At 75.4% G+C, this 46,134-nt stretch carries 42 protein-coding genes and 2 pseudogenes; 31 read left to right on the top strand and 13 right to left on the bottom strand.

Annotated features, from left to right (window positions below; all coding sequences use genetic code 11):
* Positions 1-455, top strand: a pseudogene (locus EDJALFJO_RS17185) (sodium:calcium antiporter); the annotation flags it as partial.
* Here the strand turns inward: EDJALFJO_RS17185 and EDJALFJO_RS17180 are convergent.
* On the bottom strand, positions 448-993 hold the full coding sequence (locus tag EDJALFJO_RS17180) for a GNAT family N-acetyltransferase (protein ID WP_198950388.1): 546 nt from the start codon (positions 991-993) through the stop codon (positions 448-450). The pseudogene EDJALFJO_RS17185 and the gene EDJALFJO_RS17180 sit on opposite strands and share 8 nt — an antisense overlap.
* A gap of 218 nt (positions 994-1,211) precedes the next feature.
* On the opposite strand from EDJALFJO_RS17180, the gene EDJALFJO_RS17175 reads away from it, so the two are divergent.
* The gene (locus tag EDJALFJO_RS17175; protein WP_088287442.1) at positions 1,212-1,400 is read left to right on the top strand and encodes a hypothetical protein; all 189 of its coding nucleotides are present in this window, start codon (positions 1,212-1,214) and stop codon (positions 1,398-1,400) included.
* 24 nt (positions 1,401-1,424) lie between these two features.
* Entirely contained in the window at positions 1,425-2,414 is a 990-nt protein-coding gene (locus EDJALFJO_RS17170) for a nucleoside hydrolase (protein ID WP_088287440.1), read from the top strand.
* Positions 2,415-2,435: 21 nt separating this feature from the next.
* Here the strand turns inward: EDJALFJO_RS17170 and EDJALFJO_RS35035 are convergent, their stop codons facing one another.
* The 3 genes from EDJALFJO_RS35035 to EDJALFJO_RS17155 all read right to left on the bottom strand — a co-directional run bounded on the left by EDJALFJO_RS35035 (position 2,436) and on the right by EDJALFJO_RS17155 (position 6,271).
* On the bottom strand, positions 2,436-3,917 hold the full coding sequence (locus tag EDJALFJO_RS35035) for a hypothetical protein (RefSeq protein WP_198950387.1): 1,482 nt from the start codon (positions 3,915-3,917) through the stop codon (positions 2,436-2,438).
* A 197-nt stretch (positions 3,918-4,114) separates the two neighbouring features.
* Complete coding sequence (locus tag EDJALFJO_RS33580) at positions 4,115-4,981, bottom strand: polysaccharide deacetylase family protein (RefSeq protein ID WP_143448626.1); 867 nt, start codon at positions 4,979-4,981, stop codon at positions 4,115-4,117.
* Between the two features lie 75 nt (positions 4,982-5,056).
* The gene (locus EDJALFJO_RS17155) at positions 5,057-6,271 is read right to left on the bottom strand and encodes an SAM-dependent methyltransferase (protein WP_088287438.1); all 1,215 of its coding nucleotides are present in this window, start codon (positions 6,269-6,271) and stop codon (positions 5,057-5,059) included.
* A gap of 213 nt (positions 6,272-6,484) precedes the next feature.
* Between EDJALFJO_RS17155 and groES the strand changes: the two genes are divergently transcribed.
* Together groES and groL are read left to right on the top strand one after the other, a co-directional pair.
* Positions 6,485-6,784: a co-chaperone GroES gene (groES, locus tag EDJALFJO_RS17150; RefSeq protein WP_088287436.1), complete on the top strand. Its 300-nt coding sequence runs from the start codon at positions 6,485-6,487 to the stop codon at positions 6,782-6,784.
* Between the two features lie 117 nt (positions 6,785-6,901).
* Positions 6,902-8,530, top strand: coding sequence for a chaperonin GroEL (groL, locus tag EDJALFJO_RS17145; protein WP_088287434.1), 1,629 nt, complete (start codon positions 6,902-6,904; stop codon positions 8,528-8,530).
* Between the two features lie 217 nt (positions 8,531-8,747).
* Here the strand turns inward: groL and EDJALFJO_RS17140 are convergent, their stop codons facing one another.
* Positions 8,748-9,056, bottom strand: coding sequence for a WhiB family transcriptional regulator (locus tag EDJALFJO_RS17140; RefSeq protein ID WP_088287432.1), 309 nt, complete (start codon positions 9,054-9,056; stop codon positions 8,748-8,750).
* 536 nt (positions 9,057-9,592) lie between these two features.
* Between EDJALFJO_RS17140 and EDJALFJO_RS17135 the strand changes: the two genes are divergently transcribed.
* The 19 genes from EDJALFJO_RS17135 to guaA all read left to right on the top strand — a co-directional run bounded on the left by EDJALFJO_RS17135 (position 9,593) and on the right by guaA (position 29,681).
* Positions 9,593-10,684, top strand: a complete 1,092-nt coding sequence (locus EDJALFJO_RS17135; protein WP_088287430.1) for a MerR family transcriptional regulator — start codon at positions 9,593-9,595, stop codon at positions 10,682-10,684.
* Between the two features lie 235 nt (positions 10,685-10,919).
* On the top strand, positions 10,920-11,534 hold the full coding sequence (locus EDJALFJO_RS17130; RefSeq protein WP_088287459.1) for a response regulator transcription factor: 615 nt from the start codon (positions 10,920-10,922) through the stop codon (positions 11,532-11,534).
* Positions 11,535-11,604: 70 nt separating this feature from the next.
* Positions 11,605-12,186, top strand: coding sequence for an RNA polymerase sigma factor ShbA (gene shbA, locus EDJALFJO_RS17125; protein WP_255392572.1), 582 nt, complete (start codon positions 11,605-11,607; stop codon positions 12,184-12,186).
* Positions 12,183-13,364, top strand: coding sequence for a hypothetical protein (locus EDJALFJO_RS17120; RefSeq protein ID WP_088287428.1), 1,182 nt, complete (start codon positions 12,183-12,185; stop codon positions 13,362-13,364). Before shbA ends, EDJALFJO_RS17120 begins: the two co-directional genes overlap by 4 nt.
* Before the next feature lie 167 nt (positions 13,365-13,531).
* Complete coding sequence (guaB, locus tag EDJALFJO_RS17115) at positions 13,532-15,007, top strand: IMP dehydrogenase (protein WP_088287455.1); 1,476 nt, start codon at positions 13,532-13,534, stop codon at positions 15,005-15,007.
* A 141-nt stretch (positions 15,008-15,148) separates the two neighbouring features.
* Positions 15,149-16,051: a hypothetical protein gene (locus tag EDJALFJO_RS17110; protein WP_088287426.1), complete on the top strand. Its 903-nt coding sequence runs from the start codon at positions 15,149-15,151 to the stop codon at positions 16,049-16,051.
* A gap of 60 nt (positions 16,052-16,111) precedes the next feature.
* Entirely contained in the window at positions 16,112-17,233 is a 1,122-nt protein-coding gene (locus EDJALFJO_RS17105; protein WP_088287424.1) for a GuaB3 family IMP dehydrogenase-related protein, read from the top strand.
* 120 nt (positions 17,234-17,353) lie between these two features.
* Positions 17,354-17,833: a hypothetical protein gene (locus tag EDJALFJO_RS17100; RefSeq protein ID WP_088287422.1), complete on the top strand. Its 480-nt coding sequence runs from the start codon at positions 17,354-17,356 to the stop codon at positions 17,831-17,833.
* 288 nt (positions 17,834-18,121) lie between these two features.
* Positions 18,122-19,780, top strand: a complete 1,659-nt coding sequence (locus EDJALFJO_RS17095) for a glycerol-3-phosphate dehydrogenase/oxidase (RefSeq protein WP_088287452.1) — start codon at positions 18,122-18,124, stop codon at positions 19,778-19,780.
* 107 nt (positions 19,781-19,887) lie between these two features.
* Positions 19,888-20,265, top strand: coding sequence for a hypothetical protein (locus tag EDJALFJO_RS17090; protein WP_088287419.1), 378 nt, complete (start codon positions 19,888-19,890; stop codon positions 20,263-20,265).
* Between the two features lie 69 nt (positions 20,266-20,334).
* Positions 20,335-21,936 carry a succinic semialdehyde dehydrogenase gene (locus EDJALFJO_RS17085; RefSeq protein WP_088287417.1) on the top strand — a complete coding sequence of 534 codons (1,602 nt, stop codon included), beginning with the start codon at positions 20,335-20,337 and terminating at the stop codon, positions 21,934-21,936.
* Between the two features lie 67 nt (positions 21,937-22,003).
* Positions 22,004-22,957 (top strand): oxidoreductase, encoded by a 954-nt coding sequence (locus tag EDJALFJO_RS17080; protein WP_088287415.1) that lies wholly within the window; start codon positions 22,004-22,006, stop codon positions 22,955-22,957.
* A 12-nt stretch (positions 22,958-22,969) separates the two neighbouring features.
* On the top strand, positions 22,970-24,037 hold the full coding sequence (locus EDJALFJO_RS17075) for an alcohol dehydrogenase catalytic domain-containing protein (protein WP_088287413.1): 1,068 nt from the start codon (positions 22,970-22,972) through the stop codon (positions 24,035-24,037).
* A gap of 151 nt (positions 24,038-24,188) precedes the next feature.
* Complete coding sequence (locus tag EDJALFJO_RS17070; protein ID WP_088287410.1) at positions 24,189-24,719, top strand: PAS domain-containing protein; 531 nt, start codon at positions 24,189-24,191, stop codon at positions 24,717-24,719.
* On the top strand, positions 24,716-25,651 hold the full coding sequence (locus tag EDJALFJO_RS17065) for a methyl-accepting chemotaxis protein (RefSeq protein WP_198950386.1): 936 nt from the start codon (positions 24,716-24,718) through the stop codon (positions 25,649-25,651). Before EDJALFJO_RS17070 ends, EDJALFJO_RS17065 begins: the two co-directional genes overlap by 4 nt.
* Positions 25,652-25,704: 53 nt before the next feature.
* Positions 25,705-26,574 carry an SURF1 family protein gene (locus EDJALFJO_RS17060; RefSeq protein WP_088287405.1) on the top strand — a complete coding sequence of 290 codons (870 nt, stop codon included), beginning with the start codon at positions 25,705-25,707 and terminating at the stop codon, positions 26,572-26,574.
* On the top strand, positions 26,571-26,936 hold the full coding sequence (locus tag EDJALFJO_RS17055) for a DUF3817 domain-containing protein (protein WP_088287403.1): 366 nt from the start codon (positions 26,571-26,573) through the stop codon (positions 26,934-26,936). Before EDJALFJO_RS17060 ends, EDJALFJO_RS17055 begins: the two co-directional genes overlap by 4 nt.
* Positions 26,937-26,978: 42 nt before the next feature.
* Positions 26,979-27,998 (top strand): hypothetical protein, encoded by a 1,020-nt coding sequence (locus EDJALFJO_RS17050; RefSeq protein ID WP_088287401.1) that lies wholly within the window; start codon positions 26,979-26,981, stop codon positions 27,996-27,998.
* Positions 27,999-28,007: 9 nt separating this feature from the next.
* On the top strand, positions 28,008-29,681 hold the full coding sequence (gene guaA, locus EDJALFJO_RS17045; protein WP_233149906.1) for a glutamine-hydrolyzing GMP synthase: 1,674 nt from the start codon (positions 28,008-28,010) through the stop codon (positions 29,679-29,681).
* A gap of 110 nt (positions 29,682-29,791) precedes the next feature.
* On the opposite strand, the gene EDJALFJO_RS17040 is transcribed toward guaA, so the two are convergent.
* On the bottom strand, positions 29,792-30,340 hold the full coding sequence (locus EDJALFJO_RS17040; protein ID WP_158220467.1) for a GrpB family protein: 549 nt from the start codon (positions 30,338-30,340) through the stop codon (positions 29,792-29,794).
* A 305-nt stretch (positions 30,341-30,645) separates the two neighbouring features.
* Here EDJALFJO_RS17040 and EDJALFJO_RS17035 point away from each other — a divergent pair, with 305 nt between their 5' ends.
* Complete coding sequence (locus tag EDJALFJO_RS17035; RefSeq protein WP_088287397.1) at positions 30,646-31,191, top strand: SigE family RNA polymerase sigma factor; 546 nt, start codon at positions 30,646-30,648, stop codon at positions 31,189-31,191.
* Entirely contained in the window at positions 31,188-32,696 is a 1,509-nt protein-coding gene (locus tag EDJALFJO_RS17030; protein ID WP_088287395.1) for a hypothetical protein, read from the top strand. The genes EDJALFJO_RS17035 and EDJALFJO_RS17030 overlap by 4 nt, the downstream gene beginning before the upstream one ends.
* A gap of 81 nt (positions 32,697-32,777) precedes the next feature.
* Here the strand turns inward: EDJALFJO_RS17030 and EDJALFJO_RS17025 are convergent, their stop codons facing one another.
* From EDJALFJO_RS17025 to EDJALFJO_RS17015, 3 genes are read right to left on the bottom strand one after another with little or no spacing between them, the layout of a single operon-like run.
* Entirely contained in the window at positions 32,778-35,228 is a 2,451-nt protein-coding gene (locus EDJALFJO_RS17025; RefSeq protein WP_143448625.1) for a SpoIIE family protein phosphatase, read from the bottom strand.
* An 11-nt stretch (positions 35,229-35,239) separates the two neighbouring features.
* Positions 35,240-36,124, bottom strand: a complete 885-nt coding sequence (locus EDJALFJO_RS17020; protein WP_088287391.1) for an NTP transferase domain-containing protein — start codon at positions 36,122-36,124, stop codon at positions 35,240-35,242.
* Positions 36,121-36,636 carry an NUDIX hydrolase gene (locus tag EDJALFJO_RS17015; RefSeq protein ID WP_088287389.1) on the bottom strand — a complete coding sequence of 172 codons (516 nt, stop codon included), beginning with the start codon at positions 36,634-36,636 and terminating at the stop codon, positions 36,121-36,123. Before EDJALFJO_RS17015 ends, EDJALFJO_RS17020 begins: the two co-directional genes overlap by 4 nt.
* A gap of 226 nt (positions 36,637-36,862) precedes the next feature.
* Between EDJALFJO_RS17015 and EDJALFJO_RS17010 the strand changes: the two genes are divergently transcribed.
* From EDJALFJO_RS17010 to EDJALFJO_RS16995, 4 genes are all read left to right on the top strand, one after another.
* On the top strand, positions 36,863-37,948 hold the full coding sequence (locus tag EDJALFJO_RS17010) for an NUDIX domain-containing protein (protein WP_198950385.1): 1,086 nt from the start codon (positions 36,863-36,865) through the stop codon (positions 37,946-37,948).
* Positions 37,945-40,110 carry a hypothetical protein gene (locus EDJALFJO_RS17005; RefSeq protein ID WP_088287385.1) on the top strand — a complete coding sequence of 722 codons (2,166 nt, stop codon included), beginning with the start codon at positions 37,945-37,947 and terminating at the stop codon, positions 40,108-40,110. Before EDJALFJO_RS17010 ends, EDJALFJO_RS17005 begins: the two co-directional genes overlap by 4 nt.
* Before the next feature lie 92 nt (positions 40,111-40,202).
* Positions 40,203-40,826, top strand: coding sequence for a hypothetical protein (locus EDJALFJO_RS17000; RefSeq protein WP_088287383.1), 624 nt, complete (start codon positions 40,203-40,205; stop codon positions 40,824-40,826).
* Between the two features lie 102 nt (positions 40,827-40,928).
* A complete protein-coding gene (locus EDJALFJO_RS16995; protein WP_088287448.1) occupies positions 40,929-41,915 on the top strand; it encodes a glutathione S-transferase C-terminal domain-containing protein in 987 nt (328 codons plus the stop codon).
* On the opposite strand, the gene EDJALFJO_RS16990 is transcribed toward EDJALFJO_RS16995, so the two are convergent.
* Complete coding sequence (locus tag EDJALFJO_RS16990; RefSeq protein ID WP_088287381.1) at positions 41,902-43,137, bottom strand: MFS transporter; 1,236 nt, start codon at positions 43,135-43,137, stop codon at positions 41,902-41,904. The genes EDJALFJO_RS16995 and EDJALFJO_RS16990 overlap by 14 nt on opposite strands.
* Entirely contained in the window at positions 43,134-43,565 is a 432-nt protein-coding gene (locus tag EDJALFJO_RS16985) for a YchJ family protein (protein ID WP_088287379.1), read from the bottom strand. Before EDJALFJO_RS16985 ends, EDJALFJO_RS16990 begins: the two co-directional genes overlap by 4 nt.
* A gap of 141 nt (positions 43,566-43,706) precedes the next feature.
* Here EDJALFJO_RS16985 and EDJALFJO_RS16980 point away from each other — a divergent pair, with 141 nt between their 5' ends.
* Positions 43,707-44,864 carry a glycerophosphodiester phosphodiesterase gene (locus tag EDJALFJO_RS16980; RefSeq protein ID WP_088287446.1) on the top strand — a complete coding sequence of 386 codons (1,158 nt, stop codon included), beginning with the start codon at positions 43,707-43,709 and terminating at the stop codon, positions 44,862-44,864.
* Positions 44,865-44,977: 113 nt separating this feature from the next.
* On the opposite strand, the gene EDJALFJO_RS16975 is transcribed toward EDJALFJO_RS16980, so the two are convergent.
* Both EDJALFJO_RS16975 and EDJALFJO_RS16970 read right to left on the bottom strand, forming a co-directional pair.
* Positions 44,978-45,400, bottom strand: a complete 423-nt coding sequence (locus tag EDJALFJO_RS16975) for a hypothetical protein (RefSeq protein ID WP_088287377.1) — start codon at positions 45,398-45,400, stop codon at positions 44,978-44,980.
* Positions 45,397-46,134: pseudogene (locus EDJALFJO_RS16970) on the bottom strand (cell wall-active antibiotics response protein); the annotation flags it as partial. The pseudogene EDJALFJO_RS16970 and the gene EDJALFJO_RS16975, both read right to left, overlap by 4 nt.

The raw sequence follows: 46,134 nt of genomic DNA, 5'->3' as shown, positions 1-46,134 counted from the left end.
CCGACCACGACGGGCGGCGGGCCGACGTCCGCGGGCTGGTGCTCGCCCTCGTGGGCCTGCTCGTCATGACCGGCGGCGGGGCGCTCGCCGTCGCGGGCGCGGAACGGGTCGTCGCGGGCCTCGGCGTCACCGACGACGCGGTCGGCCTCACCGCGCTCGCGCTCGCGACGACCGCGGAGCTCTTCGCGCTCGTCGCCGCGGGCGTGCGCCGGGACCTGCCCGAGGTCGCCGTCGCCGGCGTCGTCGGCTCGGTCGCCTACAACGCGACGGTCTCGCTCGGCCTGGCGGCCGTCGTGCGTCCGCTCGCCGTCCAGGGCGTCCTCGGGCCGGCGGTGCTCGGCGTGCTGCTCGCGGTGGCCCTCCCGCTCCTCGCGCGCGGCGGCCGGCTCGGGCGCCCGGCCGGTGCGGTGCTCGCCCTCGGGTACGCGCTCTTCGTCGTCCTCACGCTCACGTGACCGGGACGCGGCGCTCCCAGACGACCGCGACGCCGTCCGACACGACCCCGGTGTCCACGTACCCGCAGACCGCGGCGACCCGCTCGCTCGCGACGTTGCCCGCGTCGATGCGCAGGACGAGCCGGGTCACGCCGAGGTCGCGGACGACGGCCGCGCCGAGCAGGCGCAGCGCCCGGGTCGCGAGGCCCTGCCCGCGGTGGGCCGGGCCCACGACGTACCCGAGCTCGAGGGTGCCGTCGGCGTCGGGCGCGTCGGCCGCGCCGTGCCGCGGGGCGAACGCGAGCACCTCGCCGAGCGGGGCGCCGCCGTCGAGCGTGATCGCGAGATGGACGGCCTGCCCGGCCTGCGTCTGGCCGGCCGCCCGGTCGAGGTAGCGCTGGGCCGCGGCGGCGTCGAACGGGGACTCGATCGGGGTGTACCGGGCGACGTCCGGGTCGTCGTAGAGCGCGGGCAGGGCGGCGGCGTCGGCCGCCGCGAGCGGGCGCAGCACGAGGCCTTCCCCGGTGACCGGCAGCGGCAGCAGCGTCGGGTTCGGCACCGGCCCAGGATGGCGCACCGGGCGGTCGCGTGCGACGCGGCTCACGTGCCGCCGGGCGCAGCGCGGCCGCCGGAAACGCGGAGGACATCCCGAACAGGTACATCAGAAGGAGCACCTCGCTCCTCTGACAGGAGTGCCGGGCACCCGCCCGGCGGAGGAGCCGTCGACGGGGCCGGGCCATCGGGTGGTGCCGTCCGGCGAGAGCAGCGAGGTACGACATGGACCCGTCGAACGAGTGGTGGAGACGTCCCGGGGAGAGCGACGACGTCGAGCTGTGCGCCTGCCCGGAGTGCGGGCTGCCGGCCGAGGTCGTCCACCGCGGACCCACGGCGGCCGGTGAGCTCGTCGGCGTCCGGTGCGTCGGGCGGCACTGGTTCCTCGGGCTGAGGGACCGGCTCGTCGCCTGAGGCGCCCGGCTAGGGTGCGGTCCCATGCCGGACCCGAAGCCGATCCCGATCGTCCTCGACGTCGACACCGGGGTGGACGACGCGTGCGCCCTCCTGCTCGCTGCCCGGCACCCGGGGCTCGACCTGCGCGCGGTGACCTGCGTCGCGGGGAACGCCTCGCTCGACCAGGTCGTCGCGAACACCCTGCTCGTGCTCGAGACCGCGGGCCGCACCGACGTGCCCGTCGCCGGCGGCGCGCGCCGTCCGCTCCTCGAACCGTCCCGGGAGGCGCGGCACGTCCACGGCGACGACGGCATGGGCGACCTCGGGCTGCCGCCGTCGACGCGCGCGCCCGACCCGCGGCACGCCGTCGAGCTGCTCCACGCCGTCCTCACCGGGGCCGCCGACCGCGGCGAGCCGGTGACCCTCGTGCCGCTCGCGCCGATGACGAACATCGCGCTGCTGCTGCGGATGTACCCGGACGCCGCGCGCGGCCTGGCCCGGATCGTCTTCATGGGCGGGGCCGCCCTCGTCGGCAACGCGACCGCCGCCGCCGAGTTCAACGTGTGGCACGACCCGGAGGCGGCCGCGGTCGTGCTCGACGCGGCCGCCGAGCTCGGGATCCCGGTGACGATGTACGGGCTCGACGTCTTCTACGACGTCCGCGTGACCCGCGCCGAGGCGACCGCGCTCGCCGCCTCGGCCGACCCCGTCGCACGGCTCGCCGGCGGGCTGGTCCTGTTCCAGTGCGAGCGGTTCGGTGCGGACGACGCGACCGTCGGCGACGCCGGTGCGGTCTGCGCCGTGCTCCTCCCCGACGGGCTGCGCACCCAGGAGCTGCCGGTGCGCGTCGAGCTCGCCGGCTCGTGGACCCGCGGCCAGACGGTCGTCGACCAGCGCGCCGACCGCAGCGGCGGCAGCCTCGACCACGCGCACGACCCGCACGGGCTCGCCCCGGCGGTCGTCGACGTCGCGCTCGCCGTCGACGCGCAGGCCTACGCCGCGCTGTGGCTCGGGACCGTCGCCGGTCCCTGAACCGCAGCGCGGCGGGTCCCGTCACCGAAGGATCTTGCGCGTCGTCGTCGCCTTCGCGCTCTTGAGCTGGACGATGCACACGACCTGGCTGGTCGTCGTGCTGCCCGGCAGCGAGACCTCGAAGTCGGAGTAGCGCGTCGGGTAGACCGAGAACGCCGAGAGCTTGCTGATCCCGACCGCACCGGTGAGCGGCACTGCGTTGAACTTCGGGTCACAGATCGAGTTCGCCCGCTTCTTCATCCACTTCCGGTAGGCGGCCTGGGTCGGCAGGGGCTTCTTCGGGTTGGCCTTCTTCCAGTCCTTGATGCCGACGTTGCGCACGTAGAGCACCTCGGTGTTGTGCGCCTTCTTGCACGACACCTCGTCGGCGATCCCCGTCGCGGGGTCGTTCTTCCAGCAGTCGCCCTTGGCCGCGTACGGCACCGACACCGAGTCGCCCGGCAGGCAGTCCATCACCTCGCCGGACGCCGCGACCGCGACGACCGGGGACGACTTGCCCGTCCAGACCTTCGTGCCGCCCGCCTTCGCCTTGCGCGCGGCGATCCAGGCCATGACGTCCGTGCGCATGGTGGAGACCTGCGGCGTCTCGCTGGGCGTCACGGCGAAGAAGACCTGCGCGTCGCAGGAGTCCGCGAGGTCGGGCGTGACGAAGGCGTCGAGGCTCTCGCTGTACCCGCCGGCCTCGACGCCCTCGCCGTCGGCGCGGCCGGACGTCGTGTCGGCCGGGTCGTAGTCGACCGCCAGCCGGAACGAGTAGAGGCTCGCGGTCGTCGTCCCCTCGCAGGGGATCGCCCCCGCGGCGACCGTGAGGCTGCCGTCGGCGCCGACCTTCGACTTCTTGCGCATCGCCGACGCGAGGTCCTTCGCCGCGCAGGGCGCCGCGGCGACCGACGGGGTCGCGGACGGCGACACCCCGGCCACGCCCGCGGCCTGGCCGCTCGCCGTCGGGCCGGCCTCCGGGGTGTCGTCGCCCCCGCCGCCTCCGACGAGCGCGACGACCACGACCAGGACGAGCACGAGCCCGGCCGCGACGATGCCGAGGACCGCCGCGAGCGGCAGCCCGCGACGCTTCGGGGCCGGTTGCCCGGGGGCACCGGGCGCCCCGGGAGGCTGCTGCCACGCACCGGCGGGCGGGTACTGCGCCTGCCCGAACTGCTGGCCCGCGGGTGGCTGGCCGTACGCCTTCCCCGCAGGTGGCTGGCCGTACGGCTGGCCTGCGGGTGGCTGGCCGTAGGGCTGGCCCGCCGGCGGCTGGCCGTACTGCGGCTGGCCCGGCTGCGGCTGACCGGGCTGGGGCTGGCCGTACTGGGGCTGGCCGTACTGCGGCGGCCCGGACGGCGGTGCACCGAACGGCTGCCCCGCCGGGGGTGCGAACGCCGGTGGCGCCCCTTCCTGCGGCTGCCCCTGCGGCGGCGTGGGCGGCGGGGCCGCCCCCTGCTCCGGCAGCGGCTGCGTGCCGCCCTGCTGGTCGTCCGGTCGTCCGTCCTGCTGCGCGCCGTCCATGGCGATCCTCCCGAGCTCGCACCTGTTCCCCCGACGACGTCCCTGCAGCACCGTCCGGTTCCGTCGGACGACTGCACGGTTCCCCGGCCCGGTGCGGACCGCGCCCGGCCGTCGCCGGCCGGCACCCCCGTGAGAGTGATCGACACCCTAGGGGCAGAGCCCGACACCCGGGCACCCCCCGCCGTCCGCTCCGGGGATCAGCGGCGCCCGTCGAGCCGCACGAACGTGAAGCCGTGGTCGCGGTACCAGGCGACGACGAGCGGGACCGCCGCCGCGGTCGCGGCCCGGTCGCCGCCGCCGTCGTGGAGCAGGACGACGGGGTGCTGCTCGCCGCCGACGTCCGTCGCGCGGGCCACGATCGCCCGGACCTTGGCGTCGAGGTCGGGCAGGCCCGGCGGACGGCGGCCGTCGACGCCCTGGACCTCCCAGTCCCGGGCGTCGACGGACCACATCGCGACGGTCATCCGCATCCGGTGCGCCGCGGGCCGGACCGTCCCGGGGTGGTGCCCGCCCGGCGGCCGGAACCAGCACAGCGGCCGGCCGGTCGCCGCTTCGACCGCGCGCGCCGTCCGCCCGATCTGGTCCGCGAGGTAGAGCGCGGTCCAGCCGCCGTCGACCTCCTGCGGGTACGCGTGGTCCCACGTGTGGTCGCCGAGCAGGTGCCCCTCGTCCGCCACCCGTCGCACCAGCCCGGGGTGCCGTTCCACCTGCCGGCCGACGACGAAGAACGTCGCGTGGACGTGCGCCGCGGCGAGCGCGTCGAGCACCGCCGGCGTGCCGGCGTCCGGCCCGTCGTCGAAGGTCAGCGCGACCGTCGGCGGCCCGCCGGCCCTGGTGTGCGTGACGACCCCGACCGCCGGGGCGGGGCAGCGGCGCTGAGACGCCGGGACCGCGGGCAGCGGCCCGGTCGCCGGGTCGGTGGCAGCGGTCGGCTCGGTGACCGGCCGGTGCGCGGAGGGCGTGGGAGCCGCCCGGCCGGCAGCCGGCGTGACGAGGCCGAGGAACGTCGCCGCCACGGCCAGGGCGAGGAGCGGCAGCCTGCGGCCCGTGCCCGTGCGTCGCATCGCGTCCCCCGAACGTCCCGGTCGCAGACAGGACGCCGGGGCGGCGTCGCGCGTTGTCCGCGGCGCCGCGGCAGGTCAGCGCAGCGGGCGGACGAACAGCACCGACTGCCGGCCGGCGACCCGGGTGAGCACGATCGTCGCCTCGGCGTCCCCCTCGAGGCGCAGCTGGCGGCGCAGCTGCTCGGGCTCGACGGCCGTGCCGCGCTTCTTGATCGTCAGCCGGCCGACGCCCCGGTCGCGCAGCGCCGTCCGCAGGCTCTTGAGCTGGAACGGCATGACGTCCTCGACCGCGTAGGCCGTCGCGAGCGCCGTCCGGACGACCCGGTCCGACGTCACGTAGGCGATCGTCGGGTCGACGAGGCGGCCCTCGACGAGCGCCGCGACCTGGCCGACGAGCCCGGCCCGGATCACCGCGCCGTCCGGCTCGTAGAGCACGGCGCCGACGGCGCCGGTCTCCGGGTCGGGCATGCCGGCGTCCGTCACCTCGACCGGGTCGGCGGTGTCGACGCCCTCGGCGTCGTCCGGGACGCCGTCCGGCGGCAGCACGAGCGCCGCCCGCCGGACGCCCTCGCGGGCGGTGAGCCCGAACCACAGCGCGCACTCGACGACGTCCCCGCCGACCGACACCCACTGCGCCTCGGCGCCCGGAGGCACGAGGTGGTGCGCGATGCCCGGCGCGGTCTTCATCCCGACGGCGGCGAGCCGGCCGGCGAGGCCGACGACGAAGTCGAGCGTCGGCGAGCCCTGCCGCGGGTCGAGGACGCGCTTGCCGGACGCCGTCCGGCGGGCCGGGTCGACGAAGGCGGCACCGATGCCGGTGAGGTCGGTCGCCGTCGCGTCCTCGCAGCGGACGACGGCCTCGGGCCAGTGCCGCAGGTTCATCGTCGCGACGGCGGCGGTCAGCTCGTCGCGCTCGACGGCGAGCACCTCACGGTCGAAGGTCGCCAGCGCCATCGAGTCCGCGCCGATCCCGCAGCCCAGGTCGGCGACCCGCTCGACGCCGGCGGACGCGAAGCGCTGGGCGTGCCGGGCGGCGACCGCGAACCGGGTCGCCTGCTCCAGGCCGGTCGGGGTGAAGAGCATGCCGTCGGCGAAGGGGCCGAACTTGGCCCGGCCGGCGGCGCGCAGCCGGGACTGGGTCAGTGCGGCGGAGACGAGGTCGGCCGGGTGACCGGCGGCACGCAACCGCTCGCCGAGCACCATCGCCTCGGCCTCGTCGTACGGCGGGAGCGACTCCAGCAGCGCCCACCCCTCGGAGGTGAGCAGGGCGGAGATGCCGGACAGGTCCACGCCAGGATCCTTCCACGTCCGCCGGTCGGGCGAGTTCTGGCACTCGAGTTGACCGAGTGCTAACCACCGGCCTAGATTCGGAACTGGCACTCTCACCCTGAGAGCGCCAACCAGGCAGAGCCCGGCCGGCACCCGCGACGACGGTCGGAACCGCTCCGCCGACCCATATTCCACGCCTTACTCCAGCGACATTCCCGAAGGGGAGGGCAGCACGTGTCGGTCTCCATCAAGCCGCTCGAGGACCGCATCGTCGTCAAGCCGCTCGACGCCGAGCAGACGACGGCCTCCGGCCTGGTCATCCCGGACACCGCGAAGGAGAAGCCCCAGGAGGGCGAGGTCCTCGCGGTCGGTCCGGGCCGTTTCGACGACGATGGCGACAAGCGGATCCCGCTCGACGTCAAGGTCGGCGACAAGGTCCTGTACAGCAAGTACGGCGGCACCGAGGTCAAGTACGGCGGCGAGGAGTTCCTCATCCTCTCCGCCCGCGACGTCCTCGCGGTCATCGAGAAGTGATCTCCGGCTGCCGCTGAGGCAGCCACCCACCGCCCCGACCGGCCGGCCCTGCCGGTGGGTCGGGGCGGTTCTCGTTCTTCACCCGGTTCGCTGACCTGAAGAAGGAACCAAGCACCCATGGCCAAGACCCTGGAGTTCGACGACTCCGCGCGGCGCTCCCTGGAGCGCGGCGTCGACGCCCTCGCCAACGCCGTCAAGGTGACGCTCGGCCCGCGCGGCCGCAACGTCGTCATCGACAAGAAGTGGGGCGCGCCGACCATCACGAACGACGGCGTGACCATCGCCAAGGAGATCGAGCTCGAGGACTCGTACGAGAACCTCGGTGCCCAGCTCGCCAAGGAGGTCGCCACCAAGACGAACGACGTCGCCGGTGACGGCACCACCACCGCGACCGTCCTCGCGCAGGCCATGGTCCACGAGGGCCTGCGCAACGTCGCCGCCGGCGCCGGCCCGGCCGCGCTCAAGCGCGGCATCGACGCCGCCGTCGACGCGGTGAGCGCCAAGCTGCTCGACGTCGCCCGCGAGGTCGACGGCAAGGAGGAGATCGCCCACGTGGCGACCATCTCCGCGCAGGACCGGTCGATCGGCGAGCTCATCGCCGACGCGTTCGACAAGGTCGGCAAGGACGGCGTCATCACCGTCGAGGAGTCCTCGACGACCGCCCTCGAGCTCGAGTTCTCCGAGGGCATGCAGTTCGACAAGGGCTACATCTCGCCGTACTTCGTCACCGACCCGGAGCGGATGGAGGCCGTCCTCGAGGACGCCTACATCCTCATCCACCAGAACAAGATCTCGGCGATCAGCGACCTGCTGCCGCTCCTGGAGAAGGTCCTCCAGGCCGGCAAGCCGCTCTTCATCGTCGCCGAGGACATCGAGGGCGAGGCGCTCTCCACCCTCGTCGTCAACAAGATCCGCGGCACCTTCACCGCCGTCGCCGTCAAGGCGCCGGGCTTCGGTGACCGCCGCAAGGCGATGCTCCAGGACCTCGCCACCCTGACGGGTGCGCAGGTCGTGTCGGCCGAGGTCGGCCTCAAGCTCGACCAGGTCGGCATCGAGGTGCTCGGCACCGCGCGTCGCGTCGTCGTCACCAAGGACACGACCACGGTCGTCGACGGTGCGGGCGAGGCGTCCGAGGTCGCCGGTCGCGTGCAGCAGATCAAGGCCGAGATCGAGCGGACCGACTCCGACTGGGACCGCGAGAAGCTCCAGGAGCGCCTCGCGAAGCTCGCCGGCGGCGTGTGCGTCATCAAGGTCGGCGCGCACACCGAGGTCGAGCTCAAGGAGAAGAAGCACCGCATCGAGGACGCCGTCTCGGCGACCCGTGCGGCGATCGAGGAGGGCATCGTCGCCGGCGGCGGCAGCGCTCTCGTCCACGCCGTCTCGGTCCTCGACGACTCGCTCGGCCTCACGGGCGACGAGGCGACCGGTGTCTCCATCGTCCGCAAGGCCGCTGTGGAGCCGCTGCGCTGGATCGCCGAGAACGCCGGTCTCGAGGGCTACGTCGCCGTCGAGAAGGTCCGCGCGCTCCCGGTCGGCCAGGGCCTCGACGCCTCGAAGAACGACTACGCCGACCTCATCGCCCGGGGCGTCATCGACCCGGTCAAGGTCACCCGCTCCGCGCTGCGCAACGCCGCCTCGATCGCGTCGATGGTGCTCACGACCGACACCCTCGTCGTCGAGAAGAAGGAGCCGGCCCCGGCCGACGCCGGTGGCCACGGCGGGCACGGGCACGGGCACGGTCACTGACCGAGGCACCTGCACCACCTGAACCACCAGCACCACCGAGCACGTCGCACGAGGCCCGGACGGTCCGCCGTCCGGGCCTCGTCGTGTCTGCCCGTCGTCCGTCCTGGGCCGTCCTGCGTCGTGCCTGCCGCCACGGACGACGAAGGCCCGGCCCCCGTGCGGGGACCGGGCCTTCGTACCGGTGGACCGGGTCTTGCGTGGTCTGTGGGGCCTGCGGTCAGCTGGCCGCGGCGACCGGGGCCTGACGACGGCGCTCGGTCGAGTAGTACGCCTCGCGGTCGTCCTCGGTGAGGCCGCCCCAGACGCCGTACGGCTCACGGACGGCGAGGGCGTGCTCGCGGCACTCCTTCATGACCGGGCACGAGCCGCAGATCGACTTCGCCGCCGCGTCGCGGTTGCGGCGGGCCGGGCCGCGCTCGCCCTCGGGGTGGAAGAAGAGCGTCGGGTCGGCCTCGCGGCACGAACCCTGCAGCTGCCACTCCCACAGGTCGGCCACCGGGCCGGGGAGCCGGGAGATCTCAGCCATGTCCAACACCCTCTTCTTCGCTGCACGCTCGCCGGCCGGGGCGGCCGGTGTCGGGCAATCGCCTGGATTCCTGACTTGTTCTTCGTGCTTGGTGCGTGAGTCCGACACTAACAACCGTTGCAGAGGTTGTTCAAGTACTTCGCGCCAGAAGTTGTTCACAGGTTGTTCGCAGGGTTCGGGGCGGCGCCTGCTCTGCCTCTGCGGCGACGATGCCCGGCGTGCGACGTTCCGCTGTCGCTGCAGGTCAGAGCCCCGGTGGAGGTCCGATCCGCGATGCGCGGGCGCCCGGTCCGACGGTCCGGTGGGGCCTGCAACCTGTTCAACGGTGCGCGCAACGCTCCGGTGCCCACGACGTACCCATCAGTCCGCAACCTCAACCATGATTTCGAGAGTGACTGCGCTCGGACGTCGTCTCGTCACAGCAGGCGACAGGCACCGCCCCGACGACACCGACCGCCCCTCCGTCGTCACACCTGGTCCCTGGTCCGTTCGTGTCCAGGTGGCAGGTCGGGCCCCTGGCCTGGACAATCAGTCGCATGACGGCCGTCGGTGACTCCAGCGCGGGCCCGCAGCCCATGCTCACCGTGGCCGCTGTGGCGCGCAGGCTCGGGGTGGCGCCGTCCACCCTGCGCACGTGGGACCGCCGGTACGGGCTCGGCCCGTCGGCGCACACGGCCGGCTCGCACCGCCGCTACAGCGCCAGCGACCTGGCCCGCCTCGTCGTCATGCGCCGCCTGACCGGTGAGGGCGTCCCGCCGGCGGAGGCCGCGCAGATCGCCAAGGCCGGCGGGCCCGTCTCCGTCGTGCCGCCGGTCCCGACCGAGCACGTCGACGACTGGGAGGCCGACCTCTTCCCCGCGATGTCGCAGCGCGCCGGCGCGCTCGTCACACCGTGGGCGGACGCCGCGGTGCTCGGGATCCCCGCCGCGCGGACCGGTCCCGACGTCCCGGGCCTGTGGCCGACGCGCGCCGACCGGTCGCACCGCTCAGGCGGCGGCCGGGTCGTCGCGCTGCCCGAGGGGAGCCCGCAGGCGCGCGGCCTCGCCCGGGCCGCCATGTCGCTCGACACCGTCGAGGTGACCCGGCTCATGCGGGACGCCATCCGCAGCTACGGCACCGTCCGCGCCTGGGACGACATGGCGATGCCGGTGCTCCACGCCATCGGTGAGCGCTGGATGCAGACCGGAGACGGCGTGGAGATCGAGCACGCGTTCTCCGAGGCGGTCGTCGGGGTCTTCCGCGGCGTCTCCGCCTCGCTGCGCCGGGCCCGTAACACCCGCCCGGTGCTCCTTGCCTGCGCCGAGGGCGACTACCACACGCTCCCGCTGCACGCCCTCGCCGCGGCCCTCGCCGAGGAGGAGGTCGGCTGCCGGCTGCTCGGCGTCGGGATGCCCGCGGACGCCCTCGTGGCCGCCGTCCGGCGCAGCGGGCCCGCCGCGGTGTTCCTCTACGCCCGCCTCTCGACCGACGACATCGCCGTCCTCGACACGGTTCCGCGGCAGCGTCCTGCACCGCGGCTCGTCGTCGGCGGGCCCGGCTGGGTCGACGGGGACCTCCCCACGGCCGCGGTCCGGGTCACCTCGCTCGTCGGGGCCGTCGACGAGATCCTCGGCGCCGTCCACCTCTGACCTGCGGCGCAGCCGCTCCGGCGGCCTGTTCCTGCCACGGCGGGACGACGTCCCGACACGTCCCGGTGGAACGCCCGGCGGAACTCCTCGCCGCCTTCTGCTCAGGTTCGCCCCGCCCGTTGACGACATCTTCAGGAGCCGGGTCCCTTCACAGGAGGTGATCGGACACCGGGACGCCGTCACCCGCGGCGACCCGGACCGGCGTGGCTGCGCAACAGGAAATGGGGTGTCCGGGGTGGCAACGGTCCTCGTGTGCGACGACTCGGCGCTTGTCCGAGAGACCCTCCACCGGGTCCTGGCGACGGTGCCGGGGATCACCCGGGTGGTCGACGCCTGCTCCGGCGAGGAGGCGCTCGCGCGCTGGCCCGTCGAGCGTCCGTCGCTGGTCCTCATGGACGTCCGGATGCCCGGGATCGGTGGCGTCGAGGCGACCCGGCGGCTGCTCGCGCGGCACCCGGAGGCGATCGTCGTCATGGTGACGGTCGCAGAAGACGCCGAAGGTGTCGCAAGGGCAGTGGCGAGCGGCGCTCGCGGCTATCTTGTCAAGGACGCGACGCGAGAGGAGATGGCCGCCACCGTGGTCCACGCGCTGTCGGACGCCGTCTGGCGTCGCCCCGTGCCCGCCCCGCGCTCCGTCGAGGGCTCGGCCGCCGCGCCCGCTCTCACCGAGCGCGAGATGCAGGTGCTCACCGGCATGAGCCGCGGTCGCAGCAACTCCGAGATCGGCAAGGAGCTGTTCCTCTCCGAGGACACCGTCAAGACCCACGCCCGGCGACTGTTCCGCAAGCTGGGGGCGGCTGACCGCGCCCAGGCCGTCGCGGTCGGCTTCCGCTGGGGACTGGTGCGCTGAGGTCCGGTGGCGGTCGGGGGCGTCGATGACGGCAGGGGTGTAACGAACCGCCCCCGTCGTGCGATGTCACGTGCGGACGACGGCACGGTCGAGCTCGGGGGGGCTCGCCGCGCGAGCGGTCACGGGGGACCGGCAGGCGATGGAGCAGCTGCTCGCCGCCGTCCACACCCTGGTCCACCGCTACTGCCGGGCCCGCCTCTCGAGGTTCCCCGGCTCCGAGCACGCCGCGGACGACGTGGCGCAGGAGGTGTGCGTCGCCGTGCTGTCCGCCCTGCCGCGCTACCGGGACGACGGCAAGCCCTTCGAGGCCTTCGTCTACCGCGTCGCCGCGAACAAGGTGGCGGACGCGCAGCGCAGCGTCTTCCGGCACGCGCAGCCGCAGGCGGACATCCCCGACACCGTCGACCTGTCCGACGGCCCTGAGGAGCACGCCGTCCGCGCGTCGGACGCCGAGCAGGCGCGGGCGCTCCTCGACCAGCTCCCCGACACCCTCCGCGAGCTCCTCGTCCTGCGGGTCGCCGTCGGGCTGTCGGCGGAGGAGACCGGGCGGGCTCTCGGGATGAGCGCCGGCGCGGTCCGCGTGGCGCAGCACCGCGCCGTCCAGCGGCTGCGGGCCCTCGCGACGAGCGAGCCCGTCCGGGGGACGGCATGACCCGCGACCGCGTCCCGGGCGACCCGCGCGGCACCGGCGGCCGGGGTGCCGAGGACGAGGTGGACCTGCGGGCCGTCGACATCGCCGCCGTCACCGCGACCGACGTGCTCCTCGACCGGCTCGCTGCGCGCCGCCCGCTCGCGGAGGACCTGGACGACCCCGCAGCGGCGGTGCTCGCGCTCCTCGCGGCGGAGGTCGATCTCAACCCCGCTCCGGAGGACGCGCTGCGGCGCGAGCTCTTCGACCTCGGGGTGTGGCCGCTCGTGCCGTCCGGCACGCCGCCGCAGGCCTTCCTCCCGCCGACGGAGGTGCTCGACCTGCGCCCCGCGTGGCGCGACGAGAGCGCCCCTGCGGCCGACGTCAGCCCTGCCGCCGCGTTCGCCGGTGGTCCCGCCTGGGAGCCGGCCGGTGGTCCGGCGTGGCGCAGCGACCACCCCGGCAGCGGGTCCGGTGCCGGGCTGCCGGGCATCCCCGCCGCCCGGCGCGGGGAGGCCGACGTCCCGCCCCCGCGGCAGGTGCGCGTCCGGCTGCTCGCCGTGGCCGCGACCGTCGTCCTCGGCCTGTGCGGTGCCAGCGCCGCCGTCACCGGGGTGTGGAACCCCGTGCGCGGCGGGTCGATCATCGCCGGCACCGACGAGGGCAGCCAGATCGAGGACGTCGTCCTCGAGGGGCTCGACCTCGTCGACTCGAACGACCTGTCCGCCGCCGAGGCCCGGCTCGAGGACGCCCACCGGCGGGCGAAGAACGCCGATCTCACGGCGGCCCAGCGCAAGAAGGTCGACGCGGCGCTGCGGAAGCTGGCGACCGCGCTCGCGGACGCCGGGTTCCCGCTGCCGCCCGACCTGCTGCCGGGCATCATCGCGACGGTGACCGCCGGGCCCGGGGAGGCGTCCCCGAGCGACGTCCCGACGACGCAGTCGCCGTCGCTGAAGACGTCCTCGACGACAGCGACGTCCGACCCGAGCGTCGAGGAGTCGACGACGACCGATCCGGTCGTCCCGACGCAGGACGAGGAGACGCCGTCGTCGACGACGACGAGCGCGACCTCGACCGACTCCTCGCGGACCACGGAGCCGGAGACCTCGTCGACCTCGTCGACGAAGTCGACGGGCCCGCCGAGCGACAAGGGCGGCCCGTCGAGGACGAAGACCAAGACCAAGGGCAAGCCCGCGGGCTGACGGTCTGTGGCGAGCGGTCGGGAGCGCCGTCCGCGGTCGGTAGAATCCTCGGGGTGAGCATCGCCGAGGACCGCGCCGTCGAACCTGCCACCGCCTCTGACGACCTCTTCGCCGAACCGGGCCTCGCACCCGCGCCGGCCCGGGACGAGGCCTCCGTCTTCACGGGTCTGGGACTGACCTACGACGACGTCCTGCTCCTGCCGAGCGACACCGACGTGGTGCCGAGCGAGGTCGAGACGACCTCGTGGCTGACCCGCCGGATCCAGGTCCGCACGCCGATCGTCTCGGCGGCCATGGACACCGTGACCGAGGCCCGGATGGCGATCGCCATGGCCCGCCAGGGCGGCATCGGGGTGCTCCACCGCAACCTGTCGATCGAGGACCAGGCCTACCAGGTCGACCTCGTGAAGCGGACCCAGACCGGGATGATCTCCAACCCGGTGGTCATCGGCCCGGAGGCCACCCTCGAGCAGCTCGACGAGCTGTGCGGCCGCTACCGCGTCTCCGGCCTGCCGGTCGTGGACGGCGACGAGCGGCTCATCGGCATCGTCACGAACCGCGACCTGCGGTTCACCCCGGTCGGCACCTGGGCGACGACGCTCGTCCGCGACGTCATGACGCCGATGCCGCTCGTCACCGCGCCGGAGGGGATCAGCCGCGAGGACGCGACGGCCCTGCTGCGCCAGCACAAGCGCGAGCGGCTGCCCATCGTCGACGGCGACGGCCGGCTCGTCGGGCTCATCACCGTCAAGGACTTCGTGAAGTCCGAGCAGTTCCCGAACGCGAGCAAGGACGCCGACGGCCGGCTCCTCGTCGCGGCCGCGGTCGGCTACTTCGGCGACGCGTGGGAGCGGGCCACGACGCTCGTCGAGGCCGGGGTCGACGTCCTCGTGCCGGACGTCGCGAACGGCCACGCGCGGCTCATGCTCGACATGATCAAGCGGATCAAGTCCGACCCGGCGACCCGGCACGTCCAGGTCCTCGCCGGCAACGTCGCGACCCGGGCCGGTGCGCAGGCGCTCGTCGAGGCCGGGGCCGACGCGGTGAAGGTCGGTGTCGGGCCGGGCTCGATCTGCACGACCCGCGTCGTGGCGGGGGTCGGCGTCCCGCAGGTCACCGCGATCCACCAGGCGTCGCTCGCGTGCCGACCGGCCGGGGTACCGGTCGTCGCCGACGGCGGCCTGCAGTACTCCGGCGACATCGCGAAGGCGCTCGTCGCCGGCGCCGACACCGTGATGATCGGCTCGCTGCTCGCCGGCTGCGAGGAGAGCCCGGGCGACCTGCTCCTCGTCAACGGCAAGCAGTACAAGTCGTACCGGGGGATGGGCTCGCTCGGCGCGATGAGCTCGCGCGGCAAGAAGTCGTTCTCCAAGGACCGGTACTTCCAGGCCGACGTCCAGTCCGACGACCGGATCGTCCCCGAGGGCATCGAGGGTCAGGTGCCCTACCGCGGCACCCTGTCGGCGGTCATGCACCAGCTCGTCGGCGGCCTGCACCAGTCGATGTTCTACGTCGGCGCCCGCTCGATCCCCGAGCTGCAGGCCAAGGGTCAGTTCGTCCAGATCACCGCCGCGGGCCTCAAGGAGAGCCACCCGCACGACATCCAGATGACCGTCGAGGCGCCGAACTACACGCGGCGCTGACGCGTCGCGCCACAGCTTCGTCGTTACCCGGCGACTCTCCGGGCACGCCCCGGGGTTTCGCAGAGCAACGACGAAGCTGTGGCGCGATGCCCCTGTGGATAACTATCCGGCGGTTCGTGCCCGTTGCGTCACGATGCCGTCGTGGACGCATCCGAGGTCATCCGTCGGCTCGGCGGGACGGCGCCGTACGACGTCGTCGTGGCGCACGCGACGCAGTCGTCGCTGCGGCGCGCGGTCCGGGACGGACAGGTGCGTCGCCTGGCCCGCGGGGTCTACGGGCTGCCCGAGCTGCCGGTCCCGGCTGCTGCCGCCGCCGCGACGCACGGCGTGGTCTCCCACGTCTCGGCCGCGCGGATCCACGGCCTGCGGGTGCCGACCGCGCCGTCGACGGTGCACGTGACCGTCCCGCCCGGAGCCCGCCCGCCCGCGGCGCCGCAGGTGACCGTGCATTGGAGCCGGCTCGCCCCGACCGATGTCCGGGGCGGCGTCACCACCGTGCTGCGGACCGTCCTCGACTGGGCCGTGACGCTGCCCTTCGGGGAGGCCGTCGCGGTCGCGGACAGCGCGCTGGCCGAGAAGGTCCTGGTCAAGAGCGACCTGATCGTCGCCGCGTACGCGCAGCCGCCACGGCGACGGGGTCGCTGCGTCCGGGTCGCCGAGGCGGCCGACGGCGGCGCGGACACGATGTTCGAGTCGTTCGCCCGCGCGCTGCTCGTCGACGCCGGGGTGGGTGGGTTCGTCACCCAGCTGCCCGTGCTGCTGTCCGGGTTCACGGTGCACGTCGACCTGGGGGACCCGCACCGCAGGATCGCCGTGGAGGCCGAGGGGTTCGAGTACCACTCGGACAAGGTGGCGTTCGCCCGGGACTGCGAGCGGTACACCGAGCTGGCGGCATCCGACTGGCTGGTCTGCCGCTTCACCTGGGCGCAGGTGCGGTTCCGGCCGGACTGGGTCGTCGACGTCGTCCGGCGGACCCGGCGGCTGCGCGCGCCACAGCTTCGTCGACACCTCGCGACACCCCGGGTGCGTGCCGGTGTGTCGTAGGGCAACGACGACGCTGTGGCGCGGACCGGCGGGCCGCGCCCGCCCCGATAGCCTGGGGTCGTGAACGAGATCGAGATCGGGCGCGGGAAGCGCGGCCGCCGGGCCTACACCTTCGACGACGTCGCGATCGTGCCGAGCCGGCGCACCCGCGACCCGGAGGAGGTCTCGGTCGCCTGGCAGATCGACGCCTACCGCTTCGAGCTGCCCGTCGTGGCCGCCCCGATGGACTCGGTGATGTCACCGGCCACGGCGGTCGCGCTCGGCAAGCTCGGCGGGCTCGGCGTGCTCGACCTCGAGGGCCTGTGGACCCGCTACGAGGACCCCGAGCCGCTGCTCGCGGAGATCGCCTCGCTCGACCCGGTCGCCGCGACCGCGCGGATGCAGGAGATCTACGCCGAGGACGTCAAGCCCGACCTCATCGCGGCCCGGGTCAAGGAGATGCGCGACGCGGGCGTCACGGTCGCCGGCTCGCTCACCCCGCAGCGCACCCAGCAGCTCTGGAAGGCCGTCGTCGACGCCGGGGTCGACCTGTTCGTCATCCGCGGCACGACGGTCTCCGCCGAGCACGTCTCCGGCCGGGCCGAGCCGCTCAACCTCAAGCGGTTCATCTACGAGCTCGACGTGCCGGTCGTCGTCGGCGGCTGCGCGACGTACACCGCGGCGCTGCACCTCATGCGCACCGGTGCGGCCGGCGTCCTCGTCGGCTTCGGCGGCGGGGCGACCCACACGACCCGCACGGTGCTCGGCATCCACGCCCCGATGGCCACGGCGATCGCGGACGTCGCGGCGGCCCGCCGGGACTACATGGACGAGTCCGGCGGCCGCTACGTGCACGTCGTCGCGGACGGCGGGATGGGCCGCTCCGGCGAGGTCGTCAAGGCCATCGCGTGCGGCGCGGACTCGGTCATGCTCGGTGCCGCCCTGGCCCGCGCGGTCGAGGCACCCGGCCGCGGGTACCACTGGGGGCCCGAGGCGCACCACCCGCTCGTGCCGCGCGGCGAGCGCGGGCACGTCGGCACCGTCGGCTCGCTCGAGGAGATCCTCCTCGGGCCGGGGAAGACCGCGGACGGCACGACGAACCTCATCGGCGCGCTGCGCCGCTCCATGGCGACGACGGGCTACTCCGACCTCAAGGAGTTCCAGCGCGTCGAGGTCGTGGTGTCCCAGTACCAGCCGTCCTGAACGGCCCCTGAACTGGGATGATGCACTGATCGCGCTCCCAGTGCTGCGGAGCGTGATCGGTCGTAGCGAAAGTACCAACAACCGTTGGCGCGTGGTTGCGGCCTGAGTACGTTGCGCGGCATGTCCATCGTGTCCGGCGCGACGACGGAGGGCCCACGCTCGCCCTCCTCGCCCCGGCGGCTCCTCCTGGCCGCCGCCGGTGTCGTCGCAGTCCTCGCGGCGGGGCTCGTCGCGCTGCAGCTGTCCGTCGGCGGGGTGCCGCTGCTCGACACGCTCGTCCCGGTGGCCGGCAGCGACCTCGTCGTGGAGGACACCCCGGCGCCGCCGCTCGACTGCGGCACCGCCACGGCCGAGGGCAGCCTCCTGGCCCGCGACGCCGCCGACGACGGCCGGCGCGACCTCGCGGCCGCCGCCGAGGAGCAGCGGCTCGCGTCCCCCGGGGCCGGGCTGCTCGTCCGGGTGCGGGCCCATCGCACGGGCGACGGCGGCGTCGCCGTCGTCTGGGAGGACTCCCAGGGCCGGGCCCGGCTGGTGCTGTCCTACGTGCCGGCGGAGGACGGCTACGTGCTCGCCGCGCGGAGCGGCTGCACCGCGGGCTGACACGACGACGTGCGCCCGCCAGGGACTGGTGGCACGGCGCGCCGCGCCGGGCCGTCCTAGGGTGGAGGCATGAGCAACGGCCTGGAACCCACTGCGCCGAGCGCCTCGTCGGGCACCTCCGCGACCGCCCCGTCCGCGCCCAAGCGCACCCGCCGCGCGACCGCCGTGGCGAGCGCCCCGAACGCCTCCGCGGCCAACGGTGGCGGCCCGTCCGCCACGCCGGACGTCGAGGCGCTCTCGCGCCGCGGCCGGCTCGGCCCGGTCGAGCGGCAGGCCGCCCTGGACGCCATGCGCTCGCAGACCTTCGACGTCCTCGTCGTCGGCGGCGGCGTCGTCGGTGCCGGCGCCGCGCTCGACGCCGCGACGCGGGGCCTGTCGACGGCGCTCGTCGAGGCCCGGGACTGGGCGAGCGGCACGTCCTCGCGCAGCAGCAAGCTCATCCACGGCGGCCTGCGCTACCTCGAGATGCTCGACTTCGCGCTCGTCGCGGAGGCGCTCAAGGAGCGCGGGCTCATCCTCACCCGGCTCGCGCCGCACCTCGCGCAGCCGGTGAAGTTCCTCTACCCGCTGACACACCGCGGCTGGGAGCGCCCGTACGTCGCGGCCGGCGTCACGCTGTACGACCTCATGGCCCGCGCGGGCGGCAACGGCGCGGGGCTGCCGTTCCACCGGCACATGACCCGCACCCAGGCGCTGCGTGCGGCGCCGGCGCTGAAGAAGGACGCCCTCGTCGGCGCCGTCCAGTACTACGACGGCCAGCTCGACGACGCCCGGCACACGATGAACATCGTCCGGACGGCGTCCGCGTACGGCGCCCGGGTCGCGAGCCGCACCCGCGTCGTCGGGTTCCTCCGCGAGGGGGAGCGGGTCGTCGGCGTCCGGGTCCGCGACCTCGAGCACGGCGAGGAGTTCGAGGTCCACGCCCAGCAGGTCGTCAACGCGACCGGGGTCTGGACCGACGAGACGCAGGCGATGGTCGGCGAGCGCGGCCAGTTCAAGGTCCGCGCGAGCAAGGGCATCCACCTCGTCGTCCCGCGGGACCGCATCCAGTCGACGACCGGCATGATCCTGCGCACCGAGAAGTCGGTGCTCTTCGTCATCCCGTGGGGCCGGCACTGGATCGTCGGGACGACGGACACCGACTGGGACCTCGACAAGGCCCACCCGGCGGCCTCCGCGACCGACATCGACTACCTGCTCGAGCACGTGAACTCGGTGCTCTCGACGCCGCTGACCCGCGAGGACGTCGAGGGCGTCTACGCGGGGCTGCGGCCGCTGCTGTCCGGCGAGAGCGACTCGACGAGCAAGCTGTCCCGCGAGCACGTCGTCGCGCACCCGGCGCCCGGCCTCGTCGTCGTCGCCGGCGGCAAGTACACGACGTACCGGATCATGGCCAAGGACTCGATCGACGAGGTCGCCCGCGCCCTGGACTTCCGGGTGGCGGCCTGCTGCACCGACGAGGTGCCGCTGCTCGGCGCCGAGGGGTACCGCGCGGCATGGAACGGCCGGGCCCGGACGGCGGCCCGCACCGGCCTGCACGTCGCCCGGGTCGAGCACCTGCTGCGCCGCTACGGCTCGATGGCGGACGACGTCCTCGCGCTGTGCACGTCCGACCCGGCGCTCGGCAAGCCGCTGCCCGGGGCCGACGACTACCTGTGCGGCGAGGTCGTCTACGCGGCGTCCCACGAGGGCGCCCGGCACCTCGACGACGTCCTCGCCCGGCGCACCAGGATCTCCATCGAGACCTGGGACCGCGGCGTCACGGCCGCCCCGCACGTCGCCCGGCTCATGGCCGGCGTGCTCGGCTGGTCGCCCGCGCAGCAGGAGAAGGAGGTCGCGCACTACGAGGCCCGGGTGGCCGCGGAGCGCGCGTCGCAGACCCAGACGGACGACGAGACGGCGGACGCCGTCCGGCTCGGCGCACCGGAGATCGTGCCGCTCAGCTGAGCCCTGGTCCCGGGCGTCGACCAGGGGCGTCACCAGGGGCGTTAAAGGGATTCACCCGTACTGCCGAAGGAGGTCGGGACACACCACCTGAACGGGGGGACATCCCGATGACGATCATCAAGGCCGCCTGCCCGACCTGCGGCGACGTGGAGCTCACGAAGGACCAGGTCCGGCTCGTGGTCCACGCGGTGCGCAGCCGGTCCTTCTACTCGTTCGACTGCACCTCGTGCGTCTCCCAGGTCAAGAAGCCCGCGGGTGACGAGGTCGTCCGGCTGCTCACCCTCGGCGGCGTCGTCGCCGAGCGGATCGAGGTCCCGGCGGAGGCGCTCGAGGTCCACGAGGGCAAGACGCTGACCTCGGACGACCTCCTCGACTTCGCGGCCTGGATCGAGGACGCCGAGAACGTCGTCCAGGCGGCCGCGGCCGGTCTGCACGCCCGGCTCCTGACCCGTGACCAGCAGAAGCAGGCGCCCGGCCGGTCCTGACCGCGCCCGCCGAAATCGGGGGTTACCGGCGGGTAGCCAAGGAGCGTTGACGATGTCTACGCTCCTCGCATGTCCACGGAGCGCATCGTCGCCGACCCCGAGTCGGACCCCACAGCCACCTGGGCCCTCGACCCGGGCCGGGTCCGCGGGCTGACCTCGCGCGCGGTCGTCGCCGACGACGCCGCGCACGTCACGACCGTCACCCCGCTGAGCGGCGCACCGCTGGCGGCGCTCCCGCAGTCCACCCCCCGGGACGTCGCCCGGGCCGTCGCGCAGGCCAGGGCCGCGCAGCCCGGCTGGGCCGCCCGGACGCCGCGACACCGCGCCGCGGTCCTCCTGCGCCTGCACGACCTCCTCCTGGACCGGCAGTCGGAGATCCTCGACATCGTCCAGCTCGAGACCGGCAAGACCCGGCTCTCGGCGTACGAGGAGGTCGCCGACATCGCGCTGAACTGCCGGTGGCTGGCGCGCCGCGGCCCGAAGATCCTCCGGGACCGGACCTACCGCGGCATCGTGCCCGTGCTCACCCAGGTCACCCAGGTGCAGCACCCCAAGGGGGTCGTCGGGGTCATCGCGCCGTGGAACTTCCCGCTCGTGCTCTCCCTCGGCGACATCATGCCCGCGCTCCTCGCGGGCAACGCCGTCGTCGTCAAGCCCGACAACCAGACCGCGCTGACGACGCTCTGGGCGGCGGACCTGCTCGCCGCGGCCGGGCTGCCGGACGGCGTCCTGCAGGTCGTGCTCGGCGACGGCCCGGGCGTGGGCGGCGCGGTCGTCGACACCGTCGACCACATCTGCTTCACGGGCTCGACGCCGACCGGCCGCGTCGTCGGCCGGCAGGCGGGGGAGCGGCTCATCGGCACCTCGCTCGAGCTCGGCGGCAAGAACGGCGCGTACGTCGCGGACGACGCCGACCTCGACCGCGCCGCCGAGGCGCTCGTCCGGGACTGCTTCAACAACACCGGCCAGCAGTGCATCGGCATCGAGCGGCTCGTGCTCCACGAGGCGGTCGCCGAGGCGTTCCTCGACCGCTTCGTCGACCGGGTCCGCCGGCTGCGGCTCTCGGCGGGCCTCGACTTCAGCGGTGACATCGGCGCCCTCACCTCGGCCGCGCAGCTCGCGAAGATCACCGCCCACGTCGAGAACGCCGTCGAGCACGGCGCGGTCGTCCTCGCGGGCGGCCGGCCCCGCCCCGACGTCGGCCCCTGGTTCTTCGAGCCGACCGTGCTCGACCGGGTGACCCCCGAGGCCGCGTGCTACGCCGGGGAGACGTTCGGCCCGGTCGTGTCGGTCTACCGGGTCTCCTCGGACGCCGAGGCGCTCGCCCTCGTCAACGAGGGCGAGATGGGGCTCAACGGTGCGGTCTGGACGAGCAACCTGCACCGCGGACGGCGCCTCGCCCGGCAGGTCGTCGCCGGCACCGTGAGCGTCAACGAGGCCTACCTGACGACCTGGGGGAGCTCGGCGGCACCGATGGGCGGGCGGCGCGCGTCCGGCGTCGGCCGGCGGCACGGCCGAGAGGGCATCCTGCGGTTCACCGAGTCGCAGTCGGTCGCCGTCCAGCGCCTCATGGGCATGGGCGTGCTCTACGGGCAGGGTCCGGAGCGGTTCGCGAAGACCTTCACCGTCCTGCTCAAGGCCGCCCGGGCCACCCGCTTCCCCTGGCCGTGACCCTGGCCGTGACCCGGGCCGCCGCCCGGACGGGTGACGCCGGAACCGCTGTGCGAGAGTGGATCTCGTGACCGCGAAGTGGACCCTCGCCGACCTGCCCGACCTCTCCGGCGTCACCGCCGTCGTCACCGGGGCGAACTCCGGTCTGGGCCTGGAGACCTCCGTCGAGCTGGCCCGCGCCGGCGCGCACGTCGTCCTCGCCTGCCGGGACCCGCTGCGCGGCGACGAGGCGCTCGGCCAGGTCCGGGTCCGGGTGCCGGGCGCGGCGGTCGAGCTGCGCAGCCTCGACCTCGCGAGCCTGGCCTCGGTGCACGCGTTCGCGGACGGCGTCCTCGAGAGCTTCGGCGAGGGGCTGGCGCTGCTCGTGAACAACGCCGGCGTCATGGCGATCCCGCGGCGGACGACGGCCGACGGGTTCGAGATGCAGCTCGGCACGAACCACCTCGGGCACTTCGCGCTCACCGGGCTGCTGCTGCCCGCGCTGCTCGCGACCGGCCCGACCGGCGGGGTCGCAGGCGGCCCGGCGCGGGTCGTCACGGTGGCGAGCAACGTCCACAAGATGGGCCGGCTGCGCCGCGACGACCTCATGGGCGAGCAGAAGTACACGCCGTGGTCGGCCTACGCCCAGGCCAAGCTCGCGAACCTGCTCTTCATGCGCGAGCTGCGGCGCCGGGCCGACGCGGCGGCCGCGCCGCTCCTGTCGCTCGCCGCGCACCCCGGGTACGCGCGGACGAACCTCACGGCGTCCGGGCCAGCGGCGGACAGCCGGATCATCGGCCGGGTGACGGGCTTCGCCGAGCGGTTCATGGCCCAGAGCGCCGCCGCGGGCGCCCTGCCCTCGCTGCGCGCCGCCGGTGACCCGGCCGCGCGCAGCGGCGACTACTACGGCCCCGACGGCTTCATGGAGCAGAAGGGCCACCCGAAGCTGGTCGGCATGACGGACGCGGCACGGAACGACGCCGACGCGCTCTGGCTCTGGGAGCGGTCCGTCGAGCTGACGGGCGTCGACCCGAAGCTCTGACAGGATCGCGCCGTGAGAGCGACCACGATCAACGGCCCCTTCGACATCCGCCTCGTCGACGCCCCCGACCCCCGCGTCGTCGCCCCGACGGACGCCCTCGTGCGCGTCGTCGTGTCGTGCATCTGCGGCTCCGACCTGTGGCCGTACCGCGGTGACGCCCCCGAGGGCGTCGAGCGCCGGATCGGCCACGAGTTCGTCGGGGTCGTCGAGGACCTCGGCCCGGCCGTGACGACCCTGAGCGTCGGCGACCTCGTCATCGCGCCGTTCCTGTGGTCGGACGGCACGTGCGCGATGTGCGCGCGGAGCCTGCAGACGTCGTGCCTGGCCGGTGGCGGCTACGGCGGCAAGGACCGGGACGGGGTCCTCGTCGACGGCGGCCAGGGCGAGTACGTCCGGGTGCCGCAGGCCGACGGCACGCTCGTCGCCGTCCCGTCGTCGGGCGCCGAGGGCCCCGGCGGCGTGGACCCCGCGCTGCTGCCCTCGCTGCTCACGCTCTCCGACGTCATGGGCACCGGGCACCACGCGGCGCTCGCCGCCCGGGTCGGGCCCGGCTCGACGGTCGCTGTCGTCGGGGACGGCGCTGTCGGGCTCTGCGGCGTGCTCGCCGCGCGCCGGCTCGGCGCCGAGCGGGTCGTCGCGATGAGCCGCCACGCCGTCCGGCAGGACCTGGCCCGCGCGTTCGGCGCGACGGACGTCGTCGAGGCCCGGGGCGCGGACGGCGGCGCCGCCGTCGCCGCGGCCCTCGGCGGGATCGGGGCGGACAGCGTCCTGGAGTGCGTCGGCACGAAGGACTCGATGGACCAGGCGCTCGCGACCGTGCGGCCCGGCGGGTCGGTGGGCTTCGTCGGGGTGCCGCACGGCGTCGAGCTCGACGTCCGCGACCTGTTCCGCCGCAACGTGTCCGTCGGCGGCGGGGTGGCGCCCGTCCGGGCCTACATCCCGCAGCTGCTGCCCGACGTCCTCTCGGGGGCGATCGACCCGGGCCGGGTGTTCGACCTCGAGCTGCCGCTCGCCGACGTCGCCGAGGGCTACACCGCGATGCACGAGCGCCGGGCCACGAAGGTGCTGCTGCGCCCGTAGCCCGGATGGGAACGTCACCGGGACGTCGTCCCCGACGAGGTCGGGACCTGAGGGCCTACAGGACCCGGCCGGTGACGCCGATCACCCTTCGAACGGGGTGGTCCGCGGTCCTGCGGGCCGCCTGCAGCGGGTGTCCGGAGGAAGAGGCGGCATGCACCGGTCCAAGGTCGCGCCGACAGGGGTCGAGCGACGTCTCGGCGCCGACGAGCTCATCGTGAGCAAGACGGACGCCAAGGGCGTCATCACCTACGCCAACGACGTCTTCTGCCGGATCGCCGCCCTGCGCGAGGAGGACGTGGTCGGGCAGCCGCACAACCTCATCCGGCACCCCGACATGCCCCGGGCGGTCTTCCAGCTGCTCTGGGACACGATCGCCGCCGGCCAGGAGATCTTCGCCTACGTGAACAACCTCGCGGCGGACGGCGCCAACTACTGGGTCTTCGCCCATGTGACGCCCTCGTACGACGCGTCGGGCCGGATCGTCGGCTACCACTCCAACCGGCGCAGCCCGCACCGCGACGCGATCGCCGCGGTGACCCCGGTCTACGCGGCGCTGCTCGCCGAGGAGCGGCGCCACGCGCGGGCCGCCGACGGCATCGCGGCCTCGACGGCGCTGCTCGGCAGCACGCTGGCGTCCGCCGGTCTCGCCTACGACGAATGGGTCTGGACGGTCACCCCGTGAACCTCTTCCACAGCGACCGCTCCGCCGCCGGCCCGGACCCCGCGCGCGAGGCCCTGCGCTTCTTCGGCGAGGCCTGCCGGCGGGCCGCCGAGGGCGACCTCGAGCAGCGCATGCCCCTGCTCGAGGGCGCCGCCGCCACCGACCCGGACGTCACCGCGGCCCGGACGTCGGTCAACGCGCTCCTCGACGTCGTCGACGCCTACATCCGCGAGTCGTCGGCCGCGATCGCCGCGAGCAGCGGCGGCCGCTACGACCGGCGGCTGCTCACCGGCGGCCTGCACGGCGCGTTCCGCACCGGGGCGGTGACCATCGACAACGGCCGGGTCTCGATGCGCGGCGCGCACGAGGAGATCGAGCGCGCAGCCGACGCCCGCCGGGCGCTCGCCGAGCGGCTCGAGACGACGGTCCTCGCCGTGAGCGAGCAGGTCGCGGCCGCCGCGACGCAGATGGGCGCGACCGCCGAGGGCGTCGTCACGTACGCCCGGGACGCCGTCGACGACTCCTCGCGCGCCACCGGCACGGTCGAGGAGCTGCGGACGAGCTCGGACGACATCCGCCGCGCGGTCGACCTCATCAGCCAGATCGCCTCCCAGACCCGGCTCCTCGCGCTCAACGCGACGATCGAGGCGGCCCGCGCGGGCGAGGCCGGCCAGGGCTTCCGGGTCGTGGCCGCAGAGGTGAAGAGCCTCGCGGACGCCGCGGCGTCGTCGTCCGACACGATCCTGTCCCGGGTCGACGCCGTGAGCGCCGCCGCGGGCGACGCGATCACCGCCCTCGAGGCCGTCACGCAGCGGATCCGCGAGATGGACACGATGGTCAACGACATCGCGAGCGCCGTCGAGGGCGGCCAGACCGGCGGCGGGCTCGTGCAGCTCGCCGAGATGCTCCGCGCCGAGGTCAGCGAGTTCGTGGCGACGGTCCGCAACGGCTGACCCGCCGTCCGCCCCGCTGTCACAGGCCCGGGCCCGGCGGGTTACCGTGAACCGTGCTGCGGACCGCCCTCAAGCCCCGGTGGCTGGCGCTCCTCGTCGTCGTCCTCGTGGCCGCCGCCGGGATGGCGCGGCTCGGGCAGTGGCAGTGGGACCGCGCGCACGACAACGCCGACGAGAACGTCGTCGCCCGGACGACGCAGCCCCCGGTCCCGATCGGGACCGTCATCAAGGCCCGGCAGACCTTCACCGGCCTCGCCGCGGACCGGCCCGTCGTCGCCGTCGGCACGTACTCGGCCGCCGACCAGCTCCTCGTGCCGGAGCGCCGGCTCTCGGGGCGGACCGGGCTGTGGGTGCTCACCCCGCTCGTGCTCGAGGACGGCAGCGCCGTCGGCGTCGTCCGGGGCTGGGTCCCGGACGCGGCCGATCCCGCGGGCGCGGCGGCCGCCGTCCCGACCGGGCCGGTCGCCGTCCAGGGGGTGCTGCGGCCCGCCGAGCCGCCCGCGGACCGCGCCCCCGGCGAGACGAGCGGGCTGCCCGCCGGCCAGGTCGAGCGGGTCGACGTCACCGAGCTCATCGGGCTGTGGCGCTGGCCGCTGCTCACCGGCTACCTCGTCCTCACCGACTACGTCGCCGCCTCGGCCGCCGACGGCACGACGACCGCGGTCCCCGTCGAGACCGCCGCGCCCGCGCGCGTCCCCGCCGTCCCCGAGGGCACCGGCGGCATCGACCTGCGCAACCTCTCCTACGCCGGGCAGTGGTTCCTCTTCGCGGGCTTCGGGATCTTCATGTGGTGGCGGCTTGTCCGGGACGACCACCTCGGCGTGCTGCCGCCGTCCGGCCCGGACGGCGACCCCGCCGACCCGGACCCGGCGGCCCCGGAACCCTCCGACCGGACCACCCCTCACGAAGGAGCCACCCTGTGAAGGCCGCCCTGACCCGGTACCGCGTGATGGCGTACGCCACGGGTGTCCTCCTGCTGCTTCTCACGCTGCACGTCGTCCTCCAGGCCGTGCAGAAGGACCCGGGCCAGCCGCTGTTCGACGCCGACGGCCTCGGCGCGGTCGTCCCGGGGGCCGGCGCGTTCATCCCGATCGCGCACGGCTGGCTCTACCTGATCTACGTCATCGTCTCGGTCGACCTGTGGTTCCGGACCCGGCTGAACTTCCCGCGGATGGTCGGCGTCGTCCTCGCCGGGACGATCCCGTTCATGTCGTTCGTCGCCGAGCGCTGGGTGCGGCACCAGGTCGAGCCGATGCTCGCGCGGGAGAGCGCCGCCGCGCGTTGACCGGGACTCCCGGACGGCCCGCTGACGAGGGATGATCCCGGCGTGGCAGCTACCCGGTCGCGGCGCCGACGCCTCCGCATCGCGGTCGGCGCGAGCGGCTGGTCCGGGTGCGTGTTCGGCCTCGGTGTCCTCGGGGTCTGCGGGGTGCTCGTCGCGTCCCTGCTGCACCTGGCGGCGGCCGACGTCCGGGACGGTCTCGGTCCGGCGTGGTGGGAGTCCGTCGTCAGCTGGGCCTTGGTCGTCGCGCTGCTCGGGGGCGCCGCATGGTGGTGCGCCCACCTCGGGTTCATTCTCGTCAGCGTCAGCGTCGCGGCCTCGCGTGTCTGGCTCGACGGTGCCGTCCTCGTGCGCCGCCGCGGGGTGCGGCGGTCCGAGCGGTTCGAGCTGGCGGCGGCGGACGTCGCACTCACCCCGGGGCTCGTGCTCCTGCTGGTGACGGACCCGCGCGGCGTGGCGACGACCGAGCTGTTCGTCGGCCGCGGACCCGGCTCCGCGGCGGATGTCGCGGCCCTGGCCGAGGCGCTCGACACGGACGACGCTCCTGCCGTCCACCGGGCGATCGCCGGTCACCTGCGGGCGGTGGCGACGGGGCAGCAGCCGCCGGTCCTGCCCGCGGGGGCGACGCGGGAAGGGCGGACGGCAGCGACCGTTCCGGCGCAGACGGCGTTCCCGCTGCGCGGGGTCCTGGCCGGTGTCGCCGTGGTCTCCCTGGCCTACGTGGGCCTGGCCATCTCGCAGGAGGCCCGGATCCGGGCCGACCCGGTCGTCGTCACCGGCGTCGTCGCCGACACCGGCCCACCGGGCCGCTACGAGGCCAGGCAGGCGGTCGAGATCGACACCCCCGCAGGCACGACGCGCGTCCGGGTCCATGTGCTGCGGTGGCTGCCGGCCGGTGAGCGGGTCACCGTGGTGCACGCGGCCGGCGACCCGCAGGACGCCCGGCTCGTCGACGGCCGGGCCCGGGGGGCCTGGGCCCTCGCGTTCCTGCTGATCGGCGGCTCCGCCCTCTTCGGGCTGTACCGGGTGCACGGCCGCGGCCGGGGGCGCCCGCAGCGTCAGTAGGCTGGGCGGGTGACCGACGCACCCGCCGAGAACACGCCCCCCTACGACGTCATCGCGGACGGGCCCGCGGGCTCCGGTCCGGCGTCCGAGCGGCACACCGCCGAGGAGCTCGCGGAGGAGTCGCACCGCCCGGTCCTCGTCGTCGACTACGGCGCGCAGTACGCGCAGCTCATCGCGCGCCGGGTCCGTGAGGCGAACGTCTACTCCGAGATCGTGCCGCACACGATGCCCGTCGCGACGATGCTCGCGAAGCGGCCGGCGGCGGTCATCCTCTCCGGCGGGCCGGCGAGCGTCTACGCGGACGGCGCCCCGCAGGTCGACGCGGCGCTCTTCGAGGCCGGCGTCCCGGTGCTCGGCATCTGCTACGGCTTCCAGGCGATGGCCCGGGCACTCGGCGGCGAGGTCGCGCGGACGGGCCTGCGCGAGTACGGCGGCACGTCCGTCGACGTCGAGGCCGACGGGTCGGTGCTCGTCCACGGGCAGCCCGCGCAGCAGTCGGTGTGGATGAGCCACGGCGACTCGGTGCAGAAGGCCCCCGACGGCTTCTCGGTCGTCGCGACGACGTCCGGCGCGCCGGTCGCGGCCTTCGAGGACCCTGTCCGGCGCCTGTTCGGCGTCCAGTGGCACCCCGAGGTCAAGCACTCGACGTTCGGCCAGCAGGTCCTGACGAACTTCCTCCTGAACGGCGCGGGGATCGCCGCCGACTGGACGACCGGCAACGTCATCGACGAGCAGGTCTCCCGGATCAAGGCGCAGATCGGCGGCGGCCGGGTCATCTGCGGGCTCTCCGGTGGCGTCGACTCCGCGGTCGCGGCGGCGCTCGTGCAGCGTGCGGTCGGCGACCAGCTCACGTGCGTCTTCGTCGACCACGGCCTGCTCCGGGCGGGCGAGGCGGAGCAGGTCGAGCGCGACTTCGTCGCCGCGACCGGCGTCCGGCTCAAGGTCGTCGACGCGCAGAAGCGCTTCCTCGACGCGCTCGCCGGGCAGATCGACCCCGAGGAGAAGCGCAAGACGATCGGCCGCGAGTTCATCCGGGTCTTCGAGCAGGCCGCGCGCGAGGTCGTCGAGGAGGCGGGTGCGGCGGGCGAGGAGGTGAAGTTCCTCGTCCAGGGCACGCTCTACCCGGACGTCGTCGAGTCCGGCGGCGGCGAGGGTGCGGCGAACATCAAGAGCCACCACAACGTCGGCGGCCTGCCCGACGACCTGCAGTTCGACCTCGTCGAGCCGCTGCGGACGCTCTTCAAGGATGAGGTCCGCGCCGTCGGCCGCGAGCTCGGCCTGCCCGAGGAGATCGTCGGCCGCCAGCCGTTCCCCGGCCCGGGTCTCGGCATCCGGATCATCGGCGAGGTCACCCACGACCGGCTCGAGACCCTGCGCGCCGCCGACCTCATCGCCCGCGCCGAGCTCACCGCGGCCGGCCTGGACGCCGAGATCTGGCAGTGCCCGGTCGTGCTCCTCGCCGACGTCCGGTCGGTCGGCGTCCAGGGCGACGGCCGCACCTACGGTCACCCCGTCGTGCTGCGGCCGGTGTCGTCGGAGGACGCCATGACCGCCGACTGGACCCGGCTGCCCTACGACGTCCTCGCGCGGATCTCCACCCGGATCACGAACGAGGTGCCCGAGGTCAACCGGGTCGTCCTCGACGTCACGAGCAAGCCGCCGGGCACCATCGAGTGGGAGTGACGGCTCAGCGGAAGCGCTAGCGGGGAAGCTGCGACGGCAGACTGCCGCTGCGACTACCCCACTGACGGCAGCACGCGTTGTTGTGGGGCGGGTCGAGCGGGAGCGGCGGGTCAGAGGTCGTCGGCGGGGGTCTCGAACCGCCGGACGACGTCCGTCTTGCCGCGCGTGTAGGCGCGGGAGTCACCGCCGCACGTCTGCAGGAGCCGCCGCTTGACGGCGGCGTACTCGGCGGCGGACGCCGGGTCGGCGCGCAGCCGGTCGCGGAACGCGATGATCCGCCGCCAGTACCCGCTGCCCTCGACCGTGAGGTGCAGGTGGTGGCTGCGCAGCTCGGCCGGGTCTTCGGGGCCCTTGCGGAAGACGTGCCGGCCCGGGTCGTCGGCCAGGGCACGTGGGTCCCAGACGTAGCCGAGCCCTTCGAGCGCCGTCCGGACGTGCGCGAACCGGCCGTCGAGCGTGGCGTCGTCCGGCAGCCCGACCATGACGTCGACGACGGGCTTGGCCGGCAGCCCGGGCACGGCCGTCGAGCCGATGTGCTCGACCCGGTGCCGGACGCCGGCCAGCGCGGTACCGAGGAGCGCGGCCTCCGCCGCGAAGGCCGCCGCCCAAGCGGGGTCGTACGGCACGACGCGGGGTGCTGCGTGCACGAAGTCGGTCACGGTGCCGTCCTCTCCTCGGACGCGAGCTCGGGTCGATGCTCGGGTCCGGGCGGTCGCGATCACGAGGTGGAGGACCCGAGCACGGACCCGAGCTTGCACCCACCCTTGCTGCAGCCGTGGATGCGAGGTCTTGCAAGCCCTAGCGTGCAGCGGGCTGCAACGACACGTGCCGCGGCCGTCGCCCCGACGACCGCGACGCCGCCGTTCCGGCGACAGCTTCCGCGGACGCCTGACAACCATCGTGCCCCCGCCGGACTCTGGACACGTGACCCCGGCCGTCGGAGCCGGCGACCTCTGGAGGCACCGTGGACCGTCGCGAGGGCTTCGAGCCCTTCGCCGCCGGCGCGGCCTCGCACCTGCGACGCACCGCCTACCTGCTCACCGGTGACCCGCATGTCGCCGAGGACCTCGTGCAGGACGCGCTCGTGGCGCTCTACGTGGCCTGGCCGCGGGTCGCCGACCCGTATGCCTACGCCCGGCGCAGCGTCGTCAACGGCAGCCGGTCGCGCTGGCGGTACCGCCGACGGCGGCCGGAGACGAGCGTGGCCGTCGTCCACGACGACGCCGACCCCGGCGCCGACGCCCGGACGGCGCCGCCGGACGCGACGGACGCCGTCCTCGCCCGGCGGGTGCTCCTCGACGCGCTCGCGACCCTGCCCGCCCGGCAGCGCGCGGTCGTCGTCCTGCGCCACCTCGAGGATCTCAGCGAACCGCAGACCGCCCAGGCCCTCGGCATCTCGGTCGGCACGGTGAAGAGCCAGAACGCGCGCGCCCTGGCGCGGCTGCGCGAGGCGCTCGCACCGGACGGCGACCCCGACGTGGCCCGGCTCCCGGAAGGACAGCGCTCATGACCGGCACCGCTCCCGACCCTCTCGTCACCACGCTCGTCGCCCTCGCCGAGCGCGCGGACCTCGCTGCGGATCTCGCGGCGGCCACCGCCCCGGCCCGTCCCGCGGCGGACGCCGCGCTCGCGGCCCGGGCGGCCACCCTCGGTCGTCGCCGGCTGCGCGCCCGGACCGTGGCGCGCACCGGGGGCGTCCTCGTCGCGGCGTCGGTGCTCGTCGGCGGCACCGTCGCCGCCTTCCCCGACGCGGTGCGCCGGGTCCCGGTCATCGGCTCGCTCGTCCCGGTTCCGGCGCCGACGGCAGACCCGCAGCCCCCCGTGGCCCGGGACGTCGACCCCTACGCGCGGCTCCTCGACGGCCCGGCGCGTGGCGCGCTGGCCGGTGACGACGGCCTGCGCACCGAGGCGTTCGCCGCCTGGGCGACGGCCCGGAGGGTGTCCCCGGACGGCCGGCTGGGGGTGTTCGACGACCTCCGGGGCACGCCGCACGTCGTCTGGGCCGGTCAGACCCAGACCGGGCCTGCGGCAGTGGTCGCCCAGCGCGCGTTCCTGCACCCGCACCCCGGCCTCGACGCCGCTGACCTCGGCGAGCGGACCCTGCTCGGCTTCGTGGCCACCGGGCCGGGCGGCCACCTGACACTGCTCGCTGTGGACCGTGCAGCCCGGTCCGAGCAGGTGAGCGACGACCCGGCCCGCCGTAGCGCCATGGTGGGCGTGTGGCTCGACGAGGCCCGCAGCCGGTTGCTCCTCGTCGATCCCGGCGTGCCGCTCGTGTGGTCGAGCCGCTGGTCCTACCGGCCCGACGGCATCCCGGTGCGGGACTGGGCCCCGGTGACGTTCTCCGACGGCGCGACCGTCCTCTCCTTGCCGGACGGGAGCGACGCCCGGCTCGTGGCGGTGGCCCGCACCCCCGTCCGGGACTGGCCCGACGTGCAACGCCTCGGACCGGACCGCCGCAGCGACCAGGTCGTGCCGAACTGGGTCGCGTCGGCCGCGACCGTGCGCTGGGCGGGCACGACCCGGTGCCTCCCGATCGGCCTCCGCGACGTCGACGCGTCGGCGTGCGAGCGCTGGGTCGAGGCCCTCGTCAGCGCGCGGATGGATCGCACCGGGCCCGGCGGCGTGGCCTTCGGCTCCGTGCCGGGCCGCCTCGTCGGCCGTACCCCGGACGGCCGCACGTACGTCGTCGCCACCCTCACCGTCGACGCGGACCCGTCCCGTGTCGTCGGCGGCGTCCTCACCGGCGCCGACCCCGAGCACGTCACGGCGTCCGCCCTCGTCGACGGCGGTGTGCTCGACCCGGACGCAGCCCTGCCGGTCGCCGTCCGGCTCCCCGAACGGCAGGGCTGGGTGGTGGCGAGCGTCGGTGCGGCCCTGCGCTACCGCGTGACGCCGTCCGGCTCCTGGACCGACGCCGGACGGGACGCCGCCCTGCTGCCCGACGCCGACAGGCTCGAGGTCGAGGTCACGCGGGACGGCACGACTCCGGTCGTCGTCACGCTCGGTGGTTGAGCCGCGCAGGAGCGACGAGTGGGGTAACCCCGGCGGCAACGCGCCGCCGGGGGTTCCCCACCGATGTCAGCGAGCCGGGCGTCACGGCACGTCGAGCTCGGCCCACACCCGCTTGCCGTCGGGCAGCGCCGTCGTCCCCCAGCGGGCGGCGAGGACGTCGACGAGGTGGACGCCGCGGCCGTGCTCCTCGCGCGGGCCGGGGTCCTGGTGCTGGGGGGTGTCCGGGCTGGTGTCGGTGACGCTGACCCGGACGGCGTCGTCGAGGCGGCGCAGCTCGAGGGCGACCTCGCCGCCGGCGTGGGTCACCGCGTTCGTCACGAGCTCGCTGACGACGAGGGTGACGGTGTCGACGAGGTCGGTCAGGCCCCACGACCGCAGGGCCTCGCGGGCGACCGACCGGGCGACGTACGCGGCGCTCGGGACCGGCTGCAGGACGTGCCGGACGACGGCGTCCGGCGCCGACGGGTCGTCCTCCGGCCGGCCGGCGGCAGCGGTGCCGCGGCGGACGGCGAGCAGGCACACGTCGTCGGTCGGCCCGGAGCCGGCGAGCAGGGTGTCGCAGATGGCGCGCACGAGGTCCGGCGGGGACAGCTCGGGCGGCACCGCCGCGGCCGTCGCGATGAGCCGGTCGAGACCGTGGTCGAGGTCGTCGTCGCGGCGCTCGACGAGGCCGTCGGTGAAGAGCACGAGGGTCTCGCCGGGATCGAGGCGGAACGGGTGCTCACGCGCCCCGGCGGTCAGGAGCGAGCCGACCGGCGGGTCGACGTCGTCCCCGAAGAAGGTCGCGCGCTCGCCGGACCCCGCGGCGTCCGGGGGAGCGATCCGCAGCAGCGGCGGGTGCCCGGCGCTGCACCACACACCCTCCCCGGTGGCCGGGTCGAGCTCGAGGTAGGCGATCGTCGCGAACGTGTCGGGGTCGTACTGCTCGACGAACGCGTCGAGCCGCTCGACGACGTCACCGGGGCCGCCGCCGAGCAGGGCGTACGAGCGCAGGGCGTTGCGCAGGCCGCTCATGACCCGGGCCGCGGGCAGGCCGTGCCCGGCGGCGTCGCCGACGGCGAGCCCGAGCCGGCCCGACGGCAGGACGAACGCGTCGTACCAGTCGCCGCCGACCTCGTGGCCGCCGGTCGCCGGCACGAAGACCGCGCCGAGCGTCACCCCGGGCACGGTCGGCAGCCGGTCGGGCAGGACGGCGTGCTGGAGCGCGTCGGCGACCGTCCGCTGCTGCTCGAAGAGCAGGGCCCGTTCGAGCGCCTGCGCCGTGTGCCCCGCGAGGGTGACGAGGAAGTCGCGCTCCTCGCCGCTCATCGTGTGCTCGGTCGACCACGACAGCGCGAGCGTGCCGAGCCGGGACCCGCTGCCGGTCACGAGCGGCAGGTGCGCCATCGACTCGGTGCCCGCGGTGCGCATGTGCGGGCCGATGTCGGGGAAGTCCTCGACGGCCTGCTCGACCGTCTCGTGGAAGTACGGGCGGCCGTGCCGGGCGGCGTCCGAGACGGGCGCCGACCGGTCCAGCGGGAAGCGCGACCACACCGCGGCGGTCTCCGCCGGCAGCGGGCTCATGCTCACGTACTCCATGGTCCGGCCGGTCTTCTCGACCAGGGCGATGCCGGCGAAGACGGTGCCGAGGGCCCGGCGCGCGTTCGCCGTCACGGCGTCCGCGACGTCCTGCACGGTCATCGCCGTCGAGAGCGAACGGGTCAGCCCGAGCAGCTGCCGGCCGCGGGCCAGCGCCCGCTCGAGGCGGGTGACGATCCGGCCCCGCTCGCGCTCGGCCTCGTGGCGGGCCTCGACGCTGCGCAGGTAGACGGTGAGCCCGTCGATCGACGGGTGCGCCCGGACCTCGAGCCAGCCACCGACCGTCGGCGTCTCGAAGGTCACCGGCCGCTGGTGGTCCATCGCCCAGTGGTAGTTCACGTGGACGGGGGAGTCCTCGGCCTCGGGGACCTCCACCCAGAACGGCCGGCCGACGAGGTCGGCGCCGGCCCGGCCGAGCAGTGCGGCGGCGGTGTCGTTGACGTAGGCGACGGTCCAGTCCGGCTCGAGGATGAGGACGCCGTCACTCACCTGCGCGAGCGTGCGGCCGGTGCGCTCGCGGGAGGTCCGCAGCGCGGTCGTGTCGGCGGCGACCCCGGTGACGACGGCGCCGCCGGTGCCGTCGAGGACGACGCCGCCGCGCAGCCGGACCCAGCGGACGGTGTCGTCGTCGCGGACCCGGAACTCCTCGAGGACCTGCAGGTCGCGCAGCGCCCCGAGGCCGGCCCGGCCGCCCCGTCCGCCCGGCGGACCGCCGGCCCGCAGCGCGAGCTGGCAGGCCCGCGAGACCGACTCGAGCGCGGCGAACAGGCCCTTGCGGTCGTCGGGGTGCAGCGCGCCCATGAGATCGGCGACCGGGAACGTGCCCGGTTCGGCGGCGCCGACGAGGCGGGCGGTGACGTCGTCGATCGTCACGGTGTACCGGCCCGGGACGAACGACCAGAGCCCGACGCCGCTGGCCCGCAGCGCCAGCGCGTCGAGGTCCCCGTCCGGCATCACACCCCCAGTCACTGATCGGAACTGAGTGTGCCGGTATCCCCGGTGACTGTCATCCGGGAGTCGTCCGCGGCGACGGCCCGGACGGCGTCGACGAGCCGCTCCCCGGGCGCCACGTGCGCGCCGTCCCAGACGACGCAGCGGACGACGTCCCCCTCGACCCGGGCACCGGCGCCGACGACGGACTCCTCGACCCGGCCGCTCACGACGGCCCCGGGTGCGACGACGCTGCCGCCGGCCCGGCGCACCGCGTCGAGGTTGGCCGCGAGGTACTGCGCCGGCGTCCCGCAGTCGACGACGGTGCCGGGCAGGCCGAGCCCGGCGGTCGTCACGAGGTCGAGGCGGCCGAGGGCGTCCTGGGCCGCCCAGAGCACCTCGTACAGCCCGGTCGGCTCGGCCGCCAGGGCCTTGACGAAGGCCCACGGGAGCAGGCAGGCGCCGACGTAGCGCAGCCCGGTGCCGTCCGGCGCCGTGAAGTCCGGGCGGCCGTCGACGGGCACGCAGAGCAGCCGGCAGCGCTCGCCGTCCCAGCCGCCGGCGAGGTCGCCCAGGCCCGCGGGCAGGTAGGCGTCGGCGTTCGTGAGGAGGACGTCGCGGCCGTCGACCCAGTCCCGCAGCGCCCCCAGCGCGCCCGCGGTGCCGAGCGCCTCCGGCGACTCGACCGACACGTGCGCCCGGCCGCCGACGTGCGCGACGACGAGGTCGGCACCGTGGTGGGCGTTGACGGCCAGGTGCCCGGGCCCGCTGCCGGCCGCGGGCGCCACCCGGGCCAGCGCGTGGTCGAGCAGCGGCACCCCGCCGACCGGGCAGAGCGCCTTGGGTCTCAGCAGCGTGAGCGGCCGCAGCCGGGCGCCCTCACCGGCCGCGAGGACGACGCCCGCGAGCCGGTCCGTCACCGCCCGAGCACCCGGCCCGAGTGCGCATCGCCCTCGCGCCAGCGGCGCAGGACGTCGAGCACCGTCGCGGTCGGCTCGTCGATGGCGCCGAGCTCGTCGGGGCGCAGCCACGCGGCCTCGATCGCCTCGCTGCCCGGCCGGACCTCGTGGGCGGCGTCCGAGGCGACGTGGAAGACGACGTCGACCCGGCGCGACCGCGGCTCGACGACCACCCCGATCGGCAGGTCGACCTCGACGACGAGCCCGGTCTCCTCGCGCAGCTCCCGGACGACGGCCCGGTCCGCGCTCTCGCCGCGGTTGACGAGCCCGCCGGGCAGCGTCCAGCCGGGCCGGTGGTGCTGGCGCAGCACGAGGATCCGGCCGTCGTGCTCGACGAAGCAGACGGCGCCGACGGTGTGGCTCGGCGCGACGACCCGCACCGCGGCGACCCGCAGCCGGCGCGGCATCCGGCGGAAACCCGTGAGGGCCCAGCGATGCAGCGTCCCGATGCCCGTGCCCGCCTCCCCGCCCATGCCTTCACCTTATGTCCGGGGGACCGACGTCCCGGGTGCGCGCGAAGATCCGCGCCTAACGTCGTCCTCGTCACGGCTCAGCAGATCGTCACGGATCTGCGAACGGGTTCGGCCGCTCACCCGGCCGAGCACGCGACCCGAGGTGGACCGGGTCGGAGGGCGGGGAGGCATCGCCTCCCCGCCCTCGAGCGTCTGCGGCCGCCCGCACGCGGTAGCGTCGTCCGCCGTGCCGCCCGACCTCAGCCAGGACCTCGCGCCGGACCGGCCGCCACGCCGGGACGTGCAGCGCCTGGCGGCCTACGGCGTGCTGCGGGACGGCGAGGGCCGGGTCGTGCTCGTCCGGGCGTCCGACCGGTCCGACCTCACCGGAACCTGGTTCCTGCCCGGCGGCGGTGTCGACTTCGGTGAGCACCCGCGGGACGCCGTGGCCCGCGAGGTCGCCGAGGAGACCGGGGTCGCGGTCCGGGTCACGGGCCTGCGGGACGTCGTCTCCGACGTCATCGACCTGCCGCACCGAGGCGTCCGCGTCCACACGCTGCGGGTCCTCTACGACCTGCACGCCGACGAGCCGTCCACCCCCGGGGCCGGCTGGGCCGTAGGCCTACGGCCGGAGCCGGACGGCACGAGCGACGCCGTCCGCCTCGTCGGCCCCGGCGAGCTCACGGGTGCCGGCGCGCTGCCCGTCGTCCCGTTCGTCGCCCGCACGCTCGGCCTGCCGGTGCCGCCGATGCCCGTCGCGCACCCGCCCGCCCGGCCGACCGTCGTCCCCGCCGCGACCGCGGGGCACGCCGTCCAGGGCTTCGGCAGCCCGGCCGCCGGTGACCCCGCCGTCGCCGTCGCCGAGGGCGGCGCGGTCGCCCCCGGCCCGGACCTCGACGCGCTCCACGGCGAGGCGGTCGCCCGGGTGCAGCGGACCGCGGCCTACGCCCTGTGCCACGCCGACGGTCGTGTCCTGCTGAGCCGGCTGCGGAACTCCTCGCTGTGGACGCTGCCCGGCGGCGGCATCGACCACGGCGAGCAGCCGCACGAGGCCGCCGTCCGCGAGGTCCACGAGGAGACCGGGCTGCCCGTCCGGCTGCGGGGGCTGCTCGACGTCGACAGCACCCGGTTCACCGGTCGCGGGCCCTCCGGGCGGGCCGAGGACTTCCACGGCGTCCGGGTCGTCTTCGACGGCGAGGTGCCGACGGACGTCGAGCCCCGTGTCGTCGAGGTCGACGGCTCCACCGTCGAGGCCGCCTGGTGGCCGGTCGCGGACCTGCCCCGGCTACAGGTCACCGGGCTCGTCCGGGCCGCGCTGAAGCACCTGCCGTGACCGACGCGGCCGGGCTGCTCACCGCCGCGGCGGCGCAGGTGCTCGCCGCCGAGGGACCCGCGATGGCGCAGGACGCGGCCGCCTGGCGGGACACCGCGATCCGGCACGCGGCCGCGACCGCCTGGCGGGCCGGGGACGCCGAGGCGGTCCGCGCGCTCGCGAGCGGCTACGGCGCGCTGCTGTGCCTGGAGCCGGTGCTCGACGGCGGCGACGTCGCGCTGACCAGGGTCGGGATCGCCGAGCGCCGCCGCCGCGGGGCGTTCGGCACCCCGGCGGCGCTCGCCGCGGTGCTCGCCGCGCACGCCCTGCCGGCGGCCTTCCCGGCCTCCGGGCCGGACGCCGCCCCGACCGTCGTCGACCCGGCCTGCGGCAGCGGGGCCCTGCTGCGGGCGGCGTTCGCCCGGCTCGTCGAGGTCGGCGTCCCGCCCGCGCCGGCGGCCGCCGCGCTGCACGGTGTCGACGACGACCCGGTCGCGGTCGACCTCGCCCGGACGGTGCTCGCGGTCGACGCCGTCGAGGCCGGCGCCGCGTGCGCCCCGGCCGACCTGGCGGCCCGCGTCGTCCTCGGCGACGCCCTCCTGGGAGCCACCCCGCTGCTGCCCGCGGCCGGCCCCGGCGGCCTCGCGTGGCACGAGGCGTTCCCGGCGGTGCTCGCCGACCCGGCCGCGGCCGCCGACCCGCTCACCGGGTGGCGCGGCGGCTTCACCGCGGTCGTGGCGAACCCGCCGTGGGAGCGGCTCAAGGTGACCCGCAAGGACTGGCAGCACCGGCCGCCGACGGCGCTGCGCGCGGACCGGGCGGCGTCCGCGCGCGGGCTGCGGGAGGCGGGCCGCCACCCGCTCACCGGGGCCGGCGAGATCAACGCGTACCTGCCGTTCCTCGAGACGTGCTGGCGGCTGCTCGCGCCGCACGGCCGGGCCGGGGTCGTCGTCCCGGCCGGGGTCGCCGCGGACCGGTCGGCGTCCCGGCTGCTCGGGGCGCTGCTCGACGCGGGCGCGCTCGAGCGGCTCCACCTGCTCGACCAGGCCGCCCCCGTCTTCGAGGACGTGAGCAGCCGGGTCGGCGTCGCCGTCGTCGTCCTGCGGTCGGGGGCGTGCGGGCCGGCCGGCGCCGGCCGGGGCGAGGCGGCACAGCCGGGGCAGCCGGAGCGGCCGCCCGCCGAGGTCGTCGTCGGGCTCGTGGACCCCGCCCGGCCGGCCGGGGAGCAGGCCTGGGCGCTGGCCGCCGACGTCCCGTGGCTCGTCAACCCGAACACCGGCACGCCGCCGCTGTGCACCTCCGCGCGGGACGCCGCCCTCGTGACCGCCGCGCACCGCCGGTTCCCGGTGCTGCTGCGCCGCGGCGCCGACGGCGGCGTCGTCGACAGCCCGTGGCAGGCCCGGCTCGTGACCTCGATGCACATGACCCGGGACGCCCGCTGGTTCGCGACCGCCCCCGGCCCGGGGCTCGTGCCGCTGTGGGAGGCCAAGCACGCCGGGCTGCTCGACCACCGCGGCGGCGGCCGCGCCGCCCACCGGTACTGGGTGCCTCGCGACCTCGTCGAGGAGCGGTTCGGCGCCCTCGCCGGACGCGGCTGGCTCGCCGGCTACCGCAACGTCACGACGACGGACTCGCCGCGCACGCTCATCCCGACGGCGCTGCCCGTCGCCGGGGTCGGCAACTCGCTGCCGCTGCTCGACGCGCCCCGGCTGCCGCTGCTGCTCGCCGCGCTCGCGAGCCTGCCGGTCGACCACCTCGTCCGGCAGAAGCACGCCGGCGCGAACCTCAACTTCTTCAAGCTCGAGCAGGTCGCCCTGCCGCCGCCGGAGGCGTACGACGTCCCCGCGCCGTGGGCCCCCGGGCGGACGCTCGCGGCGTGGGCGCTCGACCGGTTCGCGGCGGCGCACGCGTGGGACGACTCGCTCGGCGGGCTCGCGGCCGAGCTCGCGGCGGCCGGGGTCGCGGTCCCGTCGTCGGCGCGTCCGGCGGACGTCGTGGCCGCCGACCGGGTCGCCGCGCTCGCCGACCTCGACGCCGTCCACGCGTGGCTGCTCGGCTGGTCGCGGGACGACCTCGCGCACGTGCTCACGACGTTCCCGGCGCTGCGTGAGCGGGAGGTCGCGGCCACCGGCCGGTTCGGCACCGCCGAGCGGGCGCTGGCGGCGTACGACGCGCTGGGCTGACGCCGGGAACGGTGCGCCCCCGCACGACGTCGCAGGGGCGTCCGGCAGGCGGCGTAGTCTCCGGGCGATCATCGCGGACCAGGAGAGGGACCATGACCGAGGGCTTCGACCCGAACCGGCACGACCACTTCATCCTCCGGCAGAAGTGGGCGCCGATCGTCAACCGGTACCACTTCTCCCTGCCGGACCCCTCGGGCGAGCCGGGCCAGGTGATCGCGTTCGTCGAGCAGAAGCGGTTCAAGTTCAAGGAGGACATCCGCTTCTACACCGACGAGTCGAAGTCGACCGAGCTGCTGCGGATCAAGGCCCGGCAGCGCTTCGACCCGGCCGCCCGGTACGACATCACGGGCCCGAACGGGGAGAAGATCGGCGAGATCCAGAAGGCGTTCGCGCGCAGCCTCCTGCGCTCGACGTACGTCCTCTACGGGGCCGACGGCCAGCAGGTGTGCGAGGCGGCCGAGCGCAGCCTGCCGGTGGCGATCTTCCGCCGCCTCGTGGGCTTCCTGCCCGTCGTCGGCGACTACGCCGACTGGCTGCCGATCCCGTACCACTTCGTCTTCACCCGCGGCGACCAGGTGCTGGTCCACCACACCCGGCGGGCGTGGAAGCTCCGCGACTTCTACCGGATCGACTGCAGCCCGGACACCGGCCACGTGCTCGACCGCCGGCTCGTCCTCGCCGCGGCCGTCGGGATGGACGCCCTCCAGGCCCGCTGACCCGGCTGCCGAGATCGCCGACTCCGCAGGCACAGGGCGATGTCCGTCGCCCTGTGCGTCCGGAGGTCGCGATCGTAGGGTGGGGCGATGACGACCGATGCGGTGCAGAAGGCCCAGTTCGGCGCGGAGACCGCGAAGGACGGCGCGTTCGTCCGGCAGGGCAACCGGTTCACCGACCGGATCACCCGGGACAGCGACTCTGCGCCGGGCGAGGGACCGGACGCCCAGGGCCGCTGGCCGGTCGAGGCCGGTCGCTACCGGCTCGTCGTCTCGCTCGCCTGCCCGTGGGCGCACCGCTCCGTCGTCGTCCGGCGGCTGCTCGGCCTCGACGACGCGATCTCGCTCGCCGTCGTCGACCCGTACCGCGACGAGAGCGGCTGGGCGTTCACCCTCGACCCCGACGGCCGCGACCCGGTGCTCGGGGTCACCCACCTCGCGCAGGTCTACGCGCGGACCGACCCGGCGTACACCGGGCGGGTCACGGTGCCCGCGGTCGTCGACACCGTCACCGGGCTCGTCGTGACGAACGACTACCCGCAGATCACCCTCGACCTGTCGACCGAGTGGGTCGACCATCACGCCCCCGGCGCACCGCGGTTGCTGCCCGACGACCCGGCCGCCCGGGCGGAGATGGACGTGATGATCGAGGTGGTCTTCCGCGAGGTGAACAACGGCGTCTACCGGTGCGGCTTCGCGACGACCCAGGAGGCGTACGAGGCGGCGTTCGCGACGCTCTTCGCCCGGCTCGACGCGCTGTCGGAGCACCTGGAGCGCCGGCGCTACCTCATGGGCGACGCCGTCACCGAGGCCGACGTCCGGCTCTTCACGACGCTCGTCCGGTTCGACGCCGCCTACCACGGCCACTTCAAGTGCAACCGGAGCAAGCTCACCGAGATGCCGGTGCTCTGGGCCTACGCGCGGGACCTGTTCCAGCACAAGGGGTTCGGCGAGACCGTCGACTTCGCGCACATCAAGCGGCACTACTACGCGACGCACCCGATGATCAACCCGACCCGGATCGTCCCGGTCGGCCCGGACCTCGCCGGCTGGACGACGCCGCACGGCCGCGAGGCGCTCACGTCCTCCTGACGAGCCGGCCCCGGCCGACGACGGCGACGACGGCGGTGAGCGCCGCGGCGACCGTCGCCCAGGCCAGCGACCCGGCCGCGCCGGAGCGGTCCGCGACCGCGCCGCCGGCCGCCGCACCGACCGCCGCACCGGCGAAGATCGTCACGTTGAGCCAGGTGTACGCCTCGGTCGTCGCGGTGGCCGGGACGACGTCCGGCACGAGCGCGTTGCCGGTGATGATCGTCGGGGCGTTCGCCGCGCCGGCGACGACGAGGGCCGCGGTGACCGCCACGAGGGCCGTCGTCCCCGAGGTCGTCGCCCCGGCGACCGCGACGGCCAGGGCCCCGGCGGCGAGCGCGACCGCGGAGAGCGCGAGCCGCCGCGCCGGTGCCGTCGTCCAGGCGCGAGCGCCGTAGACGACGCCGGAGACGAGGCTGCCCAGCGTCCACAGCCCGAGGACGAGGCCGGCGGCGCCCGGCCGGCCGGCGTCGTCGGCGAGCGCGACGACACCGACCTCGACGAACCCGAAGCACGCGCCCATCGCCGTGAACGCGGCGACGAGCACGACGAGCCCGGGGGAGCGCAACGCCGACGGGTGCGCGGCGCCGTCCGCACGCGGCGGGTGCGGTGCGGGCTCGGTGCTGCGCTGCGCGAGGAAGAGCGCCGAGCCGACGACGGTCGTGCCGGCCGCGGCGAGCAGCGCCCCCGGCGGGCCGAGCAGCGCGACGCACCCCGCGACGAGCAGCGGGCCGGTGACGAAGATGCCCTCCTCGATGACCGCCTCGAGCGCGAGCGCGGTCTCCAGCCGCGGGTCGCCGTCGAGCAGGCGCCCCCAGCGGGCCCGGGCGAGCGCGCCGACCTGCGGTGCCGTCGCCCCGACGAGGGCGGCGACCGCGACGAGGACGCTGCCCGCGGCACCGACCCGGGTCGCGACGACGAGGGTGCCGAGCAGGGTCGCGTTGACGAGCGCCTGCGGGCCGAGGACGCGGGTCTGCCCGAGCCGGTCGACGAGGCGGCCGAGCGGCGGGGAGCCCGCGGCCTGGCCGAGCGCGGTGGCGCCGGAGACGAGACCGGCCAGGGTGAACGACCGGCCCGAGGTCGAGACGAGGAGCAGCGCGCCGAGGCTGATCATCGCCATCGGCAGCCGGGCGAGCGTCGCTGCGGCGCAGAACGCGGCGGCCCCGGGGACGCGCAGGACGTCGAGGTAGGGGTTCGTGCTGCCGGTCCGGCCCGGCGCGGTCACGTGACGTCGCCGTCGACGTAGAACCAGCGCTCGCCGCGGCGGGTGAACCGGCTGCGCTCGTGCATCCGGTGCACCCGGCCGTCCGCGCCGCGGTACGTCGCGACGAACTCGACGTGCGCGGCCGCGTGACCCTGCTCGACGCCGTCGTCCCCGGCGTCGAGGACCTGGAGGCCGAGCCACTGCGGGCCACCGTCGAGGTCGAGGTCGCCGGGCCGGGTCAGCGGGTCCCACGTCGCGGTGACGTGGGTGCCGTCGCCGCGGACGTACGCGCTGTACCGGGAGCGCATGAGGCTCTCGGCGTCCGGGGCGGGCGGCGCGCCGGGGCCGGTCCACCGCCCGCAGCAGCGGGCGAACGTCAGCGCCCCGAAGGATCCGCCCCGGCCGCAGGGGCAGGGGGCGTCGTCGTCCCGGGGGGCCGCGGTGTCCACGCGGCCAGGGTAGGGCCCGGTCGTCAGGTGTTCGTCCGCGTGTCATCGCGGCCTCGCCACGCGCACCGGTCGCGTTCGCCCGGCGCCGGTTCGGTGGTCCCGGCGCGCGGGCACGGGGCCGGCGGCCACGAGGAGGACGTCGTGCCCACCCGCCGTGCAGCACTCGCCGGCTTCGCCGGTGCCGTCGTGTCCGCCCCGCTCGCCGGGGCGCTCGCACCGTCCGCGTCCGCGACCGTCGTCGCCCCGGTCCCCGCGCAGGCGCCCGGCCGGGCCGCGGGTGCCGGCGGGTCCCGCCGCAGGCCGCTCGTCGTCGGGCACCGCGGCGCGTCCGGCTACCGCCCCGAGCACACCCTTGCCTCGTACGAGCTCGCCGCCCGGATGGGCGCGGACGTCATGGAGCCCGACCTCGTCGCGACGAAGGACGGCGTCCTCGTCTGCCGGCACGAGCCGGAGATCGGTGGCACGACGGACGTCGCGGACCGCCCGGAGTTCGCCGACCGGCGCCGGACCGTCGTCCTCGACGGGGTGACGGTGACCGGCTGGTGGACGCAGGACCTCACCCTCGCCGAGCTGAAGACGTTGCGCGCCAAGGAACGCATCCCGCAGGTCCGCCAGGAGAACACGATGTACGACGGGCTCTTCGAGGTGCCGACGTTCGTCGAGCTCCTCGAGCTGCGCCGCCGGCTCTCCCGCGAGCTCGACCGCGAGCTGGCCGTCTACCCCGAGACGAAGCACCCGACGTACCACCGGGCGATCGGGCTGCCGCTGGAGGAGACGCTGCTCGCGACGCTGCGCCGCTACGGCCTCAACCGCGCGGACGCGCCGGTGCTCGTCCAGTCGTTCGAGGTCTCGAACCTGGAGTCGTTGCGGCGCATGGGGTTGCGGACCCGGGTCACGCAGCTGCTCAGCGCGTCCGGTGCGCCGTACGACACGGTCGCCCGCGGCTCGGGGCCGACCTACGCCGAGCTCGCCGCACCCGCCGGGCTGCGCGGCGTCGCGCGCTACGCCGACGGGATCGGCCCGGACAAGAGCCAGGTCATCCCGCGCCGCGCCGACGGCACCCTGGGGACGCCGAGCACGCTCGTCGACGACGCGCACGCGGCCGGCCTGTTCGTGCACCCGTACACGTTCCGCGCCGAGAACACGTTCCTGCCGGCGGACTACCGGCGCGGCGACGCGCTGCCCGACTTCGGCCGCGGCGTCGACGAGCAGGTCACCTTCCTGCGGGCCGGGATCGACGGCCTCTTCGCCGACCAGCCGGACGTCGCCGTCCTCGCCCGGGCGCTCGCGACGGTCTGACCGCCGCGGCACCACGAGGCCCCGCAGCGTTGCACCGGGATCGCCGGTGCTGCTGCGGGGCCTCGTCGGAGCGGTGGTGCCGGTGCGCGGGGTTGCGCGCGTCGTGCGGGAGGTCAGGCGCCGGGCCCGCCGCGGGCCTCCTTCGCCGCCGCTGCGAGCCCGCCCCCGAGGAGGGCGAGCCCGGCGGCGACGAGCAGGACGAGCAGGACGGCGCCGCCGTCGACGGTCACGTCGGTCACCGCGGCGACGATCACCGTGACGGCGACCGCGAGGAGCACGAGCGCGAAGACGATCGTCCGGACCCGGGGCGTCCGGCGGCCGGCGGGCGCCGCGGCGGTGGTCGTGAGGACCGCCGTCGCGCCGGCCTCCTCGCCGTACCCCGCGGGCCGGGCGTCGAGGAGCCGCTGCGCGTCCGGGTCGAGCGGCCGCGGGGCGGTGACGCCGCCGAGCGGGCCGTACGTCGGTGCGGCCGGGGCGGTCGAGGAGCCGGGCAGGTCGAGCCCGCCGGTTCCGGGCTCGTTCGGGGTGGTGCTCATCGCAGTGCCTCCGTGCTCGTAGCGCTCATGGCCGTGGTGGTGGGGGTCGCGCCGAGGGCCACGTCCGTGCCCTGGGAGACGACGAGGACCTCGCCGAGGCCGACCTTCGCGTGGACGACGGTGGTGACCGCGCCGGTGCCGACGACGAACTGCCGGTTCTCACCGGGCCCGCCGCCCTGGGTCGAGTTCGTCACCCGGTCGTTGATCTCGCCGAGCCCGACCTGGGCGTCGACCCGGGTCGCGGTGCCCGTCGGCACGGTGAGGATGATCCGGCCGGCGCCGACCGAGACCGACATCTCGACGGGGTCGGCCGCCGTGGCGCCCGCCCGCATCGCGGGGTCGGTGAGGTCGATCCGCAGGTCGCCCGCACCGCGGTCGATCCCGGCCTCGGCGGCGGTGACGGACGCCGGCCGCCAGGTGACGTCACCGGCCCGCGGGTCGACGTTGCCGATCGCCACGGCGTTGACGGCGACGATCGCGACGATCCAGGCGATCGGGGCGAGGCCGCCGGAACGGCGTCCGGTCAGGCCCGCCGCGAGGATGCCCAGCGCGATGATGCCGAGGACGACGGCGGCGCCGACGGCGAACGGCATCGGGATGCCGGCGCCGGTCCGGTCGAGGATCGCGACGCCTGCGCCGCCGACGAGCGCAGCCCCCAGGGTGGCGCGGGTCAGGCCGTGCGAGGGCCGGGTGAGGTCCGGCGCGGGGGCCGGCACCGGGCGGACCTCACCCGG

Source organism: Kineosporia sp. A_224, assembly GCF_002198655.1.
In the GTDB taxonomy this organism is placed as follows: Bacteria; Actinomycetota; Actinomycetes; order Actinomycetales; family Kineosporiaceae; genus R-H-3.
Note: the sequence above shows the minus strand (reverse complement) of the source record. Positions and strands in the feature narration are given on the sequence as shown.

Excerpts from the sequence above, each read along its gene's own strand:
- EDJALFJO_RS17175 (WP_088287442.1), top strand. The coding sequence starts at position 1,212 with ATGGACCCGTCGAACGAGTGGTGGAGACGTCCCGGGGAGAGCGACGAC.
- EDJALFJO_RS17170 (WP_088287440.1), top strand. The coding sequence starts at position 1,425 with ATGCCGGACCCGAAGCCGATCCCGATCGTCCTCGACGTCGACACCGGG.
- EDJALFJO_RS35035 (WP_198950387.1), bottom strand. The coding sequence starts at position 3,917 with ATGGACGGCGCGCAGCAGGACGGACGACCGGACGACCAGCAGGGCGGC.
- EDJALFJO_RS33580 (WP_143448626.1), bottom strand. The coding sequence starts at position 4,981 with ATGCGACGCACGGGCACGGGCCGCAGGCTGCCGCTCCTCGCCCTGGCC.
- groL (WP_088287434.1), top strand. The coding sequence starts at position 6,902 with ATGGCCAAGACCCTGGAGTTCGACGACTCCGCGCGGCGCTCCCTGGAG.
- EDJALFJO_RS17140 (WP_088287432.1), bottom strand. The coding sequence starts at position 9,056 with ATGGCTGAGATCTCCCGGCTCCCCGGCCCGGTGGCCGACCTGTGGGAG.
- EDJALFJO_RS17135 (WP_088287430.1), top strand. The coding sequence starts at position 9,593 with ATGACGGCCGTCGGTGACTCCAGCGCGGGCCCGCAGCCCATGCTCACC.
- EDJALFJO_RS17120 (WP_088287428.1), top strand. The coding sequence starts at position 12,183 with ATGACCCGCGACCGCGTCCCGGGCGACCCGCGCGGCACCGGCGGCCGG.
- EDJALFJO_RS17100 (WP_088287422.1), top strand. The coding sequence starts at position 17,354 with ATGTCCATCGTGTCCGGCGCGACGACGGAGGGCCCACGCTCGCCCTCC.
- EDJALFJO_RS17095 (WP_088287452.1), top strand. The coding sequence starts at position 18,122 with ATGCGCTCGCAGACCTTCGACGTCCTCGTCGTCGGCGGCGGCGTCGTC.
- EDJALFJO_RS17090 (WP_088287419.1), top strand. The coding sequence starts at position 19,888 with ATGACGATCATCAAGGCCGCCTGCCCGACCTGCGGCGACGTGGAGCTC.
- EDJALFJO_RS17085 (WP_088287417.1), top strand. The coding sequence starts at position 20,335 with ATGTCCACGGAGCGCATCGTCGCCGACCCCGAGTCGGACCCCACAGCC.
- EDJALFJO_RS17070 (WP_088287410.1), top strand. The coding sequence starts at position 24,189 with ATGCACCGGTCCAAGGTCGCGCCGACAGGGGTCGAGCGACGTCTCGGC.
- EDJALFJO_RS17030 (WP_088287395.1), top strand. The coding sequence starts at position 31,188 with ATGACCGGCACCGCTCCCGACCCTCTCGTCACCACGCTCGTCGCCCTC.
- EDJALFJO_RS17025 (WP_143448625.1), bottom strand. The coding sequence starts at position 35,228 with ATGCCGGACGGGGACCTCGACGCGCTGGCGCTGCGGGCCAGCGGCGTC.
- EDJALFJO_RS17015 (WP_088287389.1), bottom strand. The coding sequence starts at position 36,636 with ATGGGCGGGGAGGCGGGCACGGGCATCGGGACGCTGCATCGCTGGGCC.
- EDJALFJO_RS17000 (WP_088287383.1), top strand. The coding sequence starts at position 40,203 with ATGACCGAGGGCTTCGACCCGAACCGGCACGACCACTTCATCCTCCGG.
- EDJALFJO_RS16975 (WP_088287377.1), bottom strand. The coding sequence starts at position 45,400 with ATGAGCACCACCCCGAACGAGCCCGGAACCGGCGGGCTCGACCTGCCC.